Origin of the sequence: Anabaena azotica FACHB-119, from assembly GCF_014697625.1 — a bacterium.
Lineage (GTDB): Bacteria > Cyanobacteriota > Cyanobacteriia > Cyanobacteriales > Nostocaceae > Trichormus > Trichormus azoticus_A.
In genome coordinates this window covers 115,343-173,013 of sequence record NZ_JACJSG010000012.1, presented here as the reverse complement: position 1 = coordinate 173,013, position 57,671 = coordinate 115,343, and the positions used below count along the sequence as shown (strand labels likewise).

Genomic DNA, 57,671 nt, shown 5'->3' with positions numbered 1-57,671 from the left:
TATACTTAAAGCACCATTTTTCTTTTAGGTCGTAATCAATTGTAAGTTAGCAATTATAAAAAAACCATAAATTATGCGACAATTTGCCAAAATTATGTTTTAATCTCTTTTAAAGAAATTGCTATAGCAGTCCTAAATCACAAGTGACTAACAAGATCCCCGACTTCTTAAAGAAGTCGGGAATCTGAAGCTCACTAATTTTCACAAATCAAATAGATTGCTATATAGGCTTTACCTTGAATTTTTGGAAATATATAGTCATCCTATTTGAATTAAAAAAAATTTCCGTACCTGTAGGGTGGGCAGTGCAGCCCCGTATCATCGTTTTAGTGGGTAATGCTACATATGTTTCAAAAATCAAGTAGGAATCTTATATCTAGAGTAGATATTGCCCACATGGTCATGGTTTCGATGGTCAATATCCACCCTAAATCTAGCTGATATGTTTACAGGAATTAAATGGGATTTTTATCGGTATAAATACATTGATGTACAAGATTTATGTTCTTAACTATTGGTAATTTTTAGTCAATCATATGAATGTTATAGAAATATTATTAATTAATTAGAACTTACGCAAGTGTGATAACTGATATTTTGCACCTTCTCAATAAGCAGGTGGCTCCCTGCACTCCCCACCCTACGAAACAATTAGTAACTGTAGGGTGCGTCAGCGCTAGTAATTTCTTACACATCAAGGGATTTTCTTGCTATGTCCCTATACTCTGACACCCTTGCCAAAACCCTAGATTTTTCGTTTTCATGCGTAAATCCTAAGAAATTTTACTTTTATACCCAGAACAGGTTCATGTCTGTAGCCTAAGAGCTATGCTGAAGAATATTAGCTACATCAATAAGAGACATAAAGCTACATGAGTTTAGCTGTCATTAAATTTTCTTCCGAAGAGTGCGGTATCTGCCACAAAATGTCCTTCTATGACCAGAAAGTGGCAGAAGAACTGGGTCTGCAATTTATCGATGTTAAAATGCAGGATACAGCGACTTATCGTCAGTATCGCAAGATATTACTGACGCAATATCCTGATAAATCTGAAATGGGATGGCCGACTTATATTATCTGTGAATCTCCCGAAGGAGAATTTAATATCATTGGTGAAGTGAAAGGGGGACATCCCAAAGGGGAGTTTAGAACTCGCTTACAGCAGGTGCTTGATTCTAAGACTACTGTTTGACTCAGCACTTATCACTCATCACCGAGTACCTCATAAGATTTTACCTCTAGGACAGGGCCAATCATGGCAATAGTCATGATATCTTCGCGTACCTGTCCTTTGACTTTGGCTTTTTGTCCAGCTTTGAGTAATTCCTTGTCTACGCCTTTGAGAATTTCGTAGGTAACGCCATCATCTGAGACTAAAGCCCAAGCGCCCATACCAAGATTACGTCGTTCGATTGTGCCTGTGACTGTGATACTCATAATAATTGGGGATGAGGGAGTGGGGGGAGATGGGGGAGTGGGGGGAGATGGGGGAGATGAGGGAGTGGGGGGAGATGAGGGAGTGGGGGGAGATGAGGAAGATATCCTTCCTAATACCCAGTCCCCAATACCCAGTCCCCAATAACCAGTCCCCTTTATGCTGTTTTATCTTCGTTTTTTAATGCTAAACGAGCGATCGCATAACAGAGTAGAGCGTTGATAATCAGATATACACGGGCTATGTTACCACTACCTAAGCCCCAAACTGTTGGGTCTAAAACTGCACTGACGCTTAAGCAAGCAGCTACACCTAGAGTTGAACCAATGGCGAACCATTTCCAGCTAGGATGACCTAGTAACAATGCTATTAACCCAATAGGAATTAGCACGCTGGCAAAGATGGGGTTTAAAGCATCTGTTCCCTGTATGGCGTTACCTAATTCGGGAATGGAACTACCTAAAACTCGGAAAGGCCACTGGGGTAAGTCAAAGATATAAAAACCTTTGAGGAAGAATAACCCGGAACTACCGAAAATTAAGCCACTGGATAATGACCAACTCCAAGGGAAGGGTAAGTAAACCCGTAAAAACCAAGCTAGCAGGTAGGAACCAACTACCATAAGTATCTTTGGTATGAGGGCTACTGCACCGCCATCAAACCAAAAACGGGGGTTGAGATAGCCGTTATCCCGCAACCAACGGAAGAAGTCTTGGAAATTGATGGTTCCTTGGGCGGCTAGTTTGACTGCGGCTTCGGCGTTGAGTTGTCCCGCACCATAGTAGTTTAAGCTATCTTCTTTAATTTGTCGGGCAGACTGTTGCAGGACTTGTAAAATGGCATCTGGTTCTTTAATACCACTGGCTTTGATTAAAGCAGCTACACCAGCAACATGGGGTGCAGCCATGCTGGTTCCTTGCAGTCCCAGGAATACAGCTTCGCCTTCATCGTTGATGGTTTCTTGCAAAATTGCACCAGCATCAGTTCCACCAGGAGCAGCAATATCAACGCCTGCACCAAAGTTAGAATAGGGTGCTTTTTCGCCGTCGGGGCCAAAGGCGGAAACGCCGATAACATGGGGATAACGGGCTGGATAGGAGGCGGAGTTGTCGTTTTCATTCCCAGCCGCCGCGATGATGGTGACACCTTTGTTATGGGCGTAGTTGATAGCGTCTTTAAGTAACTGGCTTTCACCGCCACCACCTAAACTCATGTTGATGACATCTGCGCCTTTGTCAGCAGCAAATTTGATCGCTTCGGCAATATCCGCAACGGTTCCGCCACCATAAGCACTCAGCACTTTTAGGGGCATGATGCTGGCTTCGTAAGCAACACCAGCTACACCGTATTTATTATTAGTGGCTTGGGCGACTGTACCCGCGACGTGTGTACCATGTCCGTTGTCGTCTGTGGCTTCTTCTTTATCGTTGACAAAATCGTAACCTGGGACGAATTTGGTTTCTTGTAAGTCGCGGACTTTGGTAACACCTGAGTCGATGACGGCGACAGTTATACCACTACCTTTGGTTTGACTCCAAGCGCCTTCTACGCCAATTTTGTGGAGGTTCCACTGTTTGCTGTAGTATTCGTCATTGGGGCCAGTTAAGGAGGGGGTAAACTCTTTGTCTTCTTGGCGGCTTAACATTTCGCCCAACCAAATGGGTTTAGCTGGGGGGATCAGTTTGTAGACGTAATTCGGTTCAATGATTTCTGTGGCTTTAGCAAAGGCAGATTTTTGGAGCGCTTTGAGTCGCTGGCGATCGCCTTTGATAATATAAACATGATCCTTTTGTGAGAATTTATTATCTAATTGGGGTGTAACGTTGTATTGTTGAGCGATCGCTTGTAAGTCTTGTTTGATGACATCGGCTGGAATATCTTCACGGAAATCTAGCAAAATTGTGTCAAATTCGCCTTTTGCTGCTAGTCCTTGGGTATTCAGGAAAACAAATACAGCAGATACCAAGCCAATGACAAACAAGCACAATAATATAAGTTTTCTCATATCAACTCATCACGCTTTCTGCCAGGTTGCTCACTAAGATAACCTATATACGCCTCTGATTGCTCGACTTTGCAATCTACTTAAATGTTTTTAGTTAATTCTTTCACTTAGGACTTTTGAAGCAATGGAACGTGGTCTGTTTTGGTTGCCACTGTTAATCATATTTTTCTGGTTGGCTTGGCAAGGTTCAAAGGAATATCAGAAGGTTGAAGCCTATCGTATTTGGGCAGAGCAATTTGACCGAGCCAAGTATGATATTTATGCTGTCTTGGGTCAAAAGGGCAACAATATCTCTTGGGGTAAACCTACATCAAAAGGGCCGATGCAAGTGCAAACTTTTTCTTTACTTGATGTTCAGGATATTCAACTTGTAGTTAACAATGAAGTAGTAAATCTGGAAACACTACCCCAAAAAGGTCGTTCTATTGCACTCAAGTTTAATTTTGCTGAGTCTGGTAGTTCCGTGTTAGTTCCCTTTACGGAAATTCCTTTAGCAGCAGAATGGTGTAAGTTTTTGCAAGGAACTTTACAAAAATTAGCAGAAGAACAAAATTAGTAATTATTATTAAGGACTTATACAATGATAGGACTTACCCAACTGGCACAATAGTCTGGACTGGTAAGCTAAAATGTGGTAGTAAATTTGGAAAAATTGAACGCAGATAAACGCAGATAAACGCAGATGATTAAGATGTTAGATTGTTAGCTAACGCACAAATTTAGTCTAGACAAGCCAGTAGTGGACTGGCAAGGCTAAAATGTTGCATTATTCCTTTCTTGTAGTGCGGGCATCTTGCCCGTTCGGTGCGGGCAAGATGCCCGCACTACAAGATTTATTTTTATTGCACTACTTTAGCCTTGCCAGTCCAGTAGGGTGTGTTAGGCGCATATTTTCAGATGTTTTTTCACGAAAAGTTCTTGTATGCGCCTAACGCACCTTGTGCTGTGGCAATGTGTTAGGCTATCTACTGGCTTTTTGAGGACTAAAGTCCTCTCTACGAACTTAAACTAATTCACACTTTGTAGGCTTGGACAGCAGAATTTAGCGCCCACTTAACTATTGTACTGGTTCTGCCTTGACGATTACTCAATAATTCCCGTTCTGATTTACTGGCAAAAGTCCAGGTTTTTGAGAAGGTATCTGGATCTTTATAGTTAGGTGCATCTGCACTTGTCCAGTCGTCGTTAAAAGCGTAGTATTTCCAAGGTTCGGCAAATTTTGGGTCTTGTCGATTAATATTATTAAAGTTGGGCTTCCAGTTTGACAATGCCATAAATTCAAAGTTGTCAAATTCTGTGGCATTGCCTTGATGGTAAACTCTGTTAGCGTGTGCTGGTACTCCCATATCTTCAATCATGTGCAGCATCACACCTAAGAGGAAATAAGCTTGCTGTTTGTTGCCTTGGCGGTAGGCTTTGAGGCTATCTTGCCACCAACCTTGAATATCATTACATCCTTCGTTTGTACCTTTATGTTCTATCCGTTTAGCATTGAGATTAATGCCATATTTTGTTCCTGAAACTTTTAGCTCATGCAGTTCTGTATTTGCGCCTTCGATAATTTGGTTTCGATATTGCTGTACTTCAGGAGCTTTAAGTTGATCTAGCGCCCATTCAGTTATGTAACTATGGGTAGGATGGGTGGGGTTTATTGATGAGTCACTATCCCAAGCCCAAGCTGAGGGAACCCACAAGGTCATATTCACGACTAGCAATAATATATAAGCAAAAAACATCGCTAGGCGGTTGCTGTTATTCTGAAAAAACTTTGTTAACATTTCCTTGTTTTTTTCTGTTAGTCAGATAGCATAACAAGAAAATTTTTCAAATTCCGTTTTCATATATAAATGTTACTAAATTTAATTTAATTGATTTTTCTAAATATTTTTTAAAGAAAATTGATAATTATTCGGAAAAATCATCTGGCGAATCATCTGGCGATCGCGTAGTTAATATCAATGATTAATTAATAGCAATTAAATATAATTGCCTGATGATTTATGCAGAAAATTCTTTTAGGTTGTGGCATGATTTTATTTATTAATGCTTGTAATTCCAACAATGCTAGCACTTCTCAAGCAGTAAATAGCATTAATCCTCAAACAGCAAACTGTCCTCAATCTCAGGTTTTACCTTTAACTGTTCCAAGCAAAAACGAAATCTTTGATAGATTTGACTTCCACATTCGGAATATCGTAGCAGATGCAGATACAGTTAAGTTTCAGACTTTAAAACAGGATTTTATTTTCTGTCGCGCTAACAATAGTTGGACAGTTAAATCAGGAACTTTACCCAAGGAGTTACAACCACAAAGCAATTACGCCGCCTTTGCCCAAGAAACAGTAAATCCCAAGTTCAAAAAGATTGATTTTCAAGGTCAAACTTATCAATATCGAGTTGTCAGGCAACCACAATTTACTTTGGGAGATAACAATAATATATCTAGACCTGATGTAGCAAACCCTGCTAAGGATAAAATTGTTTTTGAATTAATTACTTCTAATGGTAAAGACCCCCAACAAAAAACTTTATATACCTTAAAAGATTTACAAGATGTTGCTGTCAAAGCAGGCTATTCTGTCATAGGTACTCAGTTAGGATTTCCGCAAATTACATCTGCTTTCGTTAATAATGACCGCCTCTGGTGGTCAGTGGCTTTTGAACAAGGCGAAGGCAACAACGGCATAGCTACTATCATTAGTTATGACCCAAAAACAGATAAATTTAGCCTCATTCAACCCCAAGCACTTAGCTTTATTCAAATTACTGATTTAACTATTACTGGCGACGTTAATAATCCTACTTTCTGGATGGGTACTAATATAAGTGGTGAAGGAAATCTCTATATTCCGGCAAAGGGACTAGTTGCTTATCGACTAAATTCCCAAAATCCGAATACAGGTTCTTTAACTGCTTACACCGTACATAACAGCCCTATGGTAGGTGCAATTCCCGACAAACTTAGATTAGAAAATGATCAGTTGTGGGTCAGTACAGCCAACGGTGTATGTCATGTCAAATGGGAAACTGCTGATAATGCCGATAGTTGGAATTGTTGGCGATTTGCGGCGATCGCTAAACTACCACAGAAACTACCAATTTACAGCGCCTCAACTAATAAAACACCAGCCGCATCTTTATCTGGTGGGGATAATGTAGAGGTTTTATGGTGGAGTCCCGTCAACTACCAGACTCAAAAGGGACGCTATGAGGTGAGATATCCCCAAGGTTTTACGGTGGAGTTAGAGGAGGGTGTAAAAGCTTATGAGTTTCCCCGTAGTTTACCACCTGGAAAGCCTGCGGTTTATTGGGCGGGTTTTGAATGGCATTGGAGTGGAAACCGCTTTGTACGAGCCTTAGATGAAGTATCCCTAAATTTATCTGGTGGCGGGCCGAGGGGTCTAGGTTCTGGTCAACTGCGACCAGATGCGCCGATTAATTGGAATACTATGCGTGGTGATTTAGAATTACTTAATTTGTCGGCAAAATCTACCAATGTAAAATATTATTCTGCTTGGGTAGATGATGCTAAAATCAAGCCTTATCTGACGGTTATACCTCAAGAAAGACCCCAAAATCCTCAACCTAATCCTTTGGCAAAATAGGGGTATGGGGGAAAACTAGAGTCTAAATTTTTGCCTAACACCCTCACACCCTTATACTTTTCACCTTATGAATACTGAAACATTATCCAGGGTTCCTGTTGCATTAACCATAGCTGGTTCTGATAGTGGTGGTGGCGCAGGTATTCAAGCTGATTTACGCACCTTTGCCTTTCATTGTGTCCACGGTACTAGTGCTATAACCTGCGTGACCGCACAAAATACGCTGGGGGTAACTAGAGTTGATGCTATCCCGCCAGAGGCAGTTGCAGCCCAAATACAAGCCGTGGTTGAAGATATAGGTGTACAAGCGGCAAAAACGGGAATGTTACTCAACCAAGAGATTATTGCCACTGTTGCCCAGCAGGTAGAGGCTTTAGGTATAAATAATTTAGTGGTTGACCCGGTAATGGTTTCACGGACTGGGGCGCAATTAATTGATGATGATGCAGTGAAGACTCTGCGCGAACAATTGATTCCCAAGGCGGCTATGATTACACCTAATAAGTATGAGGCTCAGATTTTGAGTGGTTTTCCTATAAATACCTTAGATGATATGAGGGCAGCTGCTCAAGTAATCCATCGTAATTTAAAAGCAAAGGCGGTGTTAGTTAAGGGTGGCGGGTTGCAGGGAAACGTTCGTGGTGTTGATATTTGGTTTGATGGACAAAATCTAGAAACCCTAACAACTCAGCAGGTAGATACCAAAAATACTCATGGTACTGGCTGTACTTTATCAGCTGCGATCGCCTCCAATCTAGCCAAAGGTCAAGACCTCCTCCCAGCCGTAAAACAAGCCAAGCAGTACGTTACCACCGCTTTAACTTACTCCCTCAATATTGGTCAAGGACAAGGCCCGGTAGGTCATTTTTTTTCCTTACTGAATTAGGGGAGTGGGGAGGTGGGGAAGTGGGGGGAGGGGGGGGAGATGGGGAAGTCTCACAAGTGTAGGTTTTTAATCTAGCAGTGAGTAAGGACTCTAAAACTAACGAGAAAATCGCTGTTTCATTCACCCCTACACCCCTATACCCTTACACCCCTACACCCTAAAACCAAAGTTTTTGGAACACCAATAAAAAACCTACACCTGTCAGGATGGGGAAGTGGGGGGAGATGAGGGAGTAACCCACCCCTAACCCCTCCCAGGAGGGGAAAAAGTGGTAACTGTCAACTGTCAACTGTCAACTGACCGATAAGTAAATTTAGATATCTTTGCACTCCGAGCATTTTTCTATTATTCTTGGGCTAGTTTCAGAGCAGATAATGTTTTGCTACTATTTCTGATACTCTTATTAATTTATTTTTGATACCAAATAACTAATGCGGACAACTACAGGTTCTGTTAACAGTAATCAGCCTAAACCAAACTCACAAGCTCATCCTTCCTCTGTACCTTTGTACGTATATCGGGAATTGGCTGTGGAATTAAAAGCAACACAAGACAAGTTAGATGCCCTGATGGCAAAAAATCAACAGCTAGTGCAAGAGAATCAAATGCTGCGACATGAAATTAGTCAGGTCGTGCAGTCTTTTTTACACCTGCAAAAGGTGGTAGATTATCGGGTTCCTGGTTCTCACCCTGAGATGAAACATCCTAGCGATTCTCAGTTTACAGAACCAAGTCCCCAAACTGGGCGATCGCCTATGGCGGGGCGTAGCCCATCGCGTCAGCCTGTAGTTCCCCAACCACCAAGCAGCAAGAACCGTCATGCTAATTTTTCTATTCCTTTTGGGGAAGTAATTACTCCTGCACCAGAAGCAGTCTTGATTGAGAAGCAGAAAGTGGATTATTATCCTTCTCCTAGCTCAAAAGCACAGACTCAAAAATTTAAAGGTTTGTGGTTAGTCATCTGTATTATATTAATTTTGTTGAGTGCCTTTGGTGCTGGATATTTAATTGTCCGCCCCCTATTTGAACACCAACGTCGCTAGTTTTTTTATAAAAAGTTCACCATGTCTTCTAGTATGCAACTTACGGCATAGCTTGATTTTCTAAAGTAGAAGGACAAGCATCAGCACAAGAAAATTCAACAAGTTGATATGGGTTGGGTGTTAATTTGTCACTCGCTAGTAATTTACCTGCGATAAACCAATAAACCCTAGTAATCAACCGACAATAGTTCACTTTTCTGGACATGGCTCTATTCGTGATAGGTTAGTCTTAGAAGTTGAAATAAGTCTAGTAAATGTAGGGTGCGTCAGTCCCAATAATTTCGTACAGATTCAAGGATTTTCTACATCTGACGCACCTTACCCCAAGTGCCAGTTGCGTAAGTCATGGGTAAAAGATGAGGTAATGCGATCGCACTCTTGTTGGTGCAAAATGCGCCATCTCAGCATATTATAATTTTTCAACTTATGTAAATATTATTTGCGACCTGCGAGGGAACAAGCCTTAACGCTACCAGAATCTAGCCTTATACCGATTCAAAAAATATTTGCCACAAATTGATTATCTGTAGGAGCGCACAGATGTGCGTTCCCACCCACATATCCGTCGCATTCTTTTTTTAAATTGGTATTACATTACTTGACTTTATCTTAGCTTTACTTAGTGGTGTTCTGGCGCTGTTAGTCATAAATTCTCAAAAAACGCTCAAAAATGAATGCTTAATAATTAAAAATATCGATATAAAGGCATTAGATAACGTTATGTGTCAACTGCTGGGGATGAATTGCAATGTGCCAACTGACATCTGTTTTTCCTTTGAAGGATTTTCCGCACGAGGAGGAAAAACAGATCATCACAGTGATGGTTGGGGGATTGCTTTCTTTGAAGGAAAGGGATGTCGTATATTTTTAGATGCTAAACCCTCTATTGATTCTCCTGTAGCGGATTTGGTGCGATGTTATCCTATCCACTCTACCCATGTAATCGCCCATATTCGCAAGGCTACACAAGGTGAAATCGCCTTGGAAAACTGTCATCCTTTTCGCCGAGAATTATGGGGGAGATATTGGGTATTTGCCCACAATGGTAATTTGCCCGATTTTCAGCCAAAAACCCAAGGTTTTTATAAGGCAGTGGGTGATACTGACAGTGAAAAAGCGTTATGTGTAATCTTGGAAAGGCTACGACAAACTTTTCCTGAAGGTAAACCCCCTTTAGAAAAACTGTACCCAGTGCTGCAAAAGGTTACGCAAGAATTAGCAGCAATCGGTGTTTTCAACTACTTACTCTCAGACGGAGAACATTTTTTTACCCATTGCTCAACTAATCTCAGCTACATAGTGCGTCAAGCCCCCTTTGCTGCTGCACATTTGATTGATCAGGATATGACTGTAGATTTTAGTGAATTGACAACACCAAGCGATCGCGTGGCTGTGATTGCGACTACACCCCTGACAGATAACGAAGTTTGGACAAAAATTCAACCAGGAGAGCTTTTAGTCTTTCAAGATGGTTTACCCTTGAAACTTTGAGCGAAACGGGAGTTGTGATTCCTAACGATTCAGGCGACGAAACTCAGCAGGCGTTTGACGCATGGGTTTATCGGGGTTCCAAATGCCTTTTCCCATGATTCTCGCCCATTGTTGGGCGCGTTCTAGAAGTTGATCGTATTTCTGGTTGGGCGATCGCAAGACAAACAAAGCATAACCTTGTTTGACTATTTGTTCATTCAATAACTTGCCATCTTTCCACACATAAGCCAAAGTCCGACCTATTGTATCCTTGGCTTCCACGTCAAACTCCAGCATCACTGGTTTGTCCAAATCACCTATCAACTGTTCTAAAAAGTCTTTGGACTGCATTCCCCAAGGACGTTGGCGTAAATCTGGCGCATCTACACCAATTAACCGCACTTGAGAAATTAAATTTGGTTGTTCAGCCATCCCCACCACTTCCAGAGTCTGTCCACTCACTACCCGCGCCACCTTAACTTGAGTTTGCGTTATGGCGGGGTTTCTGGCTTGACAACTCACTAGCAGCATGACGCAGGCGAGGAGGACGAGTTTTTGCACCCAGGTAGGGGAGTAGGGAGTGGGGGAAAGGGGAAGGGGGAAAAACTTTCTCCTCTGCTCCTCTGCTCCCCTGCTCCTCTGCTCCCTCATCTCCCTCACCTTGCTTTTATTCTTCATCTAACGGTAAACCCGCTTTCACTTTTCCTTTGGCAAAATAGCGCCCAAACTGAAGTTCGTAAACTTCATCTTCGTCTTGGGTTTCTACTTCCAAGTCAGACCGGGCGTAACTGACGCATAACAAAGCATAACCTTGGCGACGCAGTTCTGGGGATAATCCCACCGCTTCCGGTTGATAGATTTCTCCCGATAACACCCTGACAGCACAAGTGGTACAAGCCCCATTTCGACAAGAAAATGGCAATTCCACCCCTTGCTGTTCAGCCGTGTGCAGGATGTAACGGTCATCTGGTACTTGTAGGGTGTACTCTTTGCCAGTGGCGCGATCGCGTACTTTAATTGTGTGTGTCTCGGACATCTTGATTCGGGATTTTAATTTGGACTTTCAGATGGCTCTAAAAAATTTCTTCCTTTATCATTGCACTTTTTAGAGTTTTAGCCTACAATGGTGAATCGTGACATCTGGAGAGATGGCCGAGTGGTTGAAGGCGCAGCACTGGAAATGCTGTAATGCGGCAACGTATTCCAGGGTTCGAATCCCTGTCTCTCCGTTTATACTATATTCTATAGGCATCTCAGCCATTGAGCATTTCAACCAGTTGGTATAGTTCCTGGTTGAATTAAGATTAATTATTTAATATTAATTGAAATATTGGCAAAACTAATTTAGTCAAAATATTGAGCCTAACTCTTCTACAAACTTCATAATCATCAACCCATCATCACGAGTTAAGGGCTGAGGAAATTTTTCATTGGGCGATTGTCTCAAAGTACTCAAAGCAGCACAATTTTAAATCTTGAACTGTTAAAAGTATTAATCACAACGTGAAATAATATTTTTAAAACTTTAATTAATAGTAGCTAGTCATATTTAACAATACTTATAGCTATGATTTCAGAGCTAAGTACTTTTCAAATAAGCTCTAAATTTTATTACGAAAAACTAGGATAATACCAATTTGAAAAAAGAATGCGACAGATATGTGGGTAGGGGCGCACTGATGTGTTGCAAATATTTTTTGAATCGGTATAATTTATATATTTTGTAATTATTATAAATAATAAATAAAATATATTTTTATTTATTAAATTATTTGTTGATGACTTCTATAAATACCTTGTAGTCTGTAGGTTTGAAGACGATAGCTATCATCCTCTAGTGAAGTTCAAAAAGGAAATAAAAATGTGTGTGTTGATACAATACTTTTCAAATAACTGTTATATGCTTTTTAAGCCCTTTACTTTTACCCTAATTGCGGAAATTTCCGCTTAATCAACACCAGAGTGTTGGGAATTATGCTTAACTAAGAGCAATTTGAGCTGGTAAAAAGCAAGGATTGTGAAGTGAGCTAGATTTTTTCCTCCGCCCTGGTGGTTTATTTATTTGGGTAAACTACAGGTTGACAGTTTTTGAGGTAAGAAGCAGGGGAAGCAGAGGAAAAAATTATGACTCAGCACTCAGCACTTTTAAGCTAGATAACCGAAAAGTCAACCACTCACATTACAATCTAGGTTGAGACTTACAATTTTTATAGTTTTGTCGCCCTGTGCTTACCTCCGTGTTACAGACTATTAATACACTCAAGCAACCTACTAGTGAGGCTTGGATAGAACAAGCGATCGCTAACTTAGATATCATATTGCTGGATCACTCACATTGCGAACGCAAAGCGGCTGGTGTGGCGTTAAATTTTATGTTTCGCTACCCATCTAATACCAAAATGGTGCGAGAATTAACTGCGATCGCCCGTGAAGAATTAGAACATTTTGAATTGGTAAATCAGTGGCTAGAACGCCGCAATATACCTCTAGCTCCCTTACCACCGCCTCCCTACGGCGCGGGTTTAAAAGCGGCTGTACGTCCCAATGAACCCGAACGCTTTTTAGATTCGTTACTGGTGACTGGTTTAATTGAAGCGCGGAGTCATGAACGCTTAGGGTTATTAGCTATCCACTGTCCTGAACCAGAACTAGCTAAGTTTTATAAAGGTTTGATGGCATCGGAAGCGCGACACTTCGGCACATACTGGGTTTTAGCAGCTACTTATTTTGACCGAGAAATTGTTAGTCAAAGGCTCGATGAATTAGCTATTGTGGAAAGTGAGTTACTAGAAAATTTACACCCAGAACCGAGAATTCATAGTTAGTATAATTATTCATAAATATGCTGATACAGTTAACACATATCAGGTTGCTTGTTTCTAATTACACAGAATGCTTTGTGTTCTACCGGGATGCGCTAGGATTTGCGATCGATTGGGGTGATGAAAATAGCGGTTATGCTGAGTTACACACTGGTGACTCTATCAAATTAGCTTTGTTTAAAAAAGAGTTAATGGCGGAAGCCGTTCCCAGTGCTTATCAACCCTCAGCAATTGAATGTCACAACAAAGTAGCCTTAGTGTTTGCAGTAGATAATGTAGATGAGTTTTATTATCATCTCAAAGATTATCATGCGATCGTTGTCACCCAACCTCTAGACCGTCCAGAATGGGGACTGAGGACAGCACATTTCCGCGACCCTGATGGGAATTTGATTGAAATATTTAGCAATATGAGTAGTGTAAATTAACATCAGCTACTGATTACTAATTAAAAACAGTAATGGGTAATGGATAAGCCTTTATTTTTAAATATAACCACTTATTCATTATCAACTCTAGTTAAATCTGTTTTTGAAAAAATTTACCACAGAATTCTCTTAAGTTTGCCAAGTTGGTTCAAAATTAGCTATTGCATTTACTGCTCTCTCCAAGCTGCGAGAATGAGCCTTTGCAAGTTCAGCCTGCCAGTGTTCATGGACAAATTGAATAAGCCGCCCATTATAATCCTTACCAACTTTTGCCGTACTATTTTTAGCAGGCACAATTGCATCGCGTAAGTCTCGCTTTTTTGATTTTTTTGTCAACTCAATTAGCAATTCCTTGGGATTAGGTATTGAGTCTGCATCATCAGGAATTAAGTTTATTGAAATACCAAGATATTGTGCAAATGCCTCTCGATGTGCCAAAAGCCAAGCCTCAACTTCTGTCACTGCAACTCGAAAAATTAAATTAGGATGTTTTGGATGAGATAACCATTCTGTAATTAAAGCTAATGGACAGTCATTTTTGTCTAAGTCTGTTAATACTAAATAAGGTAAGCCTTTCGCAGCATGATTTATGCCTGGAAGATTCTTTTTCAGATAACCATAACCTCCGCGTTTTAGGCAAGTTCCTACAGAGAATGGGCGTTGAGACTGCCTGAGAATTTCTTTTAACACTGCCTCACTTAAATCATCCTCAACTGCCAAATTAATGGGAATATCAGTCATCTAAGTAAACTCAATTGGTCAATTTGTGCAGGAGTTGTATGAGGTAAAGCGGCATCAGCAACAGTCAGCCCTCCCTCAAGAAGACTACTAATCTCTTGAATTGAGGCAGCTACTTCAACCTTCGTGCCTTCAGAAGTTGGTGTCAACAGCAAAACTTCTTCACCCCCAATACCTGCGTCTGATAGTAATTCGGCACTGTGGGTACTAAGCATAACTTGGCGTTTTTTCGGCTTCTGTAAACGATAAATTAAAGCAGGTAATTTAGCAACAATTCCAGCGTTTAAAGACAATTCTGGTTCTTCCAATAGGAGAAGAGCGTCACTTTCAAGAAGAGACCAAAGTAAACCAATTAAACGTAATGTTCCATCTGAAAACTGATCCTCTCTTTGTTTGCCCGCTCCGGGCCTCCAATGTTCATAAACAGCTTCTAAATGAGGAATGCCCATTTCATCTTTAACATCAGTTAACTGCTTTAACTGAGGAACTGCAATTCGCAAAGCGTCTTCAATTTTTTTTAAGCGAGAGCGGCGAGTTTTTTCTGAGGTCTTCATCACTCGCTCTAAAAAATTTCTGCCGAAAGGGTCGCCTTGAAGCCCTGGGCCACTAAAGGCTTCGGGATATCGTAATAATTGAGGTACTAAATGAAGGTATAAGGTTGATTCGAGAAACTTGGAAATTTCTCTAAACTCTGCATTTGCGTTAATTTGCTCTAAATAAGTTTGGGTTAAACGTAAACTATCCTTTTCATCTTCAGGGTCGGGACGATTAATTAACTGTTTACCATCTTTCCACACTCTCTCATAGGAAAGAATAGGTTCATTTTTTCCACCTTTCTTTTGTTTAATCCCAATACTATATTTCCAAGTAGGTGTTTGTAGTTCGTTTTCTGATAATTCCACTTCTATCTCAACGTCAGGATATCGTCTCGCATATAGACACCTGATTTTAGATAAACCCCCTCGGTCTCTGACTGCTTTTTGTAATCCACCTCCATCCTTTACTAAGTCTCGTAAAAACCTAAAAGCGTCCAAAAAATTTGACTTACCAGAGGCGTTTGGCCCTACTATAAAAACTCGCTCTCTTAAATTTACCTCTACTGCTCGAAAGTTTCTCCAGTTCTTTAAACTTATGTGAGAAATAATCATTACTCAAAACTTTTAATATTCTTTTCCCTAGTATTAGATTAGCATTGCCAAATCTTAATTAGGCTAGCTGAATCAAGTATTATCATTTAGTAAACAGTACCTATTAAACTCGCTATGTGCCTCACCAACAAAAACCACACCAAGCGCGTAGGCATCGCCTCTATCATCACAACTCCAAGCAATGTTGACTTGCATAGGTAAAATCCATGCGGTGAGGGGGCGAGGTGAGCTAAAATCAACAGGAGAAGCTATATGCTGGGTAAATTGGGGAATAAATCCAGAAGACTTTTCTGTACAAACCTGACCCACAAACGGTAATGAACAGCTATTATCAAGACTTTTTAATTCGTAACTGGCAAAAAAGCGATCGCACTAAAGCCGCCGCAGTCATCAGTTACGTGTTATCAGAATATGGTCTAGGTTGGGAACCTAAAGGCGCTGACCGCGATGTGTTAGAAGTAGAGGAATGTTACTTAGCCACAGGCGGCGAGTTTTGGGTAATTGAACACCAAAGCCAAATCGTAGGTACGGGGGCATACTATCCCATCAATCGCGGGGAAAAGGCTGTAGAAATCAGGAAAATGTATCTTTTACCCAGCGTCAGGGGTTTAGGTTTGGGGAAATATTTGTTACAACAGTTAGAAGATGCGATCGCCTCTCGTGGTTTTCAGCAAATTTGGATTGAAACTGCCAGCGTTTTGGTAGAAGCAGTCAAGTTGTATGAAAATCACGGCTACCAAGCAGCCACGGGTGTAGAAACTCCACGTTGCGATCGCGTTTATGTCAAATTCCTCAAAAAAGATTAACTCTTAACCCCTGTACCCAGTCCCCTTCCCCCATGCCCACATGGAATCAACCCTTTAAAAGTCTACTTGACCTATTTTTACAAGCCAACTGCCCTCTGTGTCAAAGACCTACATCTAGTGACCTTTGTCTCAACTGCACCAGACAATTACAAAAATGCCAACAAAAACACCCTGATGCTTTGTGGCAACAGCCAATACCTGTGTTTGGCTGGGGCGTATATGGTGGTATACTCAAACGAGCGATCGCGGTGATGAAGTACGAAAATCAACCGCAAATTGCCCGTCCTTTGGGACAATTTCTAGGGGAAGCTTGGTTGTTACATTCTCTTCATCAAACAACACAAATTGTAGTTGTACCGATCCCCCTCCACAGCAGCAAGCAAAAACAACGAGGTTACAATCAAGCGGCATTAATTGCCCAGAGCTTTTGCCAAACAACTGGATTAAAATTAAAACAAAATGGTTTGGCAAGAGTGCGTGAGACGACAGCGCAGTTTGGTTTATCGGTATTTGAACGAGAAAGTAACTTGACCCAAGCTTTTGCTATTGGGCAAGATTTTCGTAACAGAAACCAGAAAACCCCAGTATTGTTAGTAGATGATATTTACACTACTGGTGCTACTGCTAAATCTGCCGTACAAACACTCCGTCAACATGAAATCAACGTCTTGGGGTTAGTTGCTGTTGCTGCTACTGTTAAAGATAGCTACATCAAAAATTAACAAGCAAGCAATCCTGAGAAATTTATAATTAAGCAAACTACCCAGTGTTTGTGGGAACATCACTTACATGATCAGTAAATCTTTAACGCAGAAATTCCCGAAAATAATTATACTTCCTGTTACGTTAATGGCGATCGCCATCAGTACAACAGCAGCATTTGCTCAAAGTAAGTTGTATAGTCCGATTTTTTTGACTGATTTGAAAGAAATTTCTGATTCACTTTCGGATAAAGATATTCCCACAGGACAGGGTGGATTTGCCCGCGATTATGCGGTGAAATTAAATAAGGGTGATAATCTAGCGGTTGATTTATCTTCGGAAAGTTTTGACAGTATCATCACACTACTAGGCCCGGATGGCTCAACAGTAGCAGAAAATGATGATGGGCCTGATGGCACTAGTAATTCTTTACTGTTTACCCGCATCAACGAAACAGGGACTTTTATTATTCGTGTTCGGTCTTTTGGTGAAACGGGAGTTGGGCCTTTTAAACTGAAGGTGACAAAACTGCAACCAATGAAATAAATACTAATTCATCTAGCAGGAGTTTGTAGTGGCGTGTCTAGACTAAAATAATGCAATAAGTTTCCTCTCTAATACCGATTCAAAAAATCTTTGCCACACATCAATGATCTGTAGGGGCGCACAGCTGTGCGCCCCTACCACATACAGCAGTTTCGCTATTCGTAAAATACTGTAGAGATTGACATATAACGTCTCTACATGGTTTTGTGTTTGACACTTGTACCTCATTTACCCAAAATATGCTGTATCTGTTGCGTTCTTTTTTCAAATTGGTATAACCTCTGTGTCTTTGTGCCTCTGTGGTTAACCAATGCAACATTTTAGCCTTAACAAGCCACTAATGTGTCTAACCTAAAATAGTGGATTAACCAACAATCTATCATCTTACTCATCTGCGTTTGTCTGCGTTTATCTGCGTTCGATTTTTTCCTAATCTATTGCCACATTTTAGATTAGACAAGCACCCGACAATTTAAGGTTTACTTTATAAATCATCTTTTATTTCCAAAATTCAGGATGAAAAATTGACAGTAAATGTGGCAGCAAAAAAGCCCAAACACTAATGTTTGAGCCAATATTAATAATTATTACCTGTCGCTAATTTTTAATTCAAACCTAGTCTTTTTAATAACGGTTACGGAAGTTGTTATTACCTCTATTACCGCCAAAGGAACCTCTAGAACCGCCTTTGTCTTCTCTGGGTTTAGCCTTATTCACTTTTAGGTCACGTCCCATCCACTCAGCACCATCAAGTGCTTCAATGGCTGCTGTTTCTTCCGCATCATTACTCATTTCCACGAAACCAAAGCCGCGTACCCGGCCTGTTTCACGGTCTACAGGTAGCTGAACCCGTTTTACAGAACCATATTCTGCAAATACAGCATTCAAGCTCTCTTCTGTAACGTCGTAAGAAAGATTACCTACATAAATGGACATACTTTGTCTCCAAAATCGTAAGAGTGTAGAGATTTAGACTTCGGAGAAATGTCTGTAAATACCACAAGGAAAAGCCTGTCAATACTAAAAACAAACGTGGTCTGCCGAATTAATTCTCACCTACTAGTATGGCACAGCAAATACCAATCCGGTAATGATTTGCAACAAATATTTTAAATTATTTCCAAAACTACACGATTATTCAAAGGTTGGAGTGGACGAGCGTTGGGAGGGAACCTCTGACTAAATTGATCTATTTGTGCGCGAGAGGCTTCGATAGGCGTTTCTATGACGCACCAGAGGACGTTTTCCGAACAGGGTGGGGTTGTCAGAGAGCCGGAATAGACTAAAAATGTCTGTTGTGTTGGTAAAAATTGGGAAGCATCAATATTGATATCCTCGATTCTTGTTTCTACTCCAGGCTCTTGAGGTATAGCATCCCAGATAGTTTGCAGTGTCGGGTTAAAATTTCCTGTTTGTAAAAAAACAGCCATCACAGCTAGATCGCCGTTTTGACTGCGATGAACTAAATGCAGTTCCATATCATATATCTTGCCGTTCAGTCGGTGTTCGCTGAAGTGATGAAAGTGGAACTGAAGTAACTCAAAGTTTTGCTGTCCATACTTGAGGTAACTTCCAGCTTGATAGTTGACTTGAATAGTTTTGCCGTTATTTATCAGGTGTAATGCTGTTGGCTGATAGTTGATGCTCAACAAGTCCTGACTGATGGCATTCACATCTGTAATCTGTAAGTCAATGGGTGTTTGTTGTTTTCCTAGTTGACAAAGCTGAAAGTCAGGGGAAAGTTCACCCCAATGTTCCGGCCCGGCTTTGCCAATGTATCCCCAACTTACCGATGTCGCTCTCGCTGGGGAAGTGACACAGTTGGAGAATGAGGTTCCTAAGATACTCATACCCAACAATTTCAGTAGTTGCCTTCTCGGCACAGCGTTACTCATTTGATAGTGAGGGAAACTTACTATATTTTATACTAAACGCTGCAAACGACTGAGCCGTTCTGCATAACTTCTCATCACATTCAGCGCAAACATCGGTGTTTCTTGCACAGCAAATAAGAACCTTTTCTCGTCTATATATGCTAATTGACAATCAGTTTTAGCGATCGCTGTATAACTCCTTTTATCTACACCTACTAGTACTCCAGTACCAAATATTCCTCCGGCTTCGATTGTTTCTACAACCTTCCCATTGATCAACAAATCTACTGTGCCTTCAACGATCCCGTACATATCATCGCCTGGCTGTCCTTCTTCAAAGATGACTTGTCCGGCTGAGAATACTTGAGGATTGGGTTGCTTTTGGAAGATAGCAAGGGTAAGTACAGGATTTAACATTAGCAATAACCTAGATTTTTTATAGCTCCAGCCTTTGCACAGGCAACCTAGAGCAGGAAAAATTATACTATAGGAATGCAAGTCTGATTATTGAATTTATTTACCGAAAAACTGGGTTTAAAGCCCCGCCCTTCTAGGGCGGCTTTTGTGGTAGTATAACTAATAGCGGTAAAGCGCACAAATAAAAGACGAAGTAGGTCAAGCGGACTGCTCCTGATCCGGAAAGACAGGTAGTATAAATCCGCGCATCTTGTACCGCCACTTGCTTTATGCCGGGGAACCCGTCCAACGCAGTGGCTGACAAATGTGGGAGTAAACGCAGAAATTAAAAACCTTTTCAAACGCGGTCGGGCAGTCCGTGTGAGCTTGTGGACGTATCCAAACGGAGAAAGTTGAATACTAGTATTCAGATTTCTAGAGAGGACGGATGAAGCAAGAATCCTCCCTCCGGGACGCTAACGCGAACGTCTCTTTAGAGCGAGGAGTGTCAATTAGGCAGGAACAGGCAATAGTCAATATCAAGTAGGTTATTTTATGTTTGTGATTCCTGGTAAGGTGTAGGTAGTTCACTTAAAAGTCTGAAACCTATGCAGCAAAAGAATGTTTCATCTTGTTGCTACTGTCTTGCCATTATGACACGCATTTCGGCTTCACGGTCGTGAATCAAATCTCCACTCACATCCACTATCACGCTATGAATCTTGCCCGTAAACTTGAAGGGTGGTTCATAATCGGGTGTGACAGGCGCACCAGGGGCAATCCCACAGGTAACACCACTGGTCAGACCTAGTGCTAAGGGAGTAGTTACAGGGACATTCGCTTGTCCTACTAATTTCCCATCGATATAAAGTAGGGCGTGACCAGGAGATCCTTTCCCCTTGGCTAAATCTGGCTGACCAGTCACTTTAAACTCAAAACGTAACTTGTGCCGACCCTCCGAGATTAATGACTCAGACTCGACATGGTAGAGCGATCGCCCTACATAATTATGAACCCAGTGTAGTTTAGCATCTTTGACATAAAAGGAGTAGCCACTATCATTACCGCCGTGAGCAAGTAATACTCCTTGTGCGCCACCTCCATTAATTTCTACATCTGCTGTAATACTGTGGGAACGATTGAGCAACTTGACAGCACAATTGGCTGGTATTGGCTGAGTATCAGGATAGTAAGTATAGCGGCTACGATTGACAGCAATCTGAGGACGTTCTTGAGCCAATCGTTGTACACCCCTTCCATCCACAGGTAACACATTATATTTACCCGCCTCTACATACCAAGTGGCAATCATCTCAATCAACTTGGGGCGGTTGTCTGTAGCAATGTTGTGATTTTCGGCAAAATCCTGAGCAACGTGATACAGTTCCCAATGATGAGTATCTAACTCTGTCAAAGTTTCTGCCGAGATGGGCGCACCAAAAAATTGATCTGCTTCTGTAAATGAGGGGCCAGGCCAAGGACAAACAGCCCGCCAGCCATCATGGTAAAGCGAACGATGTCCCATCATCTCAAAATATTGCGTCAGGTGTTTAGTCGGTGCATCACTATCATTAAAAGTATGGGCAAAGCTGACACCTTCAATAGGAGATTGGGTGACACCCCTAATGGTTGTTGGTGGTTCGATTTTTAATAATTCAAGTACCGTTGGTACTAGGTCAATGGCGTGGGCATACTGAGTACGGATTTCACCTTTTGCCTTGATACCTTGAGTCCAATGGACTATCAAGGGGTCGCTAATTCCACCCCGATAAGTTTCCCGTTTCCAGCGCCGAAAAGGCGTATTTCCTGCCCAAGTCCAGCCCCAAGCATAATGGTTGAAGGTTTCTGGGCTACCTAGTTTATCCAATGCTTTGAGGTTTTCTTCTAAAGACTCTGGCACATTGTTAAAAAATAGATTTTCATTAACTGAACCAGTCGGCCCACCTTCAGAACTTGCCCCATTGTCTGAGATGACCATAATTAGAGTATTATCGAACTCACCAATAGTTTTGAGGAAATCGAGTAAGCGACCGATGTGATAGTCAGTATGGGTTAAAAAGCCAGCAAAGACTTCCATCATCCGGGCATAAAGCCGTTTTTCTGCTGTTGAGAGAGAATCCCAGTATGCAACATCGGGGTCATGGCGCGATAATTCTGTGTTAGCGCTGACAATGCCCATTTGCTGCTGACGAGCAAAAACCTTTTCCCTGTAAGCTTCCCAACCATCATCAAATTGTCCGGCGTAGGCATCAGCCCATTCTTTCGGCACATGATGAGGGGCGTGCATGGCCCCAGGACAGAAATACATGAAAAAGGGTTTATTGGGGGCAACCTGCTTGGCATCAGCAATAAAGCTAATTGCTTTGTCTATTAAGTCTGCGGTCAAATGATAGCCTTGTGCGGGGGTCTTTTCTGGCTGAACGGTGTGGTTATCGTAAACCAAATCTGGATAATACTGGTGAGTTTCTCCGCCGAGAAAACCATAAAAACGTTCAAAACCACGACCGAGAGGCCAACGGTCATAGGGGCCAGCCGCAGATATTTGGTCGGCGGGGGTTAAATGCCATTTGCCGATCGCATAGGTGTTATAGCCTTTGTTTAGTAATATCTCTGAGAGAAACCCATTCTCAAAAGGAATATTCCCATTGCTACCGGGATAACCAGTAGACCCTTCTGTAATGCAGGCCATAGCGTTGGAATGGTGATTGCGCCCAGTGAGAAGGCAAGAGCGGGTGGGTGAACACAAGGCCGTCGTGTGTAAATTGTTATAGCGCAAGCCATTGGCAGCTAGTGCGTCTAGGTTGGGTGTGTTGATGGGACTGCCGTAACACCCAAATTGCCCAAAGCCTGTATCATCAAAGACGATAAATATCACGTTTGGTAAGCCTTCTTTTGCCCGCAAAGGTTCTGGCCAAGCCGGACTGGAGTCATCAACCGTCCGTCCTATCACACCAGGGAAAGTGTTTCCGGGTTTGTATTCACGCAGAGACATAAATCTGACCTCTTGAGAATATTTAATTGTTAACAAAAAGCCCGAAATTCTATATCCTCTTTAGGAGGGGTTATTTCTTGATACTCCACTCTGTAAAGCTATTTATGAGAATATTTTGCGAGATTTGCGATTCCTACGGAGAGCTTCGCTATCGCACTAATCACGCTTAATAGGATATATTTTGTGATGTCGATCGTACCAAACTATGAAAAAGTGATGTTGGACTCTAACTCCCCAAATTCTTCTGCTTGTACCCAATCGTAATCTAAACAGGACTTCAAATTGTGAGATTATTTCAATATCTTGCCAACGTTGTTGAGCTTCTTCACAGATAGAATTTAGATGTTGGTACTTATTGAGATTTTTTCTTTGATTTGATGCACCGTTATATGTTTGTGTTTCAACTTCTTGCCATGAATTTTTATCTAAAGCCTGAAAATGAGGTTCTATAATTTTTGAATATTCTTCTTCTTCCCATTTCCTTGCTTCGCCCCAACTCCATACTCCTTCCAAATCAGCTTCTGATACACACCATGAAAAATAATGGTTTTTATAATCATCAGCATTAACGCTTCTTGGTATTTTCCTTAAGTCAGGTTTTTCTGTAGCCCGAACTAACTTACTTGACACTTCAACGTTTTGTGCCAATCTAACTTTTTTTTCTTGTTCTTTTAATTTTTTCTCATTTTGTCGCTTAATTCGCTCTTCTTTTTTACTCATCTTATTCTGGTTCATTCCAAATTCCAGAATGATATTCAAAAATTGCATCTCTAGTTATTTCATTATTACAGATTGCCATAGCCGGTAAATCACCTCTTGCATTTATCCAAGGATCTTCTTGGTGATTAATGTCACTAAGTTGCTGTGCTGTATAATCCCCATAAAAATCTAAGACCTTATCTATATTCTCTTTTTCGCTATCTGTAAGCGCATTGCTATTCCCTTCAGTAAAAGATTCCTTATTGACCTTAAACTTACCTTTATGAACGTTATACAAATCTCGAACTACTGCTCCATTAGCCCAAGCCTCAATTCTTTCTTCAAACAACTCAGATTCGTTCCAGACTAAATTCCATGCTTGACTATAATAGACAAGCTTTTGAAGTTTCATTGCTGTAATTTCACCCTTTTTTTCAAGGATATAACGAGCAACATCAAATACTGTAGCCATATTAGTTCCTCAAAAAATTACTATTATCGTTGATAATAAAATTAAATTTCGACTTTATATAAGCTCTATACAAGTTATATTAAAGCCTACCACTTGGATAAGTCTATTATAACTGTGAATCATAATATCAACTTGATAGTACAAAAATACCATAAATTACTAAGATATGTCAAGCCCCATCGGTCGCACGATTTTCATAACAATTCCCCAGCCGAGTTATCCTAGCTGTTGTAATTGGATTATTTATTATCACCCTATTCACAACTTAAGTAGGTAGACCATTACATTGCCCTTAGTAACGTAAGTTGCTATATATTTTAAATCTTTAAAAATTCATTGCCCGAATTACTACACCAATAAAACTAACTAAACCAATTACAAGTTAAGCCACGCCGATAATTTCCGCACTGTGAGAGGTTTCGTAGGTATAGCGATTATTTTGAATTGGTTTAAATAACTTACGGTGTTCTCTCAATCCTAAAACCATTCCCAACATTCCCGTAACAATAAAAGACAGTCCCACAATTACCGAAAATCTGACTGGGTTGAGATGATGACTAATGCGAGTATTTTCAATCGCTCTCACAATGGTGGAAATACCAAAGCCAAAACCAATTAAGGAAAGACAGGTACGTATCCACGCCATTAATGTGCGGTCTGCTGCTGCCCGACTGCGGTATTTAGCTAGTTCGGTACGATCTGCTGCTAAATCATTGGTAGAAAGCTGCTTAGGCATTTCTGAGTTGACGGATGGCTGACTCATAACGGGTTTTGTGCTAATCTGCGCTTATTCCAGATGGAGTAAGGAATACAGATACAGGTTCCCACAATTAAGTAAGCCACTAGCGTTGGTATCACCTGCTGCTCTACATGATTCAAAATAGCAATAAACAAAGCTAAACCAAAATTGCGAGCAACACAGAAAATCGCCAAGGTAGAACGGCTATCATCATCAAGTCTGCCGAAAGCGTGTCCAATTCCTAGAGAGGCAATTACCATAATGGCGATCGCTTCGAGTGGTAATACCCAAAGCTTGTACAACAATGGTAGTCCGAAGATGCACGCCAAAATAACCAGCGCTAAAAAGAGACTATCAGCTATCAAAGTTAAGGGTTGGGCTATTTTTTGAGCAAATGTAGGCGCGAACTTGTTGATGAAAAGACCGAGACTCACAGGCAATATTTGCACCATTATCACTTGTCGGGCAACATCTAAAATTGCCACTTTTTGCGAAATATCTGCAAATAAGATGGCAAAAATCGCCAAGGTAGAGGGAGTCACAAAAACCGCAAGTATGGCTAGGGTAAGCTGAAGACTTGCTGCATAACCTAAGCTACCCCCAGCAATTTGCGATCGCTTTGTGCTTAGAGGCGCACCTGGAGCAGCTGCTAATAAAGCTAATCCTATCGTCACTTCCGGCGGTAAGTGAAAAAATTTCATCAGCACAATCACCGCTAGAGGAACAAGCAGCGACACGGCTAGAAGCGCACGCAATACTAAGGCAGGTTTTCGCCAGAAGGAGAAGATATCCTCAACAGAGAGTTTGCTCCCTAGTGCTAACATCAGAAAAAAAATAGTGACTGTAACGAGCATCAGAATTAGAGGATTGTGCATAGCTGTTAAATGGTTGATGCTGGGGTTGGTCAAAAATAGTTGGTAGTCACTATTGAATTTGTTTTTTAGCTGACCGGAAGAGGTAGGGGAAAAAGGAGCTTCTGAGCGGGGGGAGTAAGCCCTGTCCTTTGAGGACACTTATACGGGGCCTGACTTTTCACGGCATCTAGAAGACCTCTCTCCAAACCTCTCTCCTACAAGGAGAGAGGCTTTGATTTCTCCCCCTTCCCTGTCTTTGCTACGCAACGCTACCGCGAACGACAGGCTGCGCGAACGTAGGGAAGGGGGCTGGGGGGTTAGGTCTGACGTTGACTTTTCCACATAACGTGAAAAGTTAGATACGGGGCGGAGTTCAAGCTTCGTCCCGGTCTTCCCCTCTGCCCCCTCCCTGCCCCTTTTCCTCTTGCTGACGATCGCACTTAATGACTGATTAACTCGCGTCTGTTTCAATAATTTATTTAGTAAAGATTTCAGTTCATCTACTGATAGGAATAGCCTTGGGAATTTGATATCAATAATGAGAGTTTAATTTAGACATTAATCGGGGGAATCTGTGACCAATGGCTTGGCACACACAGTTACTCACAGTAGCGATGGGCTTACGCCTCATGCCCAGGTGATAACAGAATGTAGTTAACTTATTTTGTGTATACAAATATTTTTGTACTAGTAGAAAACCATAAGATGAGCAACTGCCATGAGGTAGCACTGGCGCTGTGTGGCATTGCCCAGAAATTGATGACGTTTGAGTAGCATCCATGCAAGAACTTACGTTAAGCCCAGAAAGCAGACACAGCAAACCTTCTAGCACCCGTAAAACAATAGACCTCTTGCAAAAGTCCCAAATACATGGGAAAAGTAGGTGAGAGTTGGGTAGTATTTATGACATACGAACAAGTAAAGAGCCTAAAGCCAGAAGACTTTAAACGCTTGTGTGGTGTACGCCTGGAGACTTTTAAGCAGATGCTAGAGATAGTGCGATCGCAAAAGGAAAAAAACAAAAAACACGACGACCTGGGAAACTCTGCTTGGAAGACCAATTGTTGATGACATTGGAATATGGGAGAGAATATCGCACATACTTTCATATTGGGCAATCTTGGGGAGTAAACGAGTCTACTGCTTACCGAATTATCCGAAAAATAGAAGATACACTGATTAAAATGAGCTAATCAAAGAGCCGTTTTTAATAGTTCCCGCATTGAATGAGCTTGAGCATGGTTGGGAAAGATCATTAAAAAATCATCCAAATCACGAATTGCTTCTCGGAGAATGTATTTTGGAATGTTCTTAGAAATAACTTCACGGTAAAATTTTTCTGATTGTTCAGTGTTACCAGCCGCTACATAGTAGATAGCTAAATTGACACCGTTACGAAAATCGTTAGCCTTTTGAGGATTGCTTTGATAGGCTTTTCGAGCAAGCTGGATAGCAGTAGCCAGATCAGTTTTGCTTTTATCTATTTTTCCTAAAGCCTGATAAGCTAAACCACGATTGTAAATAATCCAGTCACTTTGAGGGCTAAGTTTTAGAGCATAATTGAAATCTGCAAGGGCTTGATCATAGCGCCCCATCATGCTGTAAGTTTCGCCTCTATTAGCAATCGCCCAAGTAAATTTAGGGTCAAGTTTAATGACAAGATTTAAGTCGGCTAAGGCTTCATTATAGCGCCCCATCATGCGGTAAGTTTCGCCTCTGCTAGCAATTGCCCAAGCTAAGTTCTGGTTAACAATGGCAAAATTTAAGTCAGATAAGGCTTCATCATAGCGCCCAATCAAGTGGTAAGTTACTCCTCTGTTAGCAATTGCCCAAGTAAATTTAGGGTCAAGTTTAATGGCAAGATTTAAGTCAGATAAGGCATCATCATAGCGCCCCATCATGCGGTAAGTTTCGCCTCTATTAGCAATTGCAAGAGCAGATTTAGGGTCAAGTTTAATGGCAAAATTTAAGTCGGCTAAGGCTTGATCATTGCGTTTCATCATGCGGTAAGTTTCGCCTCGCCGACTAATTAACCAAGGATTTTTAGGGTCAAACTTAATAGCTTGATTAAAGTTGGCTAAAGCTTTATCATAGCTTTCCTTCCTGTGGTATATTTCGCCTAGTTGTCCAAAAAGAAAGGCCTGCTTGGGGTCGAGTTTAATAGCTCGCTGAAGATCATCGATGGCTTCCTCATAACGTTCCATGTTGCTATGTGTTTGACCTCGAACAGCAAAAGCAAATGGGTTTTTAGGGTTACGTTTTATGGCAAGGTAAAGAATATCTAAAGCCTCTGTATAGCGTCCTTCTTGTTGGAGGATATTTGCATTATTAATAAGTCCCATATATTTGAGATTTTCTTCAGCTTTCCGCACCGCATCTTCTTTTTGCCGAACTTCAATTTGGGTTTGCTGCTGTTGTTTTCTAGCTATTGTGGCTTGTTGGTGAGCTTGACGGTGTTCTTGCTCTGCAACTTTCGCTTGTTTACCTTGATGTATGGCCTCTAGTGTTGCTCCTGTTGCTAAAACAAGGGAACAGGCTAAAACAGCCAAACCTAGCTGAGTGTGACGTTTTGCTTTTTGGTTAGTAACCTGAATATTAGCTTTAGCTTGCTCTAAATCTGTATTCGCCTGTTGAATTTGAGCTTCAGCAATTTGCTTGGCTGTCTCTGTTTGCTTTAATTCCGCTTCAGCAATTTGTTTGGCTGCTTCAGTTTGTTTTAATTCTGCTTCCGCCTGGAGGCGTTGCTCTCGCTCTTCTTCTAGTTTTGTGATTAACTCTTTAATCTTGGGTTCTTGTTGATGACGAATAAATGTCACCAGATAATCATGTACTAATTGATAACGGTCTGCTGGGCTTTCTTTGAGCAAAAATACTAATCCAGATTCCACAAAAATTCTTAATACTAAATCTAGTTTACTGGGTTCTGCTGCTAACTCGGTGGCTAACTCTGTTAAATCCTTTTCTAATTCTGCACGGGTTTTAAGCGGGCGAGTATTGTTTTCAGATGTTAGCAAATACAAGATGAGTGCAGCCACTTTTTTATTCTCCAGTCCGCAGTCTGCTACCACATCTTCTAAATAGCGTTCCGCCAAAACCTCTTTTGGATTCGGCCCCCACTCTCGGTATTGTGACAGTGTTGTAATATTATCTGTTTGCAGTTGATCGCCCACAATTTGCAACTCAATTGGGCGAACTTCTCCAACGTCACGCGCTAGTTCACTGACTAACTCATCCACTAATTCTGGTTCTAAATCAAAGTGAGCGCGTTCGGTTAAGCTGAGGATAATTGATTTTGCTTCCTCTGGCAAGAAGTTACCCACATAGTAGAGAATTTGTTTGTCAAGAATATTATTATTGATGACATCTAAATTCAATTTACGCGAACCCCGCAGCAAAAGGTGCAGATAATCTTCTCGCAAAGATACTAAAACTTTAACAAAAGGTTGATTAAGAGAGTTACGGAAAAACTCAAAAAATCGCTCATGCTCGCTGCGATCGCATACAAAGAAAAATTCTTCAAATTGATCAAAAATTAAGACTGTCAGTAAATTATGCTGCTCATTTTGGCGTAACTGTTCTAAAATTTCTTCTAAAAAATCGCTGTCGCTAGTAAGTGAGGTTTCAATACCTGCTTTTGTCAAAGCATTACCTAACTCTGTGTTTAACTCTTGCACCCAGTTGGTGTAAAACCTGGTGGAAACTGGCAAAACATCATGAGTTCCGATTGTCTTGTATGCCAAGGTAGGCATTAAACCTGCTTCGAGCATTGAACTCTTACCTACTCCTGACTGTCCATAAACCACAGTTAGTTTATACTGCGTACTAGCTACCCGTTCAACTAAATCATCGACAGCCTTATCTCTACCAAAGGATTCAATTTCTTGCTTGATGAGTGCTTCTCTTTCAGTTTGGGTGAATCCAGGCTGGTTCTCTGGGATAGGTTTTAGCCTACCTGCACCAACGAAAGCACGAAGCCGATACTGTTGCTGTACCGAGCGACTTTCTTTTTTAATGCGGAAAGCTTGCAGATATTGCTTTTGCTCAAAGTACAGCGTTCTTAAAGTATTCAAAATGTGGATGTAGAGCAGTGGATTATCTTGAATACCAAGGTTTCTCGCTTTTTCTAAGTTGACTATTGCTTCCAGATTCTGCCCCAAATTTTGCTGTGCTTCTGCCAACAATAACAGATAGAGACTTTGATTTCGTTGTTGTTTAAAGGTAACTTGATTAGCTATTTCTAGGGCAGTCTGTGCAAATTTTTGAGTATCTGTCCACTGTGACTTTGCCAGCGCCACTTCCGCTAAAAATCCATAGGCTCTGGCTAATTGTATTGAATGGTCATATTTTGTTTGCAATTCTAAAGAATACTGGGCTAAATTTTGTAAGTCATCCCAAGCTTCTAGGTTTTTCAGGACTTCCCCAAGTTTGTTAATGAATTTGGCAACTAAATCTTTTCGTTCTCCTTGCTCAAAACATTCAATTCCTTTCTGGAAGTAGTGCCTAGCCTCAGTCCAACAGAAACATTTTTTAGTACCGTATTCTTCTGCTAAACCAGAAAAGCACAGTCCAATATGAAATAGCAAAATTCCTTGTCGTTCTAACTGATTAGTCTGCTGCCAAAAATCTAAGCTTTTTTGATAATACTTTATGGCGGGTTCAATTCGATTGCGGAGATAGTCATTTCGTCCCAGATACAAGTCAACACCAGCTTGTAACTCTGGGTCAATAACTTGCTCACGACATTGTAACTCTTGCCAAGCAATCAATGTTTCTTGACGATAACCAGGGCTAAAAATTGGTTCTGATGTTAAAAATTGTTCTGCACCAAGCTCGAATAGTTTAGCGAATAAATTATTAACTCGCTGCTTTAATTCTGCGATTAATGTATCAGTGGCGATCGCAAAATCAGTTGTGGTTGTCCAACTCTCAAAATCAGGTGCTAATCGAATCAGCTTTTCTACTATCTCGTCTGTTACCCACAACACTAAGGGGAAATGGAAATTTTTCCGAAACTCTTCCCGTACATGATTAGCAGAAATGAGTACTTGTTCAATATCACGTACTGATTCCAAACCAAGCACCATTAAAGCTTGTGGCTGTTCTTCTCTTAACTCCTCGCGGATTGTTGTATAAAGTGTTCTCGCAGATTCCTGTAATTTAATTACCCGAATATTAATAGCACAAATGGCTTGCAAACGCTCTACTAATTCTGCTCGTAAGTGAGCATAGTTACAGTGAGCTAAAATGAGTGAAAATTGCCCAGTAGATGCTTCAATCGTCCATGCCAGTCTTGTTAATGCCCGTTCATTGTAGATGGCAACATCCTTCGGGCGATAGGAGTTAGTCATAGCTGAAACTCCTTCGCTTCTATCAAAATTGGATTAACATCAAACCAAGGATCTACTTGGTCATAATATTCATAAATCAATCGTCCCCGAATTAAAGTTTGATAGCTACTAACATCAATAACCTTCTTGTATTGGTGTACTTGTCGCAATAGCTCCCATTTGTCATCAGAAATACCCAGGGTACGATTATTACGTTCTATCCTAATTACTTGTTCAAGAACCTCACGAGAAAGGGGTAATATCATTTCCAGTTGAATACATTCATTGAGGAACCGCAGCACATTTCTGACATGACCACCGCTAACCCGACACAGGCGATCTAATGTTTCAGGACTATCAAAAATTTCTGTGATTTTCTGAAGACGCTGCTCAGGTTCAAAATAAGGAAACGCTCTAGCTAAAATCATTTGTCGCAGTAACGCCATACCTTGTTTGTGTTCTGTGCCATCGCGCCACTTTACAGGTACCATCGGTAAAACTTTAGGATCTACCAGAAAGCGTTGGGTCAAAATTCCATAGTCAGTCGAAAAACGTAACCCTAAAGGAATGGTGTATACCAAGTGACAGTGCAATCTGCGTAATTGTTCTCCACGGTCTATAAATAAATACTCAGGTTGAGGACGACCCCACGCTTTTGGCGAAGGAGTGATACGGTCTAGGTTATCAACAATTACCACTAGTCCCTTTTTGCCGTGGTGTTTTAATGTTTTAATTGCAGGTTCCAACAGTTCTTGGTTAATAGCATCAATAATGCTATTAGTTTGCGGTTCTAAAAAACTTCTTAATTTATCACGCGCTCTAGGACTTGCTTTAACTTGGGCAGTAATTTGAGCCATTCCTACAGACAATGCACCCCCAACTGCGACCTCAGAAACATCAAAGGAAAGGAGGTTTAAAATGTCTTGAATTTCTCGAAATAGGTTTTCAAAGTAACCAGAATGGAGAGAAATGTCACTATTTTCCAAATTTGCGCTCACTCTGCGGGCAATAACTAGTAATATATCTCCAATATCAACATCATCTATATCCAAATCTTGATCTGACTCAAAATAAACAACGTAGAATCCTTCTTGTTCTAGCTCGGCTTTTAGTCTTAACAGTTCTGTAGATTTACCACAGCCAATATGCCCTGTAAATAATTCACAGGTAGGTTCATTAGGCGAAAATAATGCAATTTTGTTTTTTAATTTTTCAATAATACGACCACCACGTACAGAAGAAAAGTCAATATAATAACTTCTGTCTTCCCTCCTTTCCACAGCCAGAGGTTTAGCGGGGTTGGTTTCTCGAAATAACTGAACTGTATCTAACATTGGTACAGCCTCCAAATATGGCTGATAAATACAACAATCCATAGTTAGCGTAAATATCAGGAAATATTGTTTTACTCTTTAAATCCCTATTTTATAAAAGAAAAATTTATTTGATTCACAAAAGATTAAAGATGATACTTATCTTCAAAATATTAGGTAAAGAATGTGAGAAAGTTGTGAAGGTGAATCACCAACTATTGATTAACTAATTAGTTAAAACAGATGGCTGATAAAGGTCATATCTGTAATTAGTTATACTATATGTCTCTGATGTAAAATCACAGAAAATACGACAGAGAATATTTAAAACTGAGAAAAATATAGAAAAATTACGACAAAACATATTACTGATAACTACTGGCTTGACGGTTGAACATGAGAGAGTACTGTCCACCTAATCCCATTAGTTCATCGTGTGTTCCGACTTCAATAATTCTGCCTTTTTCCATTACAACAATACGGTCTGCTAACCTAGCTAAAGCTAAACGATGGCTAACGACAATAGCAATCCGATTAGAGGCAATATTGCGGAAAATATTGTAAATTTCATGCTCTGTTTTTGGATCAAGAGCAGCTGTAGGCTCGTCAAAAATTAATAGTTCTGAAGAAGATATTCGCATTAAAGCACGAGCGATCGCAATCCTCTGCCACTGACCTCCTGATAAATCAACGCCTGTTTCTAACTGTTTACCCAACAGCGTTTCTAGTCCTTGTGCTAAATACTCAACTTCCTTGGCCATGCCTGCTTGATTAATAGCATCTCTAATGGCAGTATCATCATGCAAGGAAGGTAAGTATCCAAAGCCCACATTTTCACGTAATGTAGTTGGAAATCGAGCGTAATCTTGCATCACTACAGTAATGCGTGAATAGATTTCATTCAAATCTAAACTACGCAAGTCTCGACCATTCCACAGAATTTCACCACTTGTAGGATAATATAAGCAACAAAGTAATTTTGCAAGTGTAGTCTTACCTGCACCATTTTCTCCAACCAGTGCAATCATTTCATTTGGTTGAATTGTTAGATTAATGTTATCAATAATTTGTTTGTTATTTCCCAAATAAGAAAAAGATACATTCTTAATATGTATACCCATTAAATTTTTATTAACTGTTTTTTTTAATGTATTTAGATTAAATTTATTATTTTTAATAAATTGAGGTTGTAGGTCTAATAGTTGGAAGATTGGAGTAGTACTGAGAACTGTATTATATAAATCTGAGCCACTGCTAATAAGTAAATATAAACTTTGACGCAATTGTAAAATTAATCCAGTATAGAGTGCTAAATCACCTAATGTATATACACCCCGTAATACTTCTATTACTATATAAACAAAAGGTAATGCTACCCCTGCTCCACTAAATGTTGACCAGAAAAATACAATAGCAGTACCTTTTTGCCGCACTTGCTCCATTTTTATAAACATTCGCTTGAAAAGACTTTGCCACCGCTCCAATAGTAAATTTTGTAAATGAAATAATCGCAACTCTTTTGCATAACTATCACCCATTAATACGTCCTTATACAAGTTCATTTCACGATTAATACTAGCTTGAGTGTTTTCGACCTCCCAACATTGTTTTCGATACTTTAATTCTACATAAATTGCAGGAATTAAAGAAGCGAGTAAAATTAATGGTATCCACCAAGTAATTGACCAAGATAATAAAATGCTAGGAATCAATATGAAAATACCATTTAACGTAGTAATCATAATAAACGATAGTTGCTCTAGCTTTTGCACTCCTTTTTCAGCTAATTGAACTATGTTTAAAAGTTCAGGATTTTCAAATAATGCTATATTTTCATAATTGGCAACTTTATGGAAAACACGCCCTTGAACAAAACCTTGAACACGGTCACGTAGTGAGGTAAATATAAAACTAACAATTGTGTTGATTGAATCACTGAATAGATTGAGTAGTACTACTCCTCCAATAGTCCAAAGTAAAAGCGGTTTCTGAAAAATTAGAGCAATTGGGTTTGCTGCCGCTCCTCTTGCTAAAAGATTAGAAATTTCATTAATAATAATTTTGTTAAACAAAAGAACTAATGGTGGAAAAGCACTGCTAGCCAAAGTTAGTAAGGTGATATTACGTAATTCCTTTGGTGCTGCCTGGAATAACATCAATACACTACGTTTAAAAGCTTGAAATAAACTTAAATAAAGTGGTGACATTTCTAGAAAATCAATCAGTAATTATTTCTCAAATAAGTGCGATTCTAGTAATCTTATATCGCTTAATATAGTTCGATATATTCATGCTAACTTACTAAAGTTACTGCGATTTACAAACCCAAAATATTCCCATTTTTTGTGGAATGGGCATCTTGTATGTTTTGAATATATGGTGGGATGTCTGTCTAAACCTCCCCACAGATGTAGATAATTTATTTCTGATAAAATCCCATCCTCAAATCAGATCACAAGTATAATCAAATAAAAAAATATTAGCTCCATCTAAGGAAAGATATTATTAATCTAACTATAGACCAATTAAAATAATATCTTTCTTTATTAAAAGAAGGTAAGAACTAGAAAGTAGTTCCAAAGCTTTATCAGAAAAAATGTATAAGCATCAGAATTATTTTAATAGTAGTAATGAGCTTGTTGCGTGAATTGAATTCTGATGAAGCATCTGTAATTCAGTGGTGAATTATTACCATTTTTTATGAAAGGAGAAAGACATGACTAATAGCAATTTCCTTCCTGATAACGATTTAGCAAATCCTGTTGAGTCAGAAACCGAGGTGAACAGATCCATATCCGACACAAAGCGGGAATATCGTAAGCCTGCGGTGCGTGACTTGAGATCATTAGACATGGTTCAAGATACTTACGTATCAGGTTCTTGGGATGGTGGCTACGCCAGACGTTATTAAGACTGAGAGTTTTAAAGAGCATCAGGACTTACGCAAGTGTCACAATTGATGGTTGGTGCGTGACGCTACTAGTCTCATTACCATCTTCAAATATTTTCGCCAGTCACACACCCTACAGAAAAAATATACCAGTTGCGTAAGTCCTAAGCATTTAGATAATGCTTGCTTAGTCACCTCAAAAAACGCAAAAATTTCCAGATAGTATTGTCATTAAACCCATAGTGGAAATTGGTTGTGATTTTTTGAGTCCATAGGAAAGAAAACCTAACTCAAAGCGGCACTGCATAAACTAGCGTGCCGCTATGTTTAATTAGTTGCTTGCTTAACAAAAGATATACTGTCTTCAAAACACCATTAGAAAGATGATGGTACAATCGCCAGCGCTCCAGAGACAGTCACGCATTTTGACAGGTGGAAATGGTTCAATCTGTCTCAATGAAGACGTAATTTTTTTCATCAGTCCCGATTACGGAACAGTGTTGGATTTTGATCGAGGTCGGTTTTTTGGATTAGATACTATCGGCTCAAAAATGCTGGCTCTTACCCTCGAATACGGAACGAACACTGCAATAACACACCTGACGGGCGAATATAATGCACCTGCAAAGCAAATTGAGCAGGACTTAGAGGCTCTCTTGAAACAGTTGCACAAGAAGCACTTAATTAGCTCAACTTCTTTGGCACAAAGCTCTGGCTTCCACGCTTTCCTGCTCACCATAGTCAACTGGACTGAATGGTTGCAGAATTTGCTATTTTTGATACCCTTGCGGTTGATAACTAAGATTAACAGGTTAGCACTTGGATCTAAACAACCGAGTCGTTTTCAGGTGAGTATTCTTCTCACCTTGGCATGGTTCAGTCTAAGATTGCTAGGCTGGAAGCGCAGCCTGATTATATTCAAGCAACAACCCGACCATCCAAAAAAACAAGTTGTGGCAAATTCTATGGAAATTATTGTTGCAGTGGATCATGTTGTTCGCGCGATCGCTGCCCGCAAGCTATTATTTCCTGTAACGTGCAAGGAACGCGCCCTTGTGGGCTATTACCTTTTGCAAGCTGTTTATGACTATTCACCAACACTGGTTGTGGGGATTAATTGTTATCCTTTCCGAGGACACGCTTGGGTTGAGTGTGCAGATAGGGTATTAACAGATGATGTTGATCACTGTGAGCAATTTACTCCCGTAGCACGGTACAACTAAAACTACTGAGACAGTTGGCAGTGCATAGTTTTACGACTTCTTCTCATGGGGCAGAGAATCAAAACTACGCTTAATGCGGGTAAATATGTGAACTAATTTACACAGAAGGATATAAATGTGCGAGCAGGATTTAATGTCATTCTCAGCAATAGTGGAGAAGTTGAATACCACTTGTTTGATCCCGGCAGGAGCAGTCGTCATAGTGAGCCATTAGTTTCCCACGCCAAAAATGAGCAAGAAAGTTTGGCTGTTGTCTTGATGGGACAACTCCATTATCGAGAAGAACTTAATATGCTACTTTCCCATAAACGGGATGTGAGAAACCTGACAGATGCGGAGTTAATTCTGGAACTGTTCTGCTGTGAAGGCACATATGGGCTACAAAGATTGCAAGGCGAATTTTCCCTTGTACTTTGGGAACTTTCTCAACAATGCCTAGTGGTAATGCGTGATCCGATGGGGCATTGGCCGTTGTATTGGGTATGCGTCAACAAAATTATCCGCGTCAGTACCAGTCTGCTGTCCCTGGGTTCCCAGATATCGGGAATTTCTCCCAATCTGGATTTTCTTGCTGCTCACTTGATGGCACCCTGTCATCGAAATGAAATGCCGCTTGAACAGACAGCACTGGAGCCTTGCCAACGTATCCGCCCCGGAACCATGCAGAAGTTGTATTCCAATGGTGCGATCGAGTTGCTGTGGGAATGGGATTGGTTAAAACAAGCCCCCGATCTCAAGGGCATCACTTTACCAGAAGCAGCCGAGGCTATGACGCAACGATTGCGAGCTGCCATCGAACAGCGATCGCATCGTGGGACGATCGCTGCACACCTTTCTGGCGGTATGGATAGCTCCGCCGTGGTTTGTCTGGCACGCGACTTGTTTGAGAGTGAGGAGTCCGTAAAATGGCTGCATACTCTATCGATAGACTATCAATTACCAAGCTTGGTTGGTGAAAGACGATATATCGACATGATTGTGAACCAAGGTGGGCCGATTAAGCCACACTTTATCCACGTTGACACCATATTAGATTTTGAGTGGTTTCAAGATGACCTTCCCTTCCACGATGAACCCTTTGCCTTTCTCCACCAGATATCTTTTTGGAAGTTGTTGAATGACGCAGCCTACAATCTTGGCGCGAGTACAATTCTGACGGGTTTCGGCGAGGAGCTTGTCTTTGAAGGTAATCAGTTTTATCTGGCAGATTTTATTTTCCGTCGCCAATGGTTGCGTGCGCTTCATGAAGCCCGTCGCTGGGCTGAGGCGCTCAATGCGAGCCTTTGGTCAATTTTGTGGGAGTATGCCTTGGAGCCTGTTTTACCCCTTCATCTTCGTGCGGGAATTGACATATTGCTGCGGCGAAACTGGGGCAAATGGCCAGATAATTTGGGCAAATATTCCATTCCGCCGTGGCTGAAACCAACTTTTGCTGACGCTTACGACTTGCCAAGCAAGAGTCAGCAGATGATCAAGCAGTTATTTTCTTACCCACTGGAACACCGCTATATTCCGACTGTGTTGCAAGGGTGCGCGGGCGATTGGGTATCATGGTTTCTAGCAGCACCTTTGGGGATGACCAACTCTCAACCTTTTCTTGACCCCCGTTTGTTAACTTTTGGTCTGGCTCTTCCTCTTGAGCTACGTGAAAACCCCTCAATGAAGCGACCTGTATTCCAGATGGCTATGCAAGGCATCCTTCCTGAACCCATCCGCACCAGAAAGTACAAATGCGATTACAATGAACGCTACTGGGCAGGTTTGAATCAAAACCTAGCAAGCCTAGAAGACATGATTCATCGATCGCAAATTGACGAGTTAGGTATCTTTGATAAAGAAATGCTCCTCCGGGTACTAAGAGATCATGCTGTTGGCATTGGTGGTGTTACGGCCACTAATCGCATTTCTAACTCTTTGGCTGTCATCGCCTGGTACGATCAGCTAGATAGAGGCTTGCATATGCGGCTAAAACCTGAAGAAACCTATCACCTCGGACAACCTTTAGGATTTTGACAATCTCCGCTATAAGTGCGGAGATTCTTCATTCATAGACCCAACTTGCTCACACAAGATTTCAAAGAGCATGAGTAGAGGTCGAATCTCCTGTTCGCCCTTGGCGTTCCCGAAGGGTAGCGTTCGGATCATAGATCCAGGTTCCTACCTGACCCGTAGTACCCAAGGCTAGTTTCAGAATGTTGATCGCTGCGTTCCAATCTCTATCCATCACAAATCCGCATTTACAAACATGAGTTCTTGTAGATAGAGTTTTTTTGACTACTGCGCCACAATTAGTGGGACTTAAACATTTTTGAGGCAGAAACAAGCCTCAAACTCTTACAGTACAAGAAAAATACACAAAAGGCTCAAAAATGCTTGAAACCCAGATATATCAAGAAACTAGGCAAATCGATGTCAAAGTCTTTCTGTATATACATTTGAGGTGTTTTCTAGCTAGTTTTTTGCCTAAGTCCCGTTAGGTCTAATTCTGAGTTCCATGAATATAGTTATAGAAAAACAACATGAGGCACTCGTGAAGAAAATGAGTATGAATTAAAGTTCAGTATTTATGACGTGTTAACTTTAATAAGTATCAAATAAAAAGTTTTGTGGCAATTTGGCAGTTTTAAAGTTTGAAACACTGTTATTTTTTATATATGCAAGGAGTGTAGCAGAAGTTAGCCTAATCTAACGGTCAGGTTAATTTCTGCGCCTTTACTAATAGATATTGAGTGATAGGTAATAGGTAACAGGGAATTGGTTCAAAATCTGTTTTATGTCATGGTTTGATGATGAATTTATGTCCTAATTTATCTAATTAATTGACATTTGTTTTTTACAGGACTTACGTAACTGGCACTTGGGGTAGGGTGCGTCAGATGTAGAAAATCCTTTATGTACGAAATTATTGTGGCTGACGCACCCTACAGTTAGTTTGATGATGATTTATTTTTCCCAGTCCCCATTCCCCTTATTGCGGATCGCAGCGAATCTCAATCATCAAGCCATCGGGGTCGTAGAAGTATACACCTCTACCAGTAGGACGAGTGACAGGGCCATGAGCGATCGCCATCTCATTTTCCTGCAATACTGCCAGCGCCAGCTCAAATAAACGAGGATCAATATCAAACGCTAAATGGTATGCTCTGGTAAAACTCTGCTCTGGGTCTGGATTTGGCGGTGTTAAATCAGGTGTCCAAAATAAGTCGAGAATTGTCCCGTCAGGCGTGACAAAGTTGGCTACTTTACCTGCGGTGACGAGTTCCACCAAAGTAGCTGGTACTTCATCACCTGTGAGTTCATGTAGTCCTAAAATATTACCGTAAAAATGCCGGGAAGCCTGCATATCTTTAACATTCAGGGCTATGTGATGCACTTTACGCAGATTACCCGGTATCAACACACTGTTCAGGGAATGGGGGGTAGTTACCATAGCAGCAGAAATTTCCCTATAAAGATGGAAGTCTAACTCTATTTTTAGATTTTATGATCCATGATCAAAAACAATCATGGCTTTTGATTATTCTTTAGACTTCAAGAATATCGATTTTCGTCAGCATCCTGAACTGTATCTTGTTGGTAAAGGCGAACAGGGTGTACTTTTAGTTGAGCCATATAAATCAGAGATTCTCCCTTATTGGCGCTTCAAAACTCCTGAGATTGCTAGGGAATCAAGTCAAAAAATTTACGAAATGTTTATCGATTATTTAGAGCAGGATGATTTTATTGGTGCAGATATGGCGCGGAAGTTTCTGCAAATGGGCTACACGCGATCGCGCCGTTATGCTAATCATAAAAGTGGCAGAAAATATCAGCCAGATGCCAATAATTCTCATGATAAAAAAGAGATTCTGCCCTACGATGTAGACCCGATTAAAGCTGAGTCGGCAGCTATATTTAAAACTAAGTGGATAGCAGCAAAAACTAATGATAAATATTTGCAACTGTTAGCCAAGCATAAGCAGATGTACGAAAAAGATTAGCAGATCCTGCCAGCTAAATATTTATTAAAATATAGAACTCATCCTTGATTTTTAATATATAAGTAGGATGGGTATTGTCCAGATGATTATAGTTGTCTTGGGCTACAGGTAACTTATATCTTGCACCAAGCCTTAACGACTGGAAGTCGTGGCTACACAAGCCAAGTCCCTCCGGGTTCGCCAGTTCCCTACGGTGGGAAACCCGCCTACAGGACTGGTCTCACCGCCTGCGCGGACTAACGATAAATCAAGGTTTTCCAGCCTGCGTAGGCAGGCTTTGTTTGTGTAGCCTCGATGTTAATCGTTAGGTGCAAGATGTCAGGTAATAAAATTAATAAATAGCTAACAACGTTTAACAAAATTCAGAGTGGGATTTTCTTTACTATTTAAAGAATTCGGATAAATTTTAATTTAAGTGAATGAAAAAATTAATAGATAAACAAGAACCAGAACATCCAGTTAATTTACTGGGAGTAGATTTTGATATCGTGGCGATCGCCGCTTCGGCGGGTGGACTCAAAGCCATATCTCAAATTCTGGCGCATTTACCTGCTACCTTTCCCTGTGCAATCGTCATAGTTCAGCATCTTGACCCGCGACATCCTTCTTTGATGGCAGATATTCTCAGCCGATACACCTTGTTACTAGTGAAACAGGCACAACAAGGAGATAGGCTAAAGCCTGGAAGAGTATATATTGCCCCACCAGACCATCATTTATTAGTTAATCTTGATGGCACTGTTTGCTTAACGCAATCACAGTTAGTACATTTTCTGCGTCCATCTGCGGACTTATTGTTTGACTCAGTAGCCGCTAGTTATAAAGAACGAGCGATCGCCGTTGTGTTAACTGGAGCGGGGAATGATGGAGCGATGGGAGTTCAGGCAATCAAGCAAATGGGTGGTATGGTCATTGCACAAGATCAGGCAACTTCGGAATTTTTTGGTATGCCTAAAGCAGCGATCGCCACAGGGATGGTAGATATGATCTTACCTTTGCCAGAAATCGCCTCTGCCTTGATCACCTTAATCAAACAAGTAGCAACTTAAGTATGATCTCTGCATCAATCTCAACGTTTCCCTAAATTCACTGAATTTGCATATATTTTGTATATATATTTTGCTGTAAACTTTCTGCAAATCTCACTGTGAGTATTTATTATCAGTTAAAGTTTGCAGGCTAAAAACTTTACATAGACTTTGCTTGAATGTAATAAAATGTCAAAACATAACCCCGCCCTAACAAAACGCTATTTTCAGGGTTCCCACATCGTCATTCATGAACAATAACAACGAAGAGCTAGCATTTGAAGAACTTTTGGAATTTCTCAGGCGATCGCGGGGCTTTGATTTCACAGGCTATAAGCGTTCGAGTCTCATGCGGCGAGTACGCAGACAAATGTCTAGTCAGCAAATTGAAACTTTTAGTGACTACCTAGATTACTTGCAAGTTCACCCAGAGGAATTTGCCCCCCTATTTAATACAATCTTAATTAATGTAACTGCTTTTTTTCGAGATGCTAGTGCCTGGAAATATCTGCAAACAGAAACTATCCCGCGCCTGCTCAATGGTAAATCAGAAAAAGCCTACATCCGGGTTTGGAGTGCAGGATGTGCTTCTGGTGAAGAAGCTTACACCTTGGCGATGGTTTTCGCTGAAGTCATGGGAGTAGAAAAATTCCGTCAGCGAGTCAGAATTTATGCTACTGACGTAGATGAAGAAGCCCTAGAACAAGCCCGTCACGCCATTTATACTGAAAAGAAACTCCAGCCCATCTCAAGAGAACTGCGAGAGAAATACTTTGAATCAATGGGCGATCGCTACGTTTTCCGCCCCGACTTGCGCCGACAGGTAATTTTTGGTCGTCACGACTTGGTACAGGATGCGCCAATTTCCCGTCTTGACCTGCTGGTATGTCGCAATACCCTGATGTATTTTAATAGTGAAACCCAGGCAAAAATTTTAGATCGGTTTCGGTTTGCCCTCAATGACACAGGTGTTTTATTTTTGGGCAAAGCAGAAATGTTGCTGACCCACACAAACCTGTTTACAGCCATCAGTTTGCAACAACGCATCTTTCACCGAGTCCCCAAAAACAACCGTCGTGAGCGCTTTTTTCCCTATCCGCAAATGCTTGAGGATGAAACAGGCATTTATTTAACCCAGGACTTACGCTTGCGAGAAGCAGCTTTTGATGCGCTTCCCTTTGCTCAGTTAGTTGTGGACTATCAAGGAAATTTAATGCTGGCAAATGAGCAAGCTAGAGCTATGTTTAATATTAATATCCTAGATCAAGGTTGCCCTTTGCAAGATTTAGAAATCTCCTATCGTCCGCTAGAGTTGCGCTCTCCCATTGAGCAAGCTTACCGAGAGCGCACCCCGATTTTAGTGACAGATGTGATTCGTAATCTTCGAGATGAACAAGTCCAATATTTAGACGTGTATATAGTCCCCCTAGAAGACAGCGATCGCGAAATTATAGGTGTAAGTATCACCTTTAATGACATGACCCGTTGTCAAGACCTGCAAGCAGTTCTCCAGCAAACTAATCAAGAACTAGAAACTGCCAATGAAGAACTCCAGTCTAGCAACGAGGAGCTAGAAACCACCAACGAAGAACTCCAATCTACCAACGAAGAACTAGAAACCACTAACGAAGAACTTCAGTCGGCAAATGAAGAATTAGAGACCATCAACGAAGAACTCCACTCTACCAACGAAGAATTACAAACTATTAATGAAGATTTACGCCAGCGTACCAACGACCTCAACCAAGCCAACGCTTTTTTAAATTCTATCTTGGCTAGCTTGCAGGCTGGAGTGATGGTCGTTGACCGCCAATTTAATATTCTCAGTTGGAATGAAGAAGCAGAAAACCTTTGGGGACTACGCCGTGAGGAAGTCCAGAACCAATCACTGTTTAGTCTCGATATTGGCTTACCAGTGGAGCGATTGCGTGAGCCAATCCGCAACTGTCTAGCAGGAGTGACACAGCGCCAGGAAATGGTGATCGAGGCGATTAACCGCCGAGGACGCAAGATTCAATGTCATATTAGTTACAATCCCCTGCTCGGCTTTGACCGGGAAAGAACCGGAGTAATCTTATTGATGAAAGAGAGCCAAGCCGATGACCCCTAAAGATTTACACTTAGATCAACAAATCATATCTGCTCAAGAGCGTTTAGCACAGATTCAGCAACAAGCGAATGCTCCATCTAGCATTAATAAAGACTTGCTCTCATTAGCGATCGCCGAACTCTCCACAGCCTTGGAGGAGTTGAGTGTTATGGCGGAGGAATTGCACCAGCAAAACGAGGAATTGCTGGGTACTCATCAAATGTTGGAATTAGAACGCCAACGCTATCAAGATTTATTCAACTTTGCTCCAGATGCCTATATGGTGACTGATGACCAGGGAGTTATCTTAGAAGCCAACCATGCAGCGCAAAACTTGCTGAATATTCGCCATGATTACATGGTAGGTAAACCTCTAATTTTGTTTGTGGACTCTGGAGATCATGGAATTATTTACGAACAATTGGAAAAACTGCAAAAATTGCTGATTGAGGGGGGAAAAAATTTCCCCCCCTCAACCAGTCAGCAAAAAAAGACCTACCGGACAGTCAGGCTCTTATTCCAAGAAATAGAAGTGTTTTTAAAACCAAGACAAAAACAACTATTACCCACTGCTATTTCTTTAGCGGCAGAATGTGACCACCAGGGATTAATTCGTCTGTACTGGTTATTCCGCGATCTCAGCGATGTTTTCGACGAGCTTCGCTTACGCAAACAAGCCGAGGAGCAGCTCAAAGCATCAGAAGCACAGTATCGCCTGCTGTTTGAAAATCATCCTCAGCCTATGTGGATTTTCGACCCCCAAACCCTGGCTTTTGTAGCTGTCAATCAAGCGGCGATCGCGCACTATGGCTACTCCCAATCAGAATTTTTAGCCATGACTCTTGTTGATATTCTCGCTCCTGAAGAAATTCCTGTTTTTGAAGAAAAAATAGAGCAGTATCGTTCCCAAGAATTACCCCTTAACTATTACGGAGAATGCCAACACCGCAGGCGGGATGGAAGCATCATTGATGTTGAAATTACCAGCACCCGCATTACTTGGGCGGGAAAAATTGCTTATTTTGTGACGATCAAAGATGTGAGCGCTCTCAAACAAACGCAACAGAAAATTCGTGAACAAGCAGCCTTAATTGATGTGGCTACCGATGCGATTTTCGTTCGGGATTTGCAAAATCATATTATCTTTTGGAGCCGAGGGGCTGAGAGTTTATACGGTTGGACAGCAGAGGAAACTTTAGGGACAATAGCCCATGAAATCTTTCAAAGAGAATTATTATCCCAACTGGAAATAGGTTTACAGGCTACTCTCGAAGATGGTTCTTGGCAAGGTGAGTTAGAGCAAATTACCAAAACTGGTAGAGAAATTACCGTTGCTAGTCGGTGGACATTGGTACAAAATCTCTTCGGACATCCCCAATCAATTCTTGTGGTTAACACCGATATCACCGAGAAAAAACAACTAGAGCAACAATTTTACCGCGCTCAACGCTTGGAGAGTGTAGGAACTCTCGCCAGTGGTATTGCACATGACCTCAACAACGTCTTTGCTCCCATCTTGATGATTGCCCAATTACTGCCTTTAAAATGTAAAAATGTTGATGCAAGGACTCAAGCACTGTTTCAAACACTAGAAACCAGTTCTCAACGTGGAGCCAACTTAATTAAACAAATTCTCACCTTTACTCGTGGCACAGAAGGTCAACATATACTTTTACAACCCGAACATTTACTCAAAGAATTAGTTACAGTCATTAAGCAAACATTTCCTAAATCAATTGAAATTATTAGCAATATCCCTAAAGGCAAACTATGGACGGTACAAGCTGATCCTACCCAACTCGAACAGGTGTTCATGAATTTGGCAGTCAATGCCCGTGATGCTATGCCTAATGGTGGTAAACTCACCATCACAGCCGAAAATCGGATGATTGACACCACATACTCTCGAAAGCACATTGAGGCTCATGCAGGGGGCTACGTCGTTGTGACCGTATCGGATACAGGGATGGGAATTGCGCCAGAATTTTTAGAACGCATCTTTGATCCCTTTTTTACCACTAAAGAAATCGGTAAAGGTACAGGGTTAGGCTTGTCAACAGTTTTAGGTATTGTCAAAAACCACTGTGGTTTTGTAGAGGTCTCAACTCAGTTAGGTAAAGGGACACAATTTCAGGTCTTTTTGCCCAGAGGAGAAGGTGCAGCAACCCAGACAATTACAAAAGCTGAATTACTTCGAGGTAATGGTGAGTCGATTTTAGTGGTAGATGATGAAGTATCAGTTCAACAAACCATTCAAACAACCTTAGAAAATTATAATTACAAAATCCTGGTAGCTAATGATGGCATTGAGGCACTCACTCTTTATATCCAATATGAACAAGAAATTAATGCCGTCTTGCTAGATATGTTTATGCCCAATATGGATGGATTAATCACTATTCGTACCTTGCACAGCCTCAACCCCAACGTGAAAATTATTGCTACTAGTGGCTTACCCGCCAACGAGCAAGATGCTATTGTTGCTGGGGCAGAAACTTTTTTATCTAAACCATACACAGCAAAGGATTTATTAGAGATTTTAGCGCAAGTGTTAGCGACCAGTAAATAAAACATTTGGCGGCGATCGCCACTTTTCAAAAGTAAAAATAATAATTTAGTTGTCAATAAATCTTTGAATAATTTTACAGATCAAGCTATGGCGGTAAGAATGCGATCGCGCAATTTCCTATTGGCAACACTAGCCACAAAAAAATTAGCAGCAGATGCTACGGGTTGTTCTCGTAATGGCAAATAAGCAGATTTAAATCCGCCATAGCCTTTCAACACCTAGCCCCCAATTCATTGACAAATTTTTGGCAAATGTATAGTGACGGCAGTCACATGGGAATACTAAATAATAAACATAATATAGTTAAATTCAAGTATAATGTCAGTATTAATAGGCACGGAATATTGTATCCCAGGCTATCGTATTACCGAACAAATCTATATAAGTAGCAAAACTCTGGTGTATCGTGCCATTAAGCAACGAACCCAAGAATCAGTCATCATCAAAATAATGCGGACTGAATATCCTACTTTCGCAGAAATTGGTCAGTTTCGTAATCAGTACAACATCACTAAAAATCTTCACCTGTCTGGTATTGTCAAACCCCTAAGCTTAGAGAGTTACTACAACAGCTATGCTTTGGTGATGGAAGACTTTGATGGCATATCTTTAAAAGACTGGCAACAAAAAAATTACAAAGACAAACATAAACAAATTTCTCTGGATGAGTTCTTTCATATTGCTATTGGAATTACAGCCATTCTTGATGAACTACATCGTGAGCGGATAATTCACAAAGATATTAAGCCCGCTAATATTCTTATCAACCCTACTACGGGTGAAATTAAAATCATAGACTTTAGTCTGGCGACTATTTTACCTAGAGAAATTCAATCTTTCCTAAATCCCAATGTTTTAGAAGGTACTCTAGCTTATATTTCTCCTGAACAAACAGGCAGAATGAATCGAGGTATTGACTATCGTTCTGATTTTTATTCTTTAGGTATCACCTTCTTTGAATTACTGACAGGTTTGTTGCCTTTTACCAGCAGTGAACCTATGGAGTTAGTTTACTGCCACATAGCTAAAGAACCGCCCAGAGTCAGTCATATTAATCCTCACGTTCCCCTAATTTTATCTAATATTATCAACAAGCTCATAGCCAAAAATGCTGAAGACCGCTATCAGAGTTCTCAAGGAATAAAACATGACTTGGAAATTTGCCGCAGTCAGTGGCAAACAACTGGCAATATAGCCTGCTTTGAGTTAGGACAGCGAGATATTTCCCAAAATTTTGTGATTCCTGAAAAATTGTATGGTCGCCAAAAGGAAATAGAAACTCTCCTAACTATATTTGGGCGAGTCGCAATTGGCAAAACTGAGATGCTTTTAGTTTCAGGTGCTTCTGGTATCGGCAAAACTGCTGTAATTAAAGAAGTTCATAAGCGGATTTTACGCCAAAGTAATTACTTTATTAAAGGCAAATTTGATCAGTTTCAACGTGATATACCTTTGTCCGCATTACTACAAGCATTACGAGATTTAATTAGACAAATACTATCAGAGAATGATGCCCAAATTCAACATTGGAAAAACAAAATATTAACGGCATTAGATACTCAAGGTTACATCCTCACAGAAGTAATTCCTGAACTAGAAAAGATTATTGGTGAACAGACTCCTGTTGCTGAGTTTACTGGTAGTACTTGTCAAAATCGCTTCAATAAGCTTTTACTGAAATTCATTCGTGTCTTTACTAATAAAGAACATCCTTTAGTCATTTTTTTAGATGATTTGCAATGGGCAGATGTAGCTTCTCTCAACTTCATTCAGCTATTAATTAGTCAAAGCGTAATTAAAAAAAATAATAATATTAATGATGGACTACTGTTAGTTGGCGCGTATCGGGATCATGAGGTTTCACCCACACATCCATTGTCTTTGACCATTAAAAAAATTAACGAAGTTAATATCAAGGTCAATATTATTAATTTATTACCTTTAACGCGAAATGATTTGAATCAATTAGTTGCTGATACTCTTCGTTGTAGTCATGAAGTCACCTTAACCCTAACTCAAATCATCTTTACTGAAACTAAAGGAAATCCCTTTTTTGTAACCCAGTTTCTCAAATCTCTTTATGAAAATGAATTAATTAGATTAAATTCAGAAGCTGGATACTGGGAATATGATGCGGAGAAAATACAAAATTTAACTTTTACTGATGATGTTGTAGAATTTATAGCAGAGCAAATCAAAAATTTGCCTTCAGTGACTCAAGAAGTATTAAAAATTGCGGCTTGTATTGGTAATGAGTTTGATTTAAAAACTTTGGCGATCGTTTACAAAAATTCTATATTAAGTACAGCCTATTGCTTAAGGATGGCATTACTAGAAGGGCTGATTATCTTTCAAGGTAGTTACTATAATATAATACCCGAAATAGATATTCATGAAAATATAGGTCTTACCCATCTGCCAACAAACGAACTACCAAATAATTATCAGTTCACTAAGTATAAGTTTGTGCATGACAGAATACAGCAAGCAGCTTACTCTCTCATCTCGGAAACAAACAAAAAATCTCTTCATTTAGAAATTGGCAGATTACTTTATAATAACATTCCACTTGCCGAACGGGAAGAAAAGATATTTGAACTGGTTAATCAGTTTAATGTTGCCATAGAATTAATTACTGATCAAGAACAATGTAATGAATTAGCAGAAATGAATCTGGCTGCTGGACGTAAAGCTTTAGCATCAGCAGCTTATTCAACTGCTATTAAATACTTAATCACTGGTATTGAACTTTTACAACCTAATTGTTGGAATTCTCAATATGAGCTTACCCTAGCTTTACATGAAACTGCCGCAGAAGCTGCGTATCTCAGTGGCAATTTTCAGCAGATGAGGGAATTAGTAGAAATAGTTTTAATACGAGCTAAATCGCTAATACATAAACTTAAAGTCTATGAAATTAAAATAGAAGCATATAAAGCACAAGGTTATAGTTTTGATGCCATTAGAATAGGGATAGAAGTATTAAATTTACTGGATTTAGCGTTTACAGCACAACCCTCTCAGGCAGATATTGAAGTTGAATTACAACAAGTACAGTTAGCTTTAGCCGGAAAAGAGATTGAAAGTTTAGTTAATTTACCTCATCTTACCAACGACAAAAAATTAATATGGATGAGAATACTAGGGCGACTTTTACCTATTAGTTATGCTAGTAATCCTCTGCTATTTTCTTTTATAGCTCTTAAACAAGTTAATTTATCACTTGTCTGTGGAAATTGTGATGTATCATCTCTGGCATATGCAGTTTATGCAGTGATTTGTTGGAATCTATTTGCTGATTACTCTTCTTGTTATCGCTTAGGTCAGGTAGCTTTAAACTTATTAGATATCTTTAATCCCAGAGGACTAGTTTGCATCACAACTTTTGTTGTAAATAATTTTACAATACATTGGCAGCAACACCTCAAAAAAACCTTAAATTCTTTAACAACCGCTTACTCAGTAGGTTTAGAGACTGGAGATTTAGAGCAAGCTGCTTACGCCATATATATGAACTCTGAGCATTCCTTTTTCTTAGGAAATAACCTAACAGAACTAGAGAAGGAAATGAATAATTATTCTGACAAAATTAGCCAATTGAAACAGGAAATACCATTACAGCTACACACAATTAACTGGCAAACAGTATTAAATCTATTGAGTGTAGAAGGTTCATGTTATTTACAGGGTATAGCATATAATGAAGAAAATATGCTGCCTCTTTTGCATGGCATAGGAAATAAAGTTGTAATATTTTATATATATTTGCAAAAACTATTTCTCTGCTATTTATTGGGAAATTATGCCCAGGCTTGGGAAAATGCTACTTGTGCAGAGGAGTATTTAAATACAGCACCAGCAAAATTTGTGGTGACAATTTTCAATTTTTATAGCTCTTTATCTGCCTTAGCTTTGTGTTTAGATAAGGATAAAAATGAGCAACATAATATTCTAAAATATGTCATAAAGAATCAACAAAGAATGAAAAAATGGGCAGAAAATGCCCCTATGAATTTTTTACATAAATATTATTTAGTAGAAGCAGAGCTAAATCGAGTAATTGGTAATAATGTAGATGCTATGGAATTGTACGATCGCGCCATAGCTTTAGCTCAAGAATATGGATATCTTCAAGAGGAAGCTTTAGCCAATGAACTCGCTGCTAAATTTTATTTGCAATGGGGTAAACATAAGTTTGCCCAAACTTATGTAATTGATGCTTACCACTGTTATCTTTGTTGGGGTGCATTAGCTAAGATTCAAGACTTAAAAACACGTTATCCCCAATTTTTAACTACTGTTAGTAAAGCAAGATTGCAGGAGCAAAGCCAGTCTCAATCTAATAATACTAATACTGATGTTGATAGTGATCCCACTCTCACGACTACTCAAAGTGTGATTAGCGCTCGTAGCACCAGCATCGGCAATATACTAGATTTGTCGGCTGTGATCAAAGCTTCACAAGTTCTATCGGGAGAAATTGAACTCCAACAGCTTATTTCTAAGCTCATTGAATTAGTCATGGAAAATACTGGCGCTTCAAAGTGTGTTCTGCTTTTAAAAGAAGATAATACCTTAAACGTTACCGCAGTTAGCAATAACTCGACATTTACAGCTAACCATACAGAGTTTTCATCAATTCCATTCGAGTCTAGTCAGGATGTGCCGATAAATGTTATTAACTATGTCAAACGAACTCAAGAAATATTAGTTATTGAGCATACAGAATTTACCAATATGTTCGCTACAGATAGTTATTTAAGATGGAGAAATCCGAAGAGCATTTTATGCCTTCCCATGATTAAACAAAATAAGTTATTGGGAATTGTGTATTTAGAAAATAATTTAATTATAGGAGCATTTACACGCGATCGCTTGGAAATTCTCAAACTTTTAATTACACAAGCTGCAATCTCGTTAGAGAATGCTATGCTCTATAAAAAGTTAGCCACAGCTAAAGAAAAACTAGAAGACTCTAATCATACATTAGAAGAAAAAGTAGCTATTAGAACCGCAGAAATTAACCAAAAGAATTCTAGTTTGCAAGCTGCTCTTGAAGAGTTGAAATTAACTCAAGCTAAATTAGTCCAAAGTGAAAAAATGTCGTCTCTAGGGCAAATGGTAGCGGGAATAGCCCACGAAATTAACAATCCCATCAACTTTATCCATGCCAATCTTCACTACACTAGCACCTATATCGAAAACTTATTAGATTTAATTAAGATATATCAGCAGGAGTATTCTATTGCTAATCCTAAAATTATAGAGAAGTCACAAGAAATTGATTTGAATTTTATTATTGATGATTTACCAAAAATTCTCAGTTCTATGAAACTTGGCAGTACAAGAATCCGCAACATAGTTCTGAGTCTACGTAACTTTTCTCGTTTGGATGAAGCCGAAATGAAACCAGTTGATATTCATGAAGGCATTGATAATACTTTGCTACTTTTGCAACATCGAATTAAGAAAATTGGTAGTAGCAATAAACGATTGTGTGAGCAAGTAAAACCTGAAATTGAAATTATTAAAGACTATGGAAAATTACTTCCAGTCACTTGTTATGCTAGTCAACTTAATCAAGTATTCATGAATATATTGACCAACGCAATTGACGCTTTAGAACATTCAAACTTTAAAGATAATGAACGAATGCACAGACCGCAAATTCGTATTAATACTGCATTAATAAACTCTAATACCATAAGAATCTCTATATCTGATAATGGTTGTGGGATGACAGAAGAAACACAACAGAAAATTTTTGATCTATTTTTTACTACTAAGCCAATCGGTAGTGGTACAGGATTAGGTCTATCTATTAGTTATCAAATAGTAGTGGAAAAACATAAAGGTAAATTAATTTGTAATTCTACTCCTGAAGAGGGAACAGAATTCATTATAGATATACCATTACAATATCTATAAAATGAAAAAGCCTGGATTATCTTGCCAAAAACCAAGGTTAAATATTCAATATATTCTGCTATTTTCTTTATAAGCTTATGCTGCTAATATTACTTTGTTTAGTTTATGTGCTTTAAAATAAAATTTAACTGTTTTATTGTATAATATACAACTGGAATTGTTAAAGATAAAATATTTATAGCAGGGGACAGGTTACAGGGGACAGGGTTAAAAGCCTTTGAAAGTAAAGGTTTGAAGATTGAATGATGTCCTAATCTATAGGGCGACTGCTATATCTTGACTTGATATATAAGTAATAATACTAATTATTTATTATTTTTTTAACAATTCTAGCTAATATAACTAATAGAGTATTCACTTGATTGAGGCTTTAAAGGAATACATTCTCTTCGGTAGATACTTAAATGCCTTAACTTACAGGTAACCAAATCTTAATCAAAGCTAATCTACTTCTGTTTGCTAAAAGTTTATTTATTCATGCGAATCTATATATAAAACCAGAGATGGAAGCAGATAAACATAAGTAAATTTAATAATGATTTAAGTTTATCTGTGACTTCGGAGGCTAACTTATGTGCATAACTGCGATATTACAGAGGTTGTAGCGGTGTAGTCCGTTGATAGACCTTAAATTTGTTTGTCTATAGTCTTTTACTATATTTGTAGTTGAAAATTTTTCATCTAAGTTAGGGCTTACGCATAAAAACGAATGGAGTATGGGACTGTATGTATTCAAATCCTTACACCCTGCTAACTTAGGGAATGTCGTTGTGTAAGTCTTGAAAGTTCCAGAATTTCCATCTCAGCTATTTCTACAACAAAACTGTGTTTAATGGCTAAACAAACTATTTCCACAAAACATCTCGGCAGACGGTTGATGGACTGGTTGCTAGAAGAAGACAGAAGCAAGAAAGAAGGCCCTTACCGTAAGGAAGAAGCACATCGCAAGCATCCCTGGTGGCAGGTAATGTGTTTAACTGGTGTAGATTATTTTTCTACCCTTGGTTATCAACCAGGTATTGCAGCATTAGCAGCAGGCGCTCTTTCTCCCATAGCTACCTTGATTTTAGTTTTACTAACACTTTTTGGTGCATTGCCAATTTATCGCCGCATTGCTGGTAAAAGTTTTAATGGTGAAGGTTCTATTGCCATGTTGGAGCATTTGCTTTCTTGGTGGCAAGGGAAATTACTTGTATTATGTCTACTCGGTTTTGTGGCGACGGACTTCATCATTACAATTACTCTATCGGCTGCTGACGCTACCGCCCACATCATCGAAAATCCTCTCACGCCAAATATATTCGATAATCAAAGTATTGCTATTACCCTGATATTAGTATCGTTATTAGGGGCAGTTTTTTTGAGGGGTTTTCGAGAAGCAATTGGTATTGCAGTGGTTTTGGTCAGCGTTTATCTGCTGCTAAATTTAATTGTCATTGGCGTGGGGTCGTATCAAATTCTCATTAATCCATCAACGATCGCCAATTGGCAAGCAGCAGTTTTTGCCCGTCACTCCAATATTTTTACCATCCTTGGTGTATCTATCTTGCTATTTCCCCGGTTAGCACTGGGTTTATCAGGTTTTGAAACTGGTGTCACCGTTATGCCTTTGGTTCAAGGTAGTAGCGAAGATACTCCAGATCACCCTAGAGGACGCATTCGTAATACTCGTAAGCTACTGGCGGCGGCGGCTTTAATTATGAGTTTCTTCTTACTCACCAGCAGCTTTATTACCACCTTGCTGATACCAGTTTCAGAATTTGCCACAGGTGGTAAAGCCAACGGACGCGCCCTAGCTTATCTGGCTCATCTATATTTAGGTAACAGCTTTGGCACAATTTATGACCTCAGCACCATTTCTATTCTGTGGTTTGCTGGTGCATCGGCAATGGCAGGACTACTAAATATTGTGCCTCGCTACCTGCCACGTTATGGTATGGCTCCCAGTTGGGCATTAGCCGCCAGACCTTTAGTGTTGGTATATACAGCGATCGCCTTTGTAGTTACCATTATCTTCCGAGCAGATGTCGAAGCCCAAGGAGGAGCTTACGCTACAGGTGTCTTAGTGTTAATCACTTCCGCCGCCTTTGCCGTCACCCTCTCCGCCCACCGTCAGCGCTCCACAAAAGGCAGATTTATCTTTGGTATGATCACGATTGTATTTATATATACAACTATTGTCAATATCATCGAAAGACCAGAAGGTATTAGAATTGCTGGGTTCTTCATCGGTACAATTATTATTACCTCCTTAGTGTCCCGCGTTTGGCGGTCAACTGAGTTACGGGTAGAACAAATCGAAATTGACGAACTCGCGCACCAATTCCTTGCCGAAGAAAGCCAAGGAGCAATTCGCCTCATTGCTAATCGATTGAGTGAGGGCAATGAACAAGAGTATTGTGCTAAAGAGAAAGAAGTACGCGATGACAACCATATTCCGCCAACAGATCCCATTCTCTTTTTAGAAATCATCGTCTCCGATGCTTCAGACTTCGCTGAAGTTATCAAAGTCAAAGGCGTACAAGTGGGAGATTACCGCATCCTCCGCGCTGAGAGTGCAGCCGTACCGAATGCGATCGCCGCTTTACTTCTATATATACGTGATCAAACCGGGAAAATCCCTCATGCTTACTTCGGCTGGGTAGAAGGAAACCCCATCCAATACTTGCTGCGTTTTATCCTGTTTGGTGAAGGTGATATCGCCGTAGTTACCCGCGAAGTCCTGCGCCGGGCAGAGAAGAACCCCCAAAGGCGACCTGCTATTCATGTGGGAGGGTAGACAGTTGACAGTTGACAGTTGTCAGTTGTCAGTTGACAGGTTGTTTTCACTACCCACTCACACATTTACTGGCTTTAAAATTCTTGGGAACCGTCTCCTAGTGAGTAACCGTCATAGGCGGAAAGGAAAACTTAGGAGTAATGGTTCATGAGTTTCTATAGCTAGGACATTTGGAGAGTAACGCATTCCCCACGGATAAATCCGGGGGCTTTTAGTAGCCCTGAGAAATAGCGGTTGGATTCCTGTTCAGGTTTCGCAATACTATCCCCCGAACCTCTGGGCGCGGTTACGATTAAAGAGGATGTACTCATCCCCACGCCCCAAAAACACATTGTTTTGCCCATTAGCAAGCAATATGTTTCTACCCTATCAAGACTACGCGACAGTCTTTATGTCTACTGGCTGAAGCCGTTTCTATGGGGTTGCACAGTGCCTTGCTCATTTCGACACAGGGTTATTATCTCATGAAACACAAGTATTTTGAACAGCGATTAAAATCACCTGCGCCTTACCCCCATACATGAATGTAGGGGCTTCCACGGCGCGATGTATCTGGTGATGAGTGCTGGGAGATTCTTAATTTTGAATGCGCGAATTTTGAATGCGCGAATTTTGAATTGATTACTCCCCCGTATGCTTACCCTTTTCATTCTGGTAAAACGTGGTTAACAATGGGTTGAACATAATTTTAGGGATTCAACCTTATGCCGAGAACGCCGAGTGAATACGCCGTACACCTGATGTTGGAAAGTGGTCATCGTGAGGAAGTCCGGTTTCCCACGATTCAGGATTTCCAAAAATGGTATAGTGGGGAGCTTGTACCCAAATGTGGTTCTAGTGATTTTATTAGCGTACCAATCAAGAATATTCAGGGAGAGTATATGGTGGTGCGCCCATCCCGGATTGTGGCAATTCGGGTAGAACCTGTGTTTAGTTCTAGTGTTGAAAGATTCAACTGAATGATGAGAAAAACCCTTGCTTTGGTTTCCTTGAGTCTGGGAATTGCTTGTGTAAGTCCGATCGCAGTAGCTCAGGTGATTAATGTTCCGTCACCAGTCCCTAGCAAACCTGTACTACGCTCATTGGGAACAAGTCAGCCACTCGCACTTGTACAAGTTGGCAATAATTGTGTTACCCAAAATCCTTGTTTGGGTTTTGATGAGCAACTTTTTGGTATTGGTAGACCAAGTGACCGCCAAGCGCTACTAGCGTCAATTGATAACAGTCTGCGTTATTTAACAACTAATACCGCTAAACGAATCTATCAAAATTATCCCGTCAAAGGAATTACCCTCACTCGTGTCAGGCGGAGTTTGTTGCGTTTCCGCCAACTAGTTGTCAACTCTAGAACTCCCGCCGAACTGCAAGCTGCTGTGCGACGAGAGTTTGCTTTTTACCAGTCTGTAGGTAACGATGGCAAGGGTACTGTCAAGTTTACCTCCTACTACCAGCCAGTTTATCAAGCTAGCCGTGTGAGGACATCTATATATAAGTATCCTGTTTATCGATTACCTTCTAATTTCAGCAAGTGGCCGAAACCACACCCCACAAGGCTGCAACTAGAAGGGGAAGACGGTTTACAAGGGGATAAAGGTCTGTTGCGTGGTTATGAATTGTTCTGGTTTAGCGATCGCCTAGATGCCTACATGGTGCAAATTCAAGGTTCTGCCCAAATTAAGTTAGCTGATGGCGGCCAAACTGCGATCGGCTACGGCGGCGGAACCGATTATCCCTGGACTAGTATCGGGCGAGAACTGGCAAAAGACGGCAAACTGCCCTTATCGGGAATGACGCTACCAAAAATGATCAGTTACTTCCGCCAACAACCAGAGGAACTGAACGTTTATCTGCCACGTTGGGAAAGATTTGTCTTCTTCCAAGAAACAGGTAGTAGACCAGCTACTGGTAGTATTAATGTACCAGTGACGGCAGAACGTTCCATTGCCACCGATAAATCTTTAATGCCTCCAGGCGCACTAGCGCTGATTCATACTTCCATTCCCTTCCCCTCGGATAGTGGCAGCATGGAGTATCGCACCGTCAGCCGCTATGTTTTAGATCAAGATACAGGTAACGCCATCAAAGGCCCAGGCAGAGTAGATTACTTCATGGGAACCGGCAAACAAGCAGGCGATCGCGCAGGCGTTACTGGCGGCCCTGGTTCACTATATTATTTGCTGCTGAGGAGATAATCAGTTATCAGTTAACAGTTAACAGTTAACAGTTAACAGTTATCAGGTGATATTCACTGTTCACTGATAACTGTTAACTGACACTCCCTACTCCCCAGTCCCAAATTTCCCACATTCAAATAGATGTAACCCCAACTGCCCTGAAAGTTCTTCGCAAACTTTCACACCCCGCACGCTGTTACCTCTAATATCTAAAGGTGGAGAAAATACAGCAATGCCCATCTTATTGGGGACAACTGCTAAAATTCCGCCACAAACGCCGCTTTTGGCAGGAATCCCCACTTTATAAGCCCACTCGCCCGCAAAGTTGTACATCCCACAGGTGTACATGACGCTGAGGATATCTTTTATATATCTACTATTTACTGCTTGTTCTCCTGTGATTGGGTTTACGCCCCGGTTCGCTAAGGTAGCCGCCATCACTGCTAAGTCATGGCAATTCACCATCACAGCACATTGTTGAAAATATAGGTCTAAGGCTTCTTCTATATTTTTATCTATCATGCCAAAGTTGAGCATGAGGTGCGCCATTGCTCGGTTACGGTGTCCGGTGCTGCGTTCGGAAGTAAATACGGAAATGTCCACGAATACGTCATGGCCGATATAGCGGCGAAACATTTCCAGTACGCGATTGAGGCGTTCTGTTGCTCCCGCCCCTTTGATTAAACTAGTAGTGGCGATCGCACCAGCAT

General features: G+C 40.5%; 50 protein-coding genes and 1 tRNA gene (1 of these 51 cut by a window edge). 26 read left to right on the top strand and 25 right to left on the bottom strand.

The annotated features are described in order from the left end of the window. Window positions 1-872 precede the first annotated feature (872 nt). Window positions 873-1,193: a thioredoxin family protein gene (locus H6G83_RS11200; protein WP_190471368.1), complete on the top strand. Its 321-nt coding sequence runs from the start codon at window positions 873-875 to the stop codon at window positions 1,191-1,193. 11 nt (window positions 1,194-1,204) lie between these two features. Here the strand turns inward: H6G83_RS11200 and H6G83_RS11195 are convergent, their stop codons facing one another. Beyond that, window positions 1,205-1,438 (bottom strand): hypothetical protein, encoded by a 234-nt coding sequence (locus H6G83_RS11195; RefSeq protein ID WP_190471365.1) that lies wholly within the window; start codon window positions 1,436-1,438, stop codon window positions 1,205-1,207. Between H6G83_RS11195 and H6G83_RS11190 the strand changes: the two genes are divergently transcribed. Then, window positions 1,428-1,583 carry a hypothetical protein gene (locus H6G83_RS11190; RefSeq protein WP_190471361.1) on the top strand — a complete coding sequence of 52 codons (156 nt, stop codon included), beginning with the start codon at window positions 1,428-1,430 and terminating at the stop codon, window positions 1,581-1,583. The genes H6G83_RS11195 and H6G83_RS11190 overlap by 11 nt on opposite strands. A 10-nt stretch (window positions 1,584-1,593) precedes the next feature. Here the strand turns inward: H6G83_RS11190 and H6G83_RS11185 are convergent, their stop codons facing one another. Next, a complete protein-coding gene (locus tag H6G83_RS11185; protein WP_190471357.1) occupies window positions 1,594-3,441 on the bottom strand; it encodes a S8 family peptidase in 1,848 nt (615 codons plus the stop codon). Between the two features lie 124 nt (window positions 3,442-3,565). Between H6G83_RS11185 and H6G83_RS11180 the strand changes: the two genes are divergently transcribed. Beyond that, window positions 3,566-3,997 (top strand): hypothetical protein, encoded by a 432-nt coding sequence (locus H6G83_RS11180; protein WP_190471355.1) that lies wholly within the window; start codon window positions 3,566-3,568, stop codon window positions 3,995-3,997. A 457-nt stretch (window positions 3,998-4,454) separates the two neighbouring features. On the opposite strand, the gene H6G83_RS11175 is transcribed toward H6G83_RS11180, so the two are convergent. Next, window positions 4,455-5,219: a phospholipase C/P1 nuclease family protein gene (locus H6G83_RS11175; RefSeq protein ID WP_190471352.1), complete on the bottom strand. Its 765-nt coding sequence runs from the start codon at window positions 5,217-5,219 to the stop codon at window positions 4,455-4,457. A 222-nt stretch (window positions 5,220-5,441) separates the two neighbouring features. On the opposite strand from H6G83_RS11175, the gene H6G83_RS11170 reads away from it, so the two are divergent. The 3 genes from H6G83_RS11170 (at window position 5,442) to H6G83_RS11160 (ending at window position 8,975) form a co-directional block, all read left to right on the top strand. After that, a complete protein-coding gene (locus H6G83_RS11170) occupies window positions 5,442-7,046 on the top strand; it encodes a hypothetical protein (RefSeq protein WP_190471349.1) in 1,605 nt (534 codons plus the stop codon). Window positions 7,047-7,113: 67 nt separating this feature from the next. Next, window positions 7,114-7,932: a bifunctional hydroxymethylpyrimidine kinase/phosphomethylpyrimidine kinase gene (gene thiD / locus H6G83_RS11165; protein ID WP_190471346.1), complete on the top strand. Its 819-nt coding sequence runs from the start codon at window positions 7,114-7,116 to the stop codon at window positions 7,930-7,932. 431 nt (window positions 7,933-8,363) lie between these two features. Next, window positions 8,364-8,975, top strand: a complete 612-nt coding sequence (locus H6G83_RS11160) for a hypothetical protein (RefSeq protein WP_190471344.1) — start codon at window positions 8,364-8,366, stop codon at window positions 8,973-8,975. A gap of 40 nt (window positions 8,976-9,015) precedes the next feature. Here H6G83_RS11160 and H6G83_RS11155 read toward each other — a convergent pair whose 3' ends face one another. Beyond that, window positions 9,016-9,180, bottom strand: a complete 165-nt coding sequence (locus tag H6G83_RS11155) for a hypothetical protein (RefSeq protein WP_190471341.1) — start codon at window positions 9,178-9,180, stop codon at window positions 9,016-9,018. A 515-nt stretch (window positions 9,181-9,695) separates the two neighbouring features. On the opposite strand from H6G83_RS11155, the gene H6G83_RS11150 reads away from it, so the two are divergent. Beyond that, window positions 9,696-10,466, top strand: a complete 771-nt coding sequence (locus H6G83_RS11150; protein ID WP_190471337.1) for a class II glutamine amidotransferase — start codon at window positions 9,696-9,698, stop codon at window positions 10,464-10,466. A 21-nt stretch (window positions 10,467-10,487) separates the two neighbouring features. Here the strand turns inward: H6G83_RS11150 and H6G83_RS11145 are convergent, their stop codons facing one another. Beyond that, entirely contained in the window at window positions 10,488-10,976 is a 489-nt protein-coding gene (locus H6G83_RS11145; RefSeq protein ID WP_242044538.1) for a thermonuclease family protein, read from the bottom strand. A gap of 136 nt (window positions 10,977-11,112) precedes the next feature. Further along, window positions 11,113-11,481 (bottom strand): 2Fe-2S iron-sulfur cluster-binding protein, encoded by a 369-nt coding sequence (locus tag H6G83_RS11140; RefSeq protein ID WP_190471333.1) that lies wholly within the window; start codon window positions 11,479-11,481, stop codon window positions 11,113-11,115. A 106-nt stretch (window positions 11,482-11,587) separates the two neighbouring features. On the opposite strand from H6G83_RS11140, the gene H6G83_RS11135 reads away from it, so the two are divergent. The 3 genes from H6G83_RS11135 (at window position 11,588) to H6G83_RS11125 (ending at window position 13,695) form a co-directional block, all read left to right on the top strand. Beyond that, a tRNA-Ser gene (locus H6G83_RS11135) sits at window positions 11,588-11,674 on the top strand. A gap of 996 nt (window positions 11,675-12,670) precedes the next feature. Continuing rightward, on the top strand, window positions 12,671-13,270 hold the full coding sequence (gene miaE, locus H6G83_RS11130; RefSeq protein WP_190471330.1) for a tRNA-(ms[2]io[6]A)-hydroxylase: 600 nt from the start codon (window positions 12,671-12,673) through the stop codon (window positions 13,268-13,270). A gap of 17 nt (window positions 13,271-13,287) precedes the next feature. After that, window positions 13,288-13,695: a VOC family protein gene (locus H6G83_RS11125; protein ID WP_190471328.1), complete on the top strand. Its 408-nt coding sequence runs from the start codon at window positions 13,288-13,290 to the stop codon at window positions 13,693-13,695. Between the two features lie 129 nt (window positions 13,696-13,824). Here H6G83_RS11125 and H6G83_RS11120 read toward each other — a convergent pair whose 3' ends face one another. The 3 genes from H6G83_RS11120 to H6G83_RS11110 all read right to left on the bottom strand — a co-directional run bounded on the left by H6G83_RS11120 (window position 13,825) and on the right by H6G83_RS11110 (window position 15,890). After that, the gene (locus tag H6G83_RS11120; protein WP_190471325.1) at window positions 13,825-14,436 is read right to left on the bottom strand and encodes a hypothetical protein; all 612 of its coding nucleotides are present in this window, start codon (window positions 14,434-14,436) and stop codon (window positions 13,825-13,827) included. Continuing rightward, on the bottom strand, window positions 14,433-15,581 hold the full coding sequence (locus tag H6G83_RS11115; protein WP_190471321.1) for an AAA family ATPase: 1,149 nt from the start codon (window positions 15,579-15,581) through the stop codon (window positions 14,433-14,435). Before H6G83_RS11115 ends, H6G83_RS11120 begins: the two co-directional genes overlap by 4 nt. Window positions 15,582-15,653: 72 nt before the next feature. After that, entirely contained in the window at window positions 15,654-15,890 is a 237-nt protein-coding gene (locus H6G83_RS11110) for a hypothetical protein (protein WP_190471320.1), read from the bottom strand. 8 nt (window positions 15,891-15,898) lie between these two features. On the opposite strand from H6G83_RS11110, the gene H6G83_RS11105 reads away from it, so the two are divergent. From H6G83_RS11105 to H6G83_RS11095, 3 genes are all read left to right on the top strand, one after another. Next, window positions 15,899-16,387 carry a GNAT family N-acetyltransferase gene (locus H6G83_RS11105; protein WP_190471317.1) on the top strand — a complete coding sequence of 163 codons (489 nt, stop codon included), beginning with the start codon at window positions 15,899-15,901 and terminating at the stop codon, window positions 16,385-16,387. A 32-nt stretch (window positions 16,388-16,419) separates the two neighbouring features. Next, window positions 16,420-17,109 carry a ComF family protein gene (locus H6G83_RS11100; protein WP_190471314.1) on the top strand — a complete coding sequence of 230 codons (690 nt, stop codon included), beginning with the start codon at window positions 16,420-16,422 and terminating at the stop codon, window positions 17,107-17,109. 67 nt (window positions 17,110-17,176) lie between these two features. After that, window positions 17,177-17,635 (top strand): PPC domain-containing protein, encoded by a 459-nt coding sequence (locus tag H6G83_RS11095; protein WP_190471311.1) that lies wholly within the window; start codon window positions 17,177-17,179, stop codon window positions 17,633-17,635. A 624-nt stretch (window positions 17,636-18,259) separates the two neighbouring features. On the opposite strand, the gene H6G83_RS11090 is transcribed toward H6G83_RS11095, so the two are convergent. The 9 genes from H6G83_RS11090 to H6G83_RS11055 all read right to left on the bottom strand — a co-directional run bounded on the left by H6G83_RS11090 (window position 18,260) and on the right by H6G83_RS11055 (window position 25,682). Beyond that, on the bottom strand, window positions 18,260-18,571 hold the full coding sequence (locus tag H6G83_RS11090) for an RNA recognition motif domain-containing protein (RefSeq protein ID WP_190471306.1): 312 nt from the start codon (window positions 18,569-18,571) through the stop codon (window positions 18,260-18,262). Between the two features lie 173 nt (window positions 18,572-18,744). Then, window positions 18,745-19,530, bottom strand: a complete 786-nt coding sequence (locus tag H6G83_RS11085) for a carbonic anhydrase (protein WP_190471303.1) — start codon at window positions 19,528-19,530, stop codon at window positions 18,745-18,747. Between the two features lie 27 nt (window positions 19,531-19,557). Then, window positions 19,558-19,926: a cyclic nucleotide-binding domain-containing protein gene (locus H6G83_RS11080; protein WP_190471301.1), complete on the bottom strand. Its 369-nt coding sequence runs from the start codon at window positions 19,924-19,926 to the stop codon at window positions 19,558-19,560. Window positions 19,927-19,988: 62 nt separating this feature from the next. After that, window positions 19,989-20,267: a hypothetical protein gene (locus tag H6G83_RS34960; RefSeq protein ID WP_206758986.1), complete on the bottom strand. Its 279-nt coding sequence runs from the start codon at window positions 20,265-20,267 to the stop codon at window positions 19,989-19,991. Window positions 20,268-20,542: 275 nt separating this feature from the next. Then, on the bottom strand, window positions 20,543-22,897 hold the full coding sequence (locus tag H6G83_RS11075; protein WP_190471297.1) for an arylsulfatase: 2,355 nt from the start codon (window positions 22,895-22,897) through the stop codon (window positions 20,543-20,545). 156 nt (window positions 22,898-23,053) lie between these two features. Then, a complete protein-coding gene (locus H6G83_RS11070) occupies window positions 23,054-23,632 on the bottom strand; it encodes a hypothetical protein (protein WP_190471295.1) in 579 nt (192 codons plus the stop codon). After that, complete coding sequence (locus H6G83_RS11065) at window positions 23,619-24,068, bottom strand: Panacea domain-containing protein (protein WP_190471292.1); 450 nt, start codon at window positions 24,066-24,068, stop codon at window positions 23,619-23,621. Before H6G83_RS11065 ends, H6G83_RS11070 begins: the two co-directional genes overlap by 14 nt. Before the next feature lie 382 nt (window positions 24,069-24,450). Then, complete coding sequence (locus tag H6G83_RS11060) at window positions 24,451-24,831, bottom strand: YidH family protein (RefSeq protein ID WP_190471288.1); 381 nt, start codon at window positions 24,829-24,831, stop codon at window positions 24,451-24,453. After that, a complete protein-coding gene (locus H6G83_RS11055; RefSeq protein ID WP_190471286.1) occupies window positions 24,828-25,682 on the bottom strand; it encodes a bile acid:sodium symporter family protein in 855 nt (284 codons plus the stop codon). The genes H6G83_RS11060 and H6G83_RS11055 overlap by 4 nt, the downstream gene beginning before the upstream one ends. Window positions 25,683-26,564: 882 nt before the next feature. Between H6G83_RS11055 and H6G83_RS11050 the strand changes: the two genes are divergently transcribed. Together H6G83_RS11050 and H6G83_RS36380 are read left to right on the top strand one after the other, a co-directional pair. Next, a complete protein-coding gene (locus tag H6G83_RS11050) occupies window positions 26,565-26,729 on the top strand; it encodes a hypothetical protein (protein WP_190471284.1) in 165 nt (54 codons plus the stop codon). After that, window positions 26,729-26,854, top strand: coding sequence for a helix-turn-helix domain-containing protein (locus H6G83_RS36380; protein WP_190471282.1), 126 nt, complete (start codon window positions 26,729-26,731; stop codon window positions 26,852-26,854). The genes H6G83_RS11050 and H6G83_RS36380 overlap by 1 nt, the downstream gene beginning before the upstream one ends. Here the strand turns inward: H6G83_RS36380 and H6G83_RS11040 are convergent, their stop codons facing one another. The 3 genes from H6G83_RS11040 to H6G83_RS11030 form a co-directional block, all read right to left on the bottom strand. After that, window positions 26,855-31,009: a tetratricopeptide repeat protein gene (locus H6G83_RS11040; RefSeq protein ID WP_190471281.1), complete on the bottom strand. Its 4,155-nt coding sequence runs from the start codon at window positions 31,007-31,009 to the stop codon at window positions 26,855-26,857. It lies immediately after the preceding gene. Next, window positions 31,006-32,322, bottom strand: a complete 1,317-nt coding sequence (locus H6G83_RS11035) for a P-loop NTPase fold protein (RefSeq protein ID WP_190471279.1) — start codon at window positions 32,320-32,322, stop codon at window positions 31,006-31,008. Before H6G83_RS11035 ends, H6G83_RS11040 begins: the two co-directional genes overlap by 4 nt. Window positions 32,323-32,666: 344 nt before the next feature. Next, complete coding sequence (locus H6G83_RS11030; RefSeq protein WP_190471277.1) at window positions 32,667-34,508, bottom strand: ABC transporter ATP-binding protein; 1,842 nt, start codon at window positions 34,506-34,508, stop codon at window positions 32,667-32,669. A gap of 509 nt (window positions 34,509-35,017) precedes the next feature. Here H6G83_RS11030 and H6G83_RS11025 point away from each other — a divergent pair. From H6G83_RS11025 to H6G83_RS11015, 3 genes are all read left to right on the top strand, one after another. Continuing rightward, window positions 35,018-35,212 carry a hypothetical protein gene (locus H6G83_RS11025; protein ID WP_190471275.1) on the top strand — a complete coding sequence of 65 codons (195 nt, stop codon included), beginning with the start codon at window positions 35,018-35,020 and terminating at the stop codon, window positions 35,210-35,212. Between the two features lie 362 nt (window positions 35,213-35,574). After that, on the top strand, window positions 35,575-36,414 hold the full coding sequence (locus H6G83_RS11020) for a lasso peptide biosynthesis B2 protein (RefSeq protein WP_190471273.1): 840 nt from the start codon (window positions 35,575-35,577) through the stop codon (window positions 36,412-36,414). 117 nt (window positions 36,415-36,531) lie between these two features. Next, complete coding sequence (locus tag H6G83_RS11015) at window positions 36,532-38,427, top strand: asparagine synthase-related protein (protein WP_190471271.1); 1,896 nt, start codon at window positions 36,532-36,534, stop codon at window positions 38,425-38,427. A 61-nt stretch (window positions 38,428-38,488) separates the two neighbouring features. Here H6G83_RS11015 and H6G83_RS11010 read toward each other — a convergent pair whose 3' ends face one another. Together H6G83_RS11010 and H6G83_RS11005 are read right to left on the bottom strand one after the other, a co-directional pair. Next, window positions 38,489-38,737, bottom strand: a complete 249-nt coding sequence (locus H6G83_RS11010) for a zinc ribbon domain-containing protein (RefSeq protein WP_390821688.1) — start codon at window positions 38,735-38,737, stop codon at window positions 38,489-38,491. A 645-nt stretch (window positions 38,738-39,382) separates the two neighbouring features. Further along, window positions 39,383-39,844, bottom strand: a complete 462-nt coding sequence (locus H6G83_RS11005; protein WP_190471268.1) for a VOC family protein — start codon at window positions 39,842-39,844, stop codon at window positions 39,383-39,385. A 76-nt stretch (window positions 39,845-39,920) separates the two neighbouring features. On the opposite strand from H6G83_RS11005, the gene H6G83_RS11000 reads away from it, so the two are divergent. The 4 genes from H6G83_RS11000 (at window position 39,921) to H6G83_RS36370 (ending at window position 46,080) form a co-directional block, all read left to right on the top strand. After that, the gene (locus H6G83_RS11000; RefSeq protein WP_190471265.1) at window positions 39,921-40,394 is read left to right on the top strand and encodes a DUF4385 domain-containing protein; all 474 of its coding nucleotides are present in this window, start codon (window positions 39,921-39,923) and stop codon (window positions 40,392-40,394) included. 419 nt (window positions 40,395-40,813) lie between these two features. Beyond that, a complete protein-coding gene (locus H6G83_RS10995; RefSeq protein ID WP_190471262.1) occupies window positions 40,814-41,443 on the top strand; it encodes a chemotaxis protein CheB in 630 nt (209 codons plus the stop codon). 229 nt (window positions 41,444-41,672) lie between these two features. Then, entirely contained in the window at window positions 41,673-43,532 is a 1,860-nt protein-coding gene (locus H6G83_RS36375; RefSeq protein ID WP_190471259.1) for a CheR family methyltransferase, read from the top strand. Next, complete coding sequence (locus H6G83_RS36370; RefSeq protein ID WP_190471257.1) at window positions 43,522-46,080, top strand: PAS domain S-box protein; 2,559 nt, start codon at window positions 43,522-43,524, stop codon at window positions 46,078-46,080. Before H6G83_RS36375 ends, H6G83_RS36370 begins: the two co-directional genes overlap by 11 nt. A gap of 80 nt (window positions 46,081-46,160) precedes the next feature. Here the strand turns inward: H6G83_RS36370 and H6G83_RS10980 are convergent, their stop codons facing one another. After that, window positions 46,161-46,298, bottom strand: a complete 138-nt coding sequence (locus tag H6G83_RS10980; protein ID WP_190471254.1) for a hypothetical protein — start codon at window positions 46,296-46,298, stop codon at window positions 46,161-46,163. 100 nt (window positions 46,299-46,398) lie between these two features. Here H6G83_RS10980 and H6G83_RS10975 point away from each other — a divergent pair, with 100 nt between their 5' ends. The 4 genes from H6G83_RS10975 to mltA all read left to right on the top strand — a co-directional run bounded on the left by H6G83_RS10975 (window position 46,399) and on the right by mltA (window position 56,979). Further along, window positions 46,399-52,008 carry an ATP-binding sensor histidine kinase gene (locus H6G83_RS10975; protein WP_190471251.1) on the top strand — a complete coding sequence of 1,870 codons (5,610 nt, stop codon included), beginning with the start codon at window positions 46,399-46,401 and terminating at the stop codon, window positions 52,006-52,008. Between the two features lie 832 nt (window positions 52,009-52,840). Beyond that, window positions 52,841-54,787, top strand: coding sequence for an APC family permease (locus tag H6G83_RS10970; protein WP_190471248.1), 1,947 nt, complete (start codon window positions 52,841-52,843; stop codon window positions 54,785-54,787). Between the two features lie 704 nt (window positions 54,788-55,491). Then, the gene (locus tag H6G83_RS10965) at window positions 55,492-55,746 is read left to right on the top strand and encodes a hypothetical protein (RefSeq protein ID WP_067763798.1); all 255 of its coding nucleotides are present in this window, start codon (window positions 55,492-55,494) and stop codon (window positions 55,744-55,746) included. Continuing rightward, window positions 55,747-56,979 carry a murein transglycosylase A gene (gene mltA, locus H6G83_RS10960; protein ID WP_190471245.1) on the top strand — a complete coding sequence of 411 codons (1,233 nt, stop codon included), beginning with the start codon at window positions 55,747-55,749 and terminating at the stop codon, window positions 56,977-56,979. Between the two features lie 87 nt (window positions 56,980-57,066). On the opposite strand, the gene glsA is transcribed toward mltA, so the two are convergent. Then, a protein-coding gene (glsA, locus tag H6G83_RS10955) for a glutaminase A (RefSeq protein ID WP_190471243.1) crosses the window boundary here: on the bottom strand, window positions 57,067-57,671 show its 3' portion. The gene runs 376 nt beyond the window's last position; only the last 605 of its 981 coding nucleotides appear in the window; its start codon lies off the right edge, out of view; it ends in the stop codon at window positions 57,067-57,069.

Excerpts from the sequence above, each read along its gene's own strand:
- H6G83_RS11030 (WP_190471277.1), bottom strand. The coding sequence starts at position 34,508 with ATGTCACCACTTTATTTAAGTTTATTTCAAGCTTTTAAACGTAGTGTA.
- H6G83_RS11005 (WP_190471268.1), bottom strand. The coding sequence starts at position 39,844 with ATGGTAACTACCCCCCATTCCCTGAACAGTGTGTTGATACCGGGTAAT.
- H6G83_RS11150 (WP_190471337.1), top strand. The coding sequence starts at position 9,696 with ATGTGTCAACTGCTGGGGATGAATTGCAATGTGCCAACTGACATCTGT.
- H6G83_RS11140 (WP_190471333.1), bottom strand. The coding sequence starts at position 11,481 with ATGTCCGAGACACACACAATTAAAGTACGCGATCGCGCCACTGGCAAA.
- H6G83_RS11170 (WP_190471349.1), top strand. The coding sequence starts at position 5,442 with ATGCAGAAAATTCTTTTAGGTTGTGGCATGATTTTATTTATTAATGCT.
- H6G83_RS10970 (WP_190471248.1), top strand. The coding sequence starts at position 52,841 with ATGGCTAAACAAACTATTTCCACAAAACATCTCGGCAGACGGTTGATG.
- H6G83_RS11095 (WP_190471311.1), top strand. The coding sequence starts at position 17,177 with ATGATCAGTAAATCTTTAACGCAGAAATTCCCGAAAATAATTATACTT.
- H6G83_RS11020 (WP_190471273.1), top strand. The coding sequence starts at position 35,575 with ATGATGGTACAATCGCCAGCGCTCCAGAGACAGTCACGCATTTTGACA.
- H6G83_RS11160 (WP_190471344.1), top strand. The coding sequence starts at position 8,364 with ATGCGGACAACTACAGGTTCTGTTAACAGTAATCAGCCTAAACCAAAC.
- mltA (WP_190471245.1), top strand. The coding sequence starts at position 55,747 with ATGATGAGAAAAACCCTTGCTTTGGTTTCCTTGAGTCTGGGAATTGCT.
- H6G83_RS10975 (WP_190471251.1), top strand. The coding sequence starts at position 46,399 with ATGTCAGTATTAATAGGCACGGAATATTGTATCCCAGGCTATCGTATT.
- H6G83_RS11105 (WP_190471317.1), top strand. The coding sequence starts at position 15,899 with ATGAACAGCTATTATCAAGACTTTTTAATTCGTAACTGGCAAAAAAGC.
- H6G83_RS36370 (WP_190471257.1), top strand. The coding sequence starts at position 43,522 with ATGACCCCTAAAGATTTACACTTAGATCAACAAATCATATCTGCTCAA.
- thiD (WP_190471346.1), top strand. The coding sequence starts at position 7,114 with ATGAATACTGAAACATTATCCAGGGTTCCTGTTGCATTAACCATAGCT.
- H6G83_RS36380 (WP_190471282.1), top strand. The coding sequence starts at position 26,729 with ATGACATTGGAATATGGGAGAGAATATCGCACATACTTTCATATTGGG.
- H6G83_RS11185 (WP_190471357.1), bottom strand. The coding sequence starts at position 3,441 with ATGAGAAAACTTATATTATTGTGCTTGTTTGTCATTGGCTTGGTATCT.
- H6G83_RS11065 (WP_190471292.1), bottom strand. The coding sequence starts at position 24,068 with ATGGCTACAGTATTTGATGTTGCTCGTTATATCCTTGAAAAAAAGGGT.
- H6G83_RS11070 (WP_190471295.1), bottom strand. The coding sequence starts at position 23,632 with ATGAACCAGAATAAGATGAGTAAAAAAGAAGAGCGAATTAAGCGACAA.
- H6G83_RS11090 (WP_190471306.1), bottom strand. The coding sequence starts at position 18,571 with ATGTCCATTTATGTAGGTAATCTTTCTTACGACGTTACAGAAGAGAGC.
- H6G83_RS11120 (WP_190471325.1), bottom strand. The coding sequence starts at position 14,436 with ATGACTGATATTCCCATTAATTTGGCAGTTGAGGATGATTTAAGTGAG.
- H6G83_RS11000 (WP_190471265.1), top strand. The coding sequence starts at position 39,921 with ATGGCTTTTGATTATTCTTTAGACTTCAAGAATATCGATTTTCGTCAG.
- H6G83_RS11175 (WP_190471352.1), bottom strand. The coding sequence starts at position 5,219 with ATGTTAACAAAGTTTTTTCAGAATAACAGCAACCGCCTAGCGATGTTT.
- H6G83_RS11100 (WP_190471314.1), top strand. The coding sequence starts at position 16,420 with ATGCCCACATGGAATCAACCCTTTAAAAGTCTACTTGACCTATTTTTA.
- H6G83_RS11125 (WP_190471328.1), top strand. The coding sequence starts at position 13,288 with ATGCTGATACAGTTAACACATATCAGGTTGCTTGTTTCTAATTACACA.
- H6G83_RS11075 (WP_190471297.1), bottom strand. The coding sequence starts at position 22,897 with ATGTCTCTGCGTGAATACAAACCCGGAAACACTTTCCCTGGTGTGATA.
- H6G83_RS11200 (WP_190471368.1), top strand. The coding sequence starts at position 873 with ATGAGTTTAGCTGTCATTAAATTTTCTTCCGAAGAGTGCGGTATCTGC.
- H6G83_RS11155 (WP_190471341.1), bottom strand. The coding sequence starts at position 9,180 with ATGTCCAGAAAAGTGAACTATTGTCGGTTGATTACTAGGGTTTATTGG.
- H6G83_RS10965 (WP_067763798.1), top strand. The coding sequence starts at position 55,492 with ATGCCGAGAACGCCGAGTGAATACGCCGTACACCTGATGTTGGAAAGT.
- H6G83_RS11115 (WP_190471321.1), bottom strand. The coding sequence starts at position 15,581 with ATGATTATTTCTCACATAAGTTTAAAGAACTGGAGAAACTTTCGAGCA.
- H6G83_RS11040 (WP_190471281.1), bottom strand. The coding sequence starts at position 31,009 with ATGACTAACTCCTATCGCCCGAAGGATGTTGCCATCTACAATGAACGG.
- H6G83_RS11060 (WP_190471288.1), bottom strand. The coding sequence starts at position 24,831 with ATGAGTCAGCCATCCGTCAACTCAGAAATGCCTAAGCAGCTTTCTACC.
- H6G83_RS11025 (WP_190471275.1), top strand. The coding sequence starts at position 35,018 with ATGACTAATAGCAATTTCCTTCCTGATAACGATTTAGCAAATCCTGTT.
- H6G83_RS11145 (WP_242044538.1), bottom strand. The coding sequence starts at position 10,976 with ATGCTGCTAGTGAGTTGTCAAGCCAGAAACCCCGCCATAACGCAAACT.
- H6G83_RS10995 (WP_190471262.1), top strand. The coding sequence starts at position 40,814 with ATGAAAAAATTAATAGATAAACAAGAACCAGAACATCCAGTTAATTTA.
- H6G83_RS11195 (WP_190471365.1), bottom strand. The coding sequence starts at position 1,438 with ATGAGTATCACAGTCACAGGCACAATCGAACGACGTAATCTTGGTATG.
- H6G83_RS11055 (WP_190471286.1), bottom strand. The coding sequence starts at position 25,682 with ATGCACAATCCTCTAATTCTGATGCTCGTTACAGTCACTATTTTTTTT.
- H6G83_RS36375 (WP_190471259.1), top strand. The coding sequence starts at position 41,673 with ATGAACAATAACAACGAAGAGCTAGCATTTGAAGAACTTTTGGAATTT.
- H6G83_RS11050 (WP_190471284.1), top strand. The coding sequence starts at position 26,565 with ATGACATACGAACAAGTAAAGAGCCTAAAGCCAGAAGACTTTAAACGC.
- H6G83_RS11085 (WP_190471303.1), bottom strand. The coding sequence starts at position 19,530 with ATGAGTAACGCTGTGCCGAGAAGGCAACTACTGAAATTGTTGGGTATG.
- H6G83_RS11080 (WP_190471301.1), bottom strand. The coding sequence starts at position 19,926 with ATGTTAAATCCTGTACTTACCCTTGCTATCTTCCAAAAGCAACCCAAT.
- H6G83_RS11180 (WP_190471355.1), top strand. The coding sequence starts at position 3,566 with ATGGAACGTGGTCTGTTTTGGTTGCCACTGTTAATCATATTTTTCTGG.
- H6G83_RS11035 (WP_190471279.1), bottom strand. The coding sequence starts at position 32,322 with ATGTTAGATACAGTTCAGTTATTTCGAGAAACCAACCCCGCTAAACCT.